At 71.7% G+C, this 57,671-nt stretch carries 45 protein-coding genes (2 of these 45 cut by a window edge); 28 read left to right on the top strand and 17 right to left on the bottom strand.

The window, feature by feature from the left end; genetic code table 11:
• Positions 1–1,735: the 3' portion of an ABC transporter ATP-binding protein gene (locus ACO0M4_RS03090; protein WP_430371218.1), read on the top strand. It extends 251 nt beyond the left edge of the window; only the last 1,735 of its 1,986 coding nucleotides appear in the window; its start codon lies beyond the left edge, outside the window; its stop codon occupies positions 1,733–1,735.
• Here the strand turns inward: ACO0M4_RS03090 and ACO0M4_RS03085 are convergent.
• Positions 1,702–2,007, bottom strand: coding sequence for a hypothetical protein (locus ACO0M4_RS03085; protein ID WP_430368019.1), 306 nt, complete (start codon positions 2,005–2,007; stop codon positions 1,702–1,704). The genes ACO0M4_RS03090 and ACO0M4_RS03085 overlap by 34 nt on opposite strands.
• A 98-nt stretch (positions 2,008–2,105) precedes the next feature.
• Here ACO0M4_RS03085 and ACO0M4_RS03080 point away from each other — a divergent pair, with 98 nt between their 5' ends.
• The 6 genes from ACO0M4_RS03080 (at position 2,106) to glgB (ending at position 15,294) form a co-directional block, all read left to right on the top strand.
• The gene (locus tag ACO0M4_RS03080; protein WP_430368017.1) at positions 2,106–4,412 is read left to right on the top strand and encodes a M4 family metallopeptidase; all 2,307 of its coding nucleotides are present in this window, start codon (positions 2,106–2,108) and stop codon (positions 4,410–4,412) included.
• Between the two features lie 296 nt (positions 4,413–4,708).
• Positions 4,709–6,343: a M4 family metallopeptidase gene (locus tag ACO0M4_RS03075; RefSeq protein ID WP_430368015.1), complete on the top strand. Its 1,635-nt coding sequence runs from the start codon at positions 4,709–4,711 to the stop codon at positions 6,341–6,343.
• A 753-nt stretch (positions 6,344–7,096) separates the two neighbouring features.
• Positions 7,097–9,100 (top strand): maltotransferase domain-containing protein, encoded by a 2,004-nt coding sequence (locus ACO0M4_RS03070; RefSeq protein WP_430368013.1) that lies wholly within the window; start codon positions 7,097–7,099, stop codon positions 9,098–9,100.
• Entirely contained in the window at positions 9,097–10,824 is a 1,728-nt protein-coding gene (gene treS, locus ACO0M4_RS03065; RefSeq protein ID WP_430368011.1) for a maltose alpha-D-glucosyltransferase, read from the top strand. Before ACO0M4_RS03070 ends, treS begins: the two co-directional genes overlap by 4 nt.
• Before the next feature lie 385 nt (positions 10,825–11,209).
• On the top strand, positions 11,210–12,667 hold the full coding sequence (locus ACO0M4_RS03060) for a maltokinase N-terminal cap-like domain-containing protein (RefSeq protein WP_430368009.1): 1,458 nt from the start codon (positions 11,210–11,212) through the stop codon (positions 12,665–12,667).
• A 434-nt stretch (positions 12,668–13,101) separates the two neighbouring features.
• Positions 13,102–15,294: a 1,4-alpha-glucan branching enzyme gene (glgB, locus tag ACO0M4_RS03055; RefSeq protein ID WP_430368007.1), complete on the top strand. Its 2,193-nt coding sequence runs from the start codon at positions 13,102–13,104 to the stop codon at positions 15,292–15,294.
• A gap of 220 nt (positions 15,295–15,514) precedes the next feature.
• Here the strand turns inward: glgB and ACO0M4_RS03050 are convergent, their stop codons facing one another.
• On the bottom strand, positions 15,515–16,921 hold the full coding sequence (locus ACO0M4_RS03050) for a cation:dicarboxylate symporter family transporter (RefSeq protein ID WP_430368005.1): 1,407 nt from the start codon (positions 16,919–16,921) through the stop codon (positions 15,515–15,517).
• 158 nt (positions 16,922–17,079) lie between these two features.
• Between ACO0M4_RS03050 and ACO0M4_RS03045 the strand changes: the two genes are divergently transcribed.
• From ACO0M4_RS03045 to ACO0M4_RS03010, 8 genes are all read left to right on the top strand, one after another.
• On the top strand, positions 17,080–18,735 hold the full coding sequence (locus ACO0M4_RS03045) for a sensor histidine kinase (protein ID WP_430368003.1): 1,656 nt from the start codon (positions 17,080–17,082) through the stop codon (positions 18,733–18,735).
• The gene (locus ACO0M4_RS03040; RefSeq protein WP_430368001.1) at positions 18,732–19,415 is read left to right on the top strand and encodes a response regulator; all 684 of its coding nucleotides are present in this window, start codon (positions 18,732–18,734) and stop codon (positions 19,413–19,415) included. The genes ACO0M4_RS03045 and ACO0M4_RS03040 overlap by 4 nt, the downstream gene beginning before the upstream one ends.
• Positions 19,416–19,521: 106 nt before the next feature.
• Positions 19,522–20,898: an extracellular solute-binding protein gene (locus ACO0M4_RS03035; protein WP_430367999.1), complete on the top strand. Its 1,377-nt coding sequence runs from the start codon at positions 19,522–19,524 to the stop codon at positions 20,896–20,898.
• Positions 20,898–21,752 carry a carbohydrate ABC transporter permease gene (locus tag ACO0M4_RS03030; protein ID WP_430367997.1) on the top strand — a complete coding sequence of 285 codons (855 nt, stop codon included), beginning with the start codon at positions 20,898–20,900 and terminating at the stop codon, positions 21,750–21,752. Before ACO0M4_RS03035 ends, ACO0M4_RS03030 begins: the two co-directional genes overlap by 1 nt.
• On the top strand, positions 21,752–22,606 hold the full coding sequence (locus tag ACO0M4_RS03025; RefSeq protein WP_430367995.1) for a carbohydrate ABC transporter permease: 855 nt from the start codon (positions 21,752–21,754) through the stop codon (positions 22,604–22,606). Before ACO0M4_RS03030 ends, ACO0M4_RS03025 begins: the two co-directional genes overlap by 1 nt.
• Positions 22,607–22,765: 159 nt before the next feature.
• A complete protein-coding gene (locus tag ACO0M4_RS03020; RefSeq protein WP_430367994.1) occupies positions 22,766–23,476 on the top strand; it encodes a helix-turn-helix domain-containing protein in 711 nt (236 codons plus the stop codon).
• 281 nt (positions 23,477–23,757) lie between these two features.
• Positions 23,758–24,546, top strand: coding sequence for an ABC transporter ATP-binding protein (locus tag ACO0M4_RS03015; protein WP_430367992.1), 789 nt, complete (start codon positions 23,758–23,760; stop codon positions 24,544–24,546).
• Positions 24,547–24,746: 200 nt separating this feature from the next.
• Positions 24,747–27,320, top strand: coding sequence for an ABC transporter permease (locus tag ACO0M4_RS03010; RefSeq protein ID WP_430367990.1), 2,574 nt, complete (start codon positions 24,747–24,749; stop codon positions 27,318–27,320).
• Between the two features lie 64 nt (positions 27,321–27,384).
• On the opposite strand, the gene ACO0M4_RS03005 is transcribed toward ACO0M4_RS03010, so the two are convergent.
• Positions 27,385–28,410 carry an ATP-dependent 6-phosphofructokinase gene (locus ACO0M4_RS03005; protein WP_430367988.1) on the bottom strand — a complete coding sequence of 342 codons (1,026 nt, stop codon included), beginning with the start codon at positions 28,408–28,410 and terminating at the stop codon, positions 27,385–27,387.
• Between the two features lie 275 nt (positions 28,411–28,685).
• On the opposite strand from ACO0M4_RS03005, the gene pta reads away from it, so the two are divergent.
• The 3 genes from pta to pyk all read left to right on the top strand — a co-directional run bounded on the left by pta (position 28,686) and on the right by pyk (position 33,596).
• Positions 28,686–30,779 (top strand): phosphate acetyltransferase, encoded by a 2,094-nt coding sequence (gene pta, locus ACO0M4_RS03000; protein WP_430367986.1) that lies wholly within the window; start codon positions 28,686–28,688, stop codon positions 30,777–30,779.
• A 26-nt stretch (positions 30,780–30,805) separates the two neighbouring features.
• Positions 30,806–32,041 carry an acetate kinase gene (locus ACO0M4_RS02995; protein WP_430367984.1) on the top strand — a complete coding sequence of 412 codons (1,236 nt, stop codon included), beginning with the start codon at positions 30,806–30,808 and terminating at the stop codon, positions 32,039–32,041.
• A 127-nt stretch (positions 32,042–32,168) separates the two neighbouring features.
• Positions 32,169–33,596, top strand: a complete 1,428-nt coding sequence (gene pyk / locus ACO0M4_RS02990) for a pyruvate kinase (protein WP_430367982.1) — start codon at positions 32,169–32,171, stop codon at positions 33,594–33,596.
• Positions 33,597–33,702: 106 nt separating this feature from the next.
• Here pyk and ACO0M4_RS02985 read toward each other — a convergent pair whose 3' ends face one another.
• From ACO0M4_RS02985 to ACO0M4_RS02970, 4 genes are all read right to left on the bottom strand, one after another.
• Positions 33,703–34,899: a hypothetical protein gene (locus ACO0M4_RS02985; protein WP_430367980.1), complete on the bottom strand. Its 1,197-nt coding sequence runs from the start codon at positions 34,897–34,899 to the stop codon at positions 33,703–33,705.
• 73 nt (positions 34,900–34,972) lie between these two features.
• On the bottom strand, positions 34,973–35,533 hold the full coding sequence (locus ACO0M4_RS02980; RefSeq protein WP_430367979.1) for a DUF6114 domain-containing protein: 561 nt from the start codon (positions 35,531–35,533) through the stop codon (positions 34,973–34,975).
• 234 nt (positions 35,534–35,767) lie between these two features.
• Positions 35,768–36,385: a DUF6230 family protein gene (locus tag ACO0M4_RS02975; protein WP_430367977.1), complete on the bottom strand. Its 618-nt coding sequence runs from the start codon at positions 36,383–36,385 to the stop codon at positions 35,768–35,770.
• 695 nt (positions 36,386–37,080) lie between these two features.
• On the bottom strand, positions 37,081–38,049 hold the full coding sequence (locus tag ACO0M4_RS02970) for a tetratricopeptide repeat protein (protein WP_430367976.1): 969 nt from the start codon (positions 38,047–38,049) through the stop codon (positions 37,081–37,083).
• A gap of 306 nt (positions 38,050–38,355) precedes the next feature.
• On the opposite strand from ACO0M4_RS02970, the gene ACO0M4_RS02965 reads away from it, so the two are divergent.
• Positions 38,356–39,006, top strand: coding sequence for a TetR/AcrR family transcriptional regulator (locus ACO0M4_RS02965; protein ID WP_430371217.1), 651 nt, complete (start codon positions 38,356–38,358; stop codon positions 39,004–39,006).
• Positions 39,007–39,033: 27 nt separating this feature from the next.
• Here ACO0M4_RS02965 and ACO0M4_RS02960 read toward each other — a convergent pair whose 3' ends face one another.
• On the bottom strand, positions 39,034–40,047 hold the full coding sequence (locus ACO0M4_RS02960; protein WP_430367974.1) for a GDP-mannose 4,6-dehydratase: 1,014 nt from the start codon (positions 40,045–40,047) through the stop codon (positions 39,034–39,036).
• Positions 40,044–41,207 (bottom strand): UDP-N-acetylglucosamine--N-acetylmuramyl-(pentapeptide) pyrophosphoryl-undecaprenol N-acetylglucosamine transferase, encoded by a 1,164-nt coding sequence (locus ACO0M4_RS02955; RefSeq protein ID WP_430367972.1) that lies wholly within the window; start codon positions 41,205–41,207, stop codon positions 40,044–40,046. The genes ACO0M4_RS02960 and ACO0M4_RS02955 overlap by 4 nt, the downstream gene beginning before the upstream one ends.
• A 62-nt stretch (positions 41,208–41,269) precedes the next feature.
• Between ACO0M4_RS02955 and ACO0M4_RS02950 the strand changes: the two genes are divergently transcribed.
• On the top strand, positions 41,270–42,022 hold the full coding sequence (locus ACO0M4_RS02950; RefSeq protein ID WP_430367971.1) for a response regulator transcription factor: 753 nt from the start codon (positions 41,270–41,272) through the stop codon (positions 42,020–42,022).
• Positions 42,023–42,146: 124 nt separating this feature from the next.
• A complete protein-coding gene (locus ACO0M4_RS02945; protein ID WP_430367969.1) occupies positions 42,147–43,580 on the top strand; it encodes a sensor histidine kinase in 1,434 nt (477 codons plus the stop codon).
• A 68-nt stretch (positions 43,581–43,648) separates the two neighbouring features.
• On the opposite strand, the gene ACO0M4_RS02940 is transcribed toward ACO0M4_RS02945, so the two are convergent.
• The 4 genes from ACO0M4_RS02940 to ACO0M4_RS02925 all read right to left on the bottom strand — a co-directional run bounded on the left by ACO0M4_RS02940 (position 43,649) and on the right by ACO0M4_RS02925 (position 48,064).
• Positions 43,649–45,349 (bottom strand): acyl-CoA mutase large subunit family protein, encoded by a 1,701-nt coding sequence (locus ACO0M4_RS02940; RefSeq protein WP_430367967.1) that lies wholly within the window; start codon positions 45,347–45,349, stop codon positions 43,649–43,651.
• A gap of 342 nt (positions 45,350–45,691) precedes the next feature.
• On the bottom strand, positions 45,692–46,024 hold the full coding sequence (locus tag ACO0M4_RS02935) for a DUF3817 domain-containing protein (RefSeq protein WP_430367966.1): 333 nt from the start codon (positions 46,022–46,024) through the stop codon (positions 45,692–45,694).
• A 131-nt stretch (positions 46,025–46,155) separates the two neighbouring features.
• The gene (locus tag ACO0M4_RS02930; protein WP_390014894.1) at positions 46,156–46,665 is read right to left on the bottom strand and encodes a MarR family winged helix-turn-helix transcriptional regulator; all 510 of its coding nucleotides are present in this window, start codon (positions 46,663–46,665) and stop codon (positions 46,156–46,158) included.
• 43 nt (positions 46,666–46,708) lie between these two features.
• Positions 46,709–48,064 carry an MFS transporter gene (locus ACO0M4_RS02925; protein ID WP_430367964.1) on the bottom strand — a complete coding sequence of 452 codons (1,356 nt, stop codon included), beginning with the start codon at positions 48,062–48,064 and terminating at the stop codon, positions 46,709–46,711.
• A 79-nt stretch (positions 48,065–48,143) separates the two neighbouring features.
• Between ACO0M4_RS02925 and ACO0M4_RS02920 the strand changes: the two genes are divergently transcribed.
• Positions 48,144–49,061, top strand: a complete 918-nt coding sequence (locus ACO0M4_RS02920; protein ID WP_430367962.1) for a DUF5937 family protein — start codon at positions 48,144–48,146, stop codon at positions 49,059–49,061.
• Between the two features lie 32 nt (positions 49,062–49,093).
• On the opposite strand, the gene ACO0M4_RS02915 is transcribed toward ACO0M4_RS02920, so the two are convergent.
• On the bottom strand, positions 49,094–49,402 hold the full coding sequence (locus tag ACO0M4_RS02915) for an MTH1187 family thiamine-binding protein (RefSeq protein WP_430367960.1): 309 nt from the start codon (positions 49,400–49,402) through the stop codon (positions 49,094–49,096).
• Complete coding sequence (locus tag ACO0M4_RS02910) at positions 49,399–49,749, bottom strand: DUF3817 domain-containing protein (protein WP_351463550.1); 351 nt, start codon at positions 49,747–49,749, stop codon at positions 49,399–49,401. The genes ACO0M4_RS02915 and ACO0M4_RS02910 overlap by 4 nt, the downstream gene beginning before the upstream one ends.
• A gap of 303 nt (positions 49,750–50,052) precedes the next feature.
• Between ACO0M4_RS02910 and ACO0M4_RS02905 the strand changes: the two genes are divergently transcribed.
• The 4 genes from ACO0M4_RS02905 (at position 50,053) to ACO0M4_RS02890 (ending at position 52,743) form a co-directional block, all read left to right on the top strand.
• The gene (locus ACO0M4_RS02905) at positions 50,053–50,691 is read left to right on the top strand and encodes an AIM24 family protein (protein ID WP_430367958.1); all 639 of its coding nucleotides are present in this window, start codon (positions 50,053–50,055) and stop codon (positions 50,689–50,691) included.
• Complete coding sequence (locus tag ACO0M4_RS02900) at positions 50,691–51,374, top strand: AIM24 family protein (protein WP_430367956.1); 684 nt, start codon at positions 50,691–50,693, stop codon at positions 51,372–51,374. Before ACO0M4_RS02905 ends, ACO0M4_RS02900 begins: the two co-directional genes overlap by 1 nt.
• The gene (locus ACO0M4_RS02895) at positions 51,371–52,144 is read left to right on the top strand and encodes an AIM24 family protein (protein ID WP_430367954.1); all 774 of its coding nucleotides are present in this window, start codon (positions 51,371–51,373) and stop codon (positions 52,142–52,144) included. The genes ACO0M4_RS02900 and ACO0M4_RS02895 overlap by 4 nt, the downstream gene beginning before the upstream one ends.
• A 122-nt stretch (positions 52,145–52,266) precedes the next feature.
• Entirely contained in the window at positions 52,267–52,743 is a 477-nt protein-coding gene (locus ACO0M4_RS02890; RefSeq protein ID WP_430367952.1) for a MarR family winged helix-turn-helix transcriptional regulator, read from the top strand.
• A 494-nt stretch (positions 52,744–53,237) separates the two neighbouring features.
• On the opposite strand, the gene meaB is transcribed toward ACO0M4_RS02890, so the two are convergent.
• Both meaB and ACO0M4_RS02880 read right to left on the bottom strand, forming a co-directional pair.
• Positions 53,238–54,197, bottom strand: a complete 960-nt coding sequence (gene meaB / locus ACO0M4_RS02885) for a methylmalonyl Co-A mutase-associated GTPase MeaB (protein WP_430367950.1) — start codon at positions 54,195–54,197, stop codon at positions 53,238–53,240.
• Positions 54,198–54,312: 115 nt separating this feature from the next.
• Positions 54,313–55,515 carry an acetyl-CoA C-acetyltransferase gene (locus ACO0M4_RS02880; protein ID WP_430367949.1) on the bottom strand — a complete coding sequence of 401 codons (1,203 nt, stop codon included), beginning with the start codon at positions 55,513–55,515 and terminating at the stop codon, positions 54,313–54,315.
• A 137-nt stretch (positions 55,516–55,652) separates the two neighbouring features.
• Here ACO0M4_RS02880 and mce point away from each other — a divergent pair, with 137 nt between their 5' ends.
• Both mce and scy read left to right on the top strand, forming a co-directional pair.
• Positions 55,653–56,093 carry a methylmalonyl-CoA epimerase gene (gene mce / locus ACO0M4_RS02875; protein WP_362296337.1) on the top strand — a complete coding sequence of 147 codons (441 nt, stop codon included), beginning with the start codon at positions 55,653–55,655 and terminating at the stop codon, positions 56,091–56,093.
• A gap of 208 nt (positions 56,094–56,301) precedes the next feature.
• Positions 56,302–57,671 carry the 5' portion of a polarized growth protein Scy gene (scy, locus tag ACO0M4_RS02870; protein ID WP_430367947.1) on the top strand. The gene runs 3,079 nt beyond the window's last position, so the window shows 1,370 of its 4,449 coding nt (coding positions 1–1,370); the start codon lies at positions 56,302–56,304; its stop codon lies beyond the right edge, outside the window.

Below are 57,671 nucleotides of genomic sequence, written 5' to 3'. Positions count from 1 at the left end.
GCGGTCCGCCCGGTACGCCGGGCACCGGTTCGGTGAGCGGACCGTGGAGCGGGTGCGCGGGCGCTTCGTGGCGCGGGTGTTGGCGCTGCCCCCGGCGGCCGTGGAGCGGGCCGGGGCGGGCGATCTGACGACGCGGGGGACGACCGATACCGCCACGGTCGGGCGGACGCTGCGGGACGTGGTGCCGGAGGTGCTGATCGCCTCGGTGCAGGTGGTGTTCTCGCTGGGCGCGGCGCTGGTGCTGGACGTCCGGCTCGGGCTGTGCGGGCTGGGGCTGTTGGGCCTGCTGGTGGCGACGCGTTGGTATCTGCGCCGGGCGCGGGACGCCTATCTGGCGGAGGGGGCGGCCAATTCGGCGTTGGCCGAGCAGTTGGCGGCCACCGCGGGGGGTGCCCGGACGGTCGAGGCGTTGGGGCTCCAGGAGGTCCGGCATGCCGCGGCGGAGACGGCGGTAGCGCGTTTTCGCCGCAGTCGGCTCCGCACCCTGGCGCTGCGCACGGTGTTCTTCCCGGCGGTGGACGTCTCGTACGTCCTGCCGGTGGTGGCGGTGCTGCTGGTGGGCGGGGTGCTCCAGGCGCAGGGCGCGGTCGGTCTGGGGGCGGTGGTCTCCGCCGCGATGTACCTGTGGCAGGTGTCGGGGCCGTTGGACGCGATCCTGTTGCGGGTGGAGCAACTCCAGAGCAGCGGGGCTGCGTTCGCCCGTGTGGAAGGGCTGGCGGCGGCGCCCACGGGGCCGCGGGAGCCGGGCCGTTCCCCCGCGCCCGACGGCGGCCGCATCGAGGTCACCGACGTGCACTTCGCCTACGCGACAGCGGACGCGGACGGCAGTACGGACGGCAGCACAGGCAGCAGTACGGACGGCAGTACAGGCAGCAGCACGGACGGCAGTACAGGCGACAGCACGGACGGCAGCACGAAAGCCGGCACGGACGCCGGCACGGCCGACCACACGGAAGCCGGCACGGCCGACCACACCGACGACGCCAGCACGGCCGACGCCAGCCCGAACGACGACAACGCGAACGACGACGCCGGCGCGGCCGACGCCGGAGCCGGCGCGGCCGATGTCCTGCGCGGGGTGACGCTCACCGTCCGCCCCGGCGAGCGGCTGGCCCTGGTCGGCCCGTCGGGGGCCGGGAAGTCCACGCTGGGACGGCTGTTGGCGGGGGTCGACGCCCCGCGCCGGGGTGCGGTCACGGTCGGCGGGGTGCCGGTGGCCGGGATGGATCCCGCGGTGCTGCGCCGGCAGGTCGTGCTGGTCACCCAGGAGCACCACGTGTTCCTGGGCACCGTCCGGGACAACCTGCGGATCGCCGCACCGGACGCACCGGACGCCGCGCTGCGGGCCGCACTGGGTGCGGTGGGGGCCGACTGGGTGCGGGAGCTCCCGGACGGTCTGGACACCGCGCTGGGCGCCGGCGGGTACCGCCCGGACGGCTCGCAGGCCCAGCAACTGGCGCTGGCCCGCGTGGTGCTGGCCGATCCCCACACGGTCGTCCTCGACGAGGCGACGGCGCTGCTGGACCCGCGGACCGCCCGCCGCGCGGAGCGTGCGCTGGCCGCCGTTCTCGAAGGCCGTACGGTCATCGCCATCGCGCACCGGCTGCACACCGCGCACGACGCGGACCGGGTGGCGGTGCTGGAGGCCGGCCGCCTGACCGAACTGGGCACGCACGAGGAGTTGGTGGCGGCCGACGGTGTCTACGCGGCGCTCTGGCGTTCCTGGCGCTCCTGAGCGGGCGGCCTTCGCGGGTCCGTCGGGCCGGCCGGGATTCCCGGCCGGCCGTCCGGTTTCCGGACGTGGATTTCGCCCAACGGACATTTTCCGGCCATTTCGTTGATGGGCACCTGACAACCACTGCTCAGTGGTGGCACTCTTCCCGGCAACCGCCACCCGGACCCCCACAGCACCACCCCGGGCGGCCGCGACCCCAGCGCCACCAGCGCCACCAGCGCCACCAGCGCCACCAGCGCCACCAGCGCCACCAGCGCCACAACCCCCCACACGCTCCATGGTTCTGCCTCGCTCTGCCCGGACGGCCGCTCCGCCGCCCGGTCCCCCTTGGCCGCCCCCCTCATGTCGCGGCCCCGCAGAAGGAGTCAGTGTGAGAAGCACCCCCCATAGACCCACCCCGCAGCGACGCGCCGTGGCGACCGGCGCGCTGGTCGCGGTCACCGCCCTCCTGGCCGTCGGCGTCCAGGCCGGTACCGGCGCGGCCGCCAGCCCGCACGGCACCCCCGCCGCCCGCCCGGGCCCGCACGCCGCGCCCGCCGCCGGTGCGCTGCCCGCCAAGCTCACCCCGTCCCAGCGGGCCGAGCTGATCCGCACGGCGAACGCCACCACCGCCGCGACCGCCCGGCACCTGCAACTCGGCGCCAAGGAGAAGCTGGTCGTCAAGGACGTCGAGAAGGACGTCGACGGCACCACGCACACCCGGTACGAGCGCACCTACGAGGGACTGCCGGTGCTCGGCGGCGACCTCGTCGTGCACGCCACGAAGGCCGGTGCGCTCAAGAGCACCACCAAGGCCCTGAAGAAGGCCCTCACGGTGGCCTCCACCACCGCCAAGGTCGCCCCGGCCGCCGCCGAGACCAAGGCGGTCTCCGCCGCCAAGTCCCTCGGCTCCACGAAGACCGCGGCCGACCAGGCCCCGCGCAAGGTGGTCTGGGCCGCCGACGGCACCCCGCGGCTGGCCTGGGAGACGCTGGTCGGCGGACTCCAGGACGACGGCACGCCCAACCAGCTGCACGTCATCACCGACGCCACCACCGGCGCGAAGATCTTCCAGTACCAGGGCATCGAGAACGGCATCGGCAACAGCGAGTACAGCGGCAAGGTCACCATCGGGACCTCCGGTTCGGCGCCGAACTTCACGATGACCGACGGCACCCGCGGCGGCCACAAGACCTACGACCTCAACCACGGTTCGTCCGGCACCGGTTCGCTGTTCACCGACGCCGACGACACCTGGGGCGACGGCACCGTCGCCAACGCCCAGACCGCCGCCGTGGACGCCGCCTACGGCGCCCAGGAGACCTGGGACTACTACAAGAACGTGCACGGCCGCACGGGCATCCGCGGGGACGGGGTCGGCGCCTACTCCCGCGTGCACTACGGCAACAGCTACGTCAACGCCTTCTGGGACGACGGCTGCTTCTGCATGACGTACGGCGACGGCAACAACAACGCCAACCCGCTGACCGCGCTGGACGTGGCCGGCCACGAGATGTCGCACGGCGTCACCGCCGCCACCGCCAACCTCACCTACAGCGGCGAGTCCGGCGGCCTCAACGAGGCCACCTCGGACATCTTCGGCACCGCCGTGGAGTTCTACGCCAACAACCCGGCCGACCCCGGTGACTACCTCATCGGCGAGAAGATCAACATCAACGGCGACGGCACCCCGCTGCGCTACATGGACAAGCCGTCCAAGGACGGCGCCTCGGCCGACTACTGGTCAAGCACCGTCGGCAACAAGGACGTGCACTACTCCTCCGGCGTCGCCAACCACTACTTCTACCTGCTGTCCGAGGGCAGTGGCGCCAAGGACATCAACGGCGTCCACTACGACAGCCCGACCTCCGACAACCTGCCGGTGCCGGGCATAGGCCGGGCCAACGCCGAGAAGGTGTGGTTCAAGGCGCTCAGCCAGTACATGAGCGCCAACACCAACTACGCGGGCGCCCGCACCGCCACCCTCCAGGCCGCCGCCGACCTCTTCGGCCAGGGCAGCGCCACGTACAACACGGTCGCCAACACCTGGGCGGCGGTGAACGTCGGCGCCCGCGTCCCGGACGGCGGGGTCACCGTCACCAACCCGGGCAACCAGACCAGCACCGTCGGCCAGGCGGCCAGCCTCCAGATCAAGGCCAGCAGCGGCACCACCGGTGCACTGACGTACGCGGCGACCGGGCTGCCCGCCGGGCTGTCCCTCGACGCCGCCACCGGCCTGATCTCCGGTACGCCGACCACCGCCGGCACCGCCACGGTCACCGTGACGGTCACCGACGCGGCGAAGAAGACCGGGACCACGTCCTTCACCTGGACCGTCAACCCGGTCGGCGGCGGCAACGTCTTCGAGAACAACACCCAGGTGGCCATCCCGGACGCCGGTGCGGCGGTCACCTCGCCGATCCCCGTCAGCCGCAGCGGCAACGCCCCCAGCGGCCTCAAGGTGACGGTGGACATCACCCACAGCTGGCGCGGTGACCTGGTCATCGACCTGCTGGCCCCGGACGGCACCGCGTACCGGCTGAAGAACTCCAGCCTCTCGGACTCGGCGGCCGACGTGAAGGCCACGTACACCGTCAACGCCTCGACGAAGGCCGCGAGCGGCACCTGGAAGCTGCGCGTCCAGGACGTCTACGCGGGCGACTCCGGCACCCTCAACGGCTGGAAGCTGACGTTCTGACAGCAACCGGCCATATGCCCGTCACCCTGATGTGACAAGGCGGGCCGCCCGCCGGACAAATCCCGCCGATCGCGACAACTGATCCACAGCACCTACGAGTTGGGCGTCGTTCCCGGATCCCCGGGGGCGGCGCCCCGCTCCGTTATCCGGACATCGATCACCTCTCTACGGACGACTTTCGGCCAACCTCCGATCATCCCGCTGACATGCACGCGTTCGAATGGCAGTCTTCCCGACACATGTCACACCCGCATCGCTTTGCACCCCCACCACTTGGCAAAGTTGAAGGAGCACGCGTGACCCCCCACATATCCCGTAAGACCCGTGTGACCGGTTCGGTCGCCGCCGCCGCGGCCCTGCTCGTCGCCGGCATCACCGCCGCCGGTACCGCCGGCGCCACTCCCGCCCCCACCGCCGCCCGCGGCGGCGCGCCGCTCGCGCTCAGCACCTCGCACCACGCGGAGCTGGTGCAGGACGCGCAGGCCGCCACGGCGCAGACCGCCAAGACCCTGGGCCTGGGCGCGCAGGAGAAGTTGGTCGTCAAGGACGTCATCAAGGACGCCGACGGCACCACGCACACCCGTTACGACCGCACCTTCGCCGGTCTCCCGGTGTTCGGCGGCGACCTGGTCGTACACACCGCCAAGGGCGGCGCAGTCAAGGGCGTCACCAAGGCCACCAAGGCGCCGGTCGCGGTCGCCTCCACCACCGCGAAGATCGCCCCGAAGGCCGCCGCGCTGGCCGCCGAGTCGACGGCGACCAAGAGCATCGGCGCCAAGAAGGTCGACGCGCCCGCGCCCCACAAGGTGATCTGGGCCGCCAAGGGCACCCCGGTGCTGGCGTACGAGACCGTGGTCGGCGGCGTCCAGAAGGACGGCACGCCCAACCAGCTGCACGTCATCACCGACGCCAACACCGGCAAGAAGCTCTACCAGTACCAGGGCATCGAGACCGGCGTCGGCAACAGCGAGTACGCCGGCAAGGTCGACATCACGACCAAGAAGGGCGGCAGCGGTTACGAGCTGACCGACGACTCCCGCGGCGGCCACTCCACGTTCGACCTGGGCGGCAGCGAGAGCGGCAACGGCAAGCTCTTCACCAACTCCACCGACACGTGGGGCGACGGCAAGCCGAGCAACCCGCAGACCGCCGCCGTGGACGCCGCCTACGGCGCCCAGGAGACCTGGGACTACTACAAGAACGTGCACGGCCGCAGCGGCATCAAGGGCGACGGCAAGGGTGCCACGTCCCGCGTCCACTACGGCCAGAACTACGTCAACGCGTTCTGGGACGACAGCTGCTTCTGCATGACGTACGGCGACGGCCAGGGCAACACCAAGCCGCTGACCGCGCTGGACGTGGCCGGCCACGAGATGTCGCACGGCGTCACCGCCGCCACCGCCGGCCTGGAGTACAGCGGTGAGTCCGGCGGCCTCAACGAGGCGACCTCGGACATCTTCGGCGCCTCCGTCGCGTTCTACGCCAAGAACCCCACCGAGCCGGGCAGCTACTTCATCGGCAAGAAGATCGACATCAACGGCGACGGCAAGCCGCTGCGCTACATGGACAAGCCCTCCAAGGACGGTCAGTCCCTGGACAACTGGAGCGCGGACGCCGGCAACGTGGACGTCCACTACTCCTCCGGCATCGCCAACCACTTCTTCTACCTGCTGTCCGAGGGCAGCGGCCCGAAGGACGCGAACGGCGACCACTACGACAGCCCGACCGCGGACGGCTCCAAGGTCACCGGCATCGGCCGGGACAAGGCCGAGAAGATCTGGTTCAAGGCGCTGACCACGTACATGACCTCGACCACCGACTACAAGGCGGCCCGCGAGGCGACCGTCAAGGCGGCCACCGACCTCTACAGCGCGGGCAGCGCCGAGGTCAAGGGCGTCGAGTCGGCCTGGGCCGGCGTCAACGTCAAGTAACACCTGGTAACGACGCACCGCGTCAACCAGCAGCGCACCGCGGCCAGTTGGCCGCACCGCACCGGCGTGGCCGGGGGAGCGATCCCCCGGCCACGCCGGCTTTTTTCAGCCAGGTAGCCGCCGCCGATTCCCTCCGGGCGACAGCGACCGCCGGCACCCCCGGCCCGTCGACCTCGCCCCGCACGGTCACGTGTTCGCGAATCGACCACGTGCACCCCTCCCCCGGGCAGCCATCCGGCACGCCCACCCCCTGCCCGGCGGCGGACCGCCGCCGGTCCGGACTGCCGGGTCCGCCGATATGGCCAATTCCACCCCCTCAGGCGGTCTTGTACGGACTCCCCCGTGGCGAGAGGCTGCGAGGGTGGCGCCGACGGGCCCCGGCGCGGCAACGGACTTCCGCACACCGCAACTCCGCTGTGATCAGACCGAGTTGAGGAGGCGAACGTCGACCGTGTCAGCACCGAGCCGCAGCCGCCCATCAGGGCGGCGGCCCTCGCCCACCGGATCGCACGGCGTGAGCGGCTACGTATCGGTAGTTCACATTCCCGCGGCTTTCCGCCGTGCCGCACACGGGAAGGCTCACCGGGTACGCCGCTCCGCGCCCCCGGCCGGCGGGGCCCGATCCGGCCCGCCGTGCCATCCGCCAGCAGAGTGAAAGCGGACAGGGGCGCCCCTGCCCGCACCCCGCCCCCCTGCCGTGGAGCGGATAGAAAGGACAAAATCCCTCAAAGCACCACAAACCCAGGTGAGCCCATGATCGGTCGCATCCCTGTACTGGACATCCGCCCGCAGATCGATTGCGGCCGCCGCCCGGCCAAGGCCGTGGTGGACGAAACCTTCGAGGTCTCCGCCACGGTCTTCCGAGAAGGCCACGACGCGGTCGCCGCGAACGTGGTGCTGCGCAACCCGGCGGGCCGCTGCGGCCCGTGGACCCCGATGCGGGAACGGACAGCGGGCACCGACCGGTGGACCTGCGAGGTCACCCCCGACGTCGAGGGGCGCTGGACGTTCACCGTGGAGGCGTGGTCGGACCCGGTCGCCACCTGGCGCCAGCACGCCGCGGTCAAGATTCCGGCCGGCATCGACACCGAGCTGGTCCTCACCGAGGGCGCCGCACTGCACGAACGGGCCGCCTCCGAGGTCCCCAAGAGCGACGGCCGGGAGGCGGTGCTGACCGCCGTCGACGCGCTGCGCGACGCCACCCTGCCGGCCGCCACCCGGCTCGCCACCGCGCTCGCCCCGCAGGTCACCGAGGCCCTGGACCGCCACCCGCTGCGCGAACTGCTCTCCGTCTCCCGCCCGATGCCGCTGGTCGTCGAGCGCCGAAGAGCCCTGTACGGCTCCTGGTACGAGCTCTTCCCGCGCTCCGAGGGCGCCGTGACCGGCCCGGACGGCACGGCCGTCAGCGGCACCCTGCGCACCGCCGCCGAGCGGCTGCCCGCGGTCGCCGCGATGGGCTTCGACGTGGTCTACCTCCCGCCCGTCCACCCGATCGGCACCACCCACCGCAAGGGCCCCAACAACGCGCTGTCCGCGGGGCCGCACGACGTCGGCTCCCCCTGGGCCATCGGGTCGCCGGCCGGCGGCCACGACGCGCTCCACCCGGACCTGGGCACCTTCGAGGACTTCGACCACTTCGTGCGGACCGCCCGCGACCTGCGGATGGAGGTGGCGCTGGACTTCGCCCTCCAGTGCTCCCCGGACCACCCCTGGGTCACCCTGCACCCGCAGTGGTTCCACCACCGCGCCGACGGCTCCGTCGCCTACGCGGAGAACCCGCCGAAGAAGTACCAGGACATCTATCCGCTCGCCTTCGACGCCGACTTCCGCGGGCTGGTCCGGGAGACCGAACGGCTGCTGCGCTTCTGGATGGCCAAGGGCATCCGGATCTTCCGGGTGGACAACCCGCACACCAAGCCGGTGGCGTTCTGGGAGAAGGTCCTCAGCGACATCAACCGCACCGACCCCGACGTGCTCTTCCTGGCCGAGGCGTTCACCCGCCCGGCGATGGTGCACACCCTCGCCCAGATCGGCTTCCAGCAGTCGTACACCTACTTCACCTGGCGCAACACCAAGCAGGAGCTGACCGACTACCTCACCGAACTGACCGGCGAGAGCGCCGGCTACCTGCGGCCCAACTTCTTCGTGAACACCCCCGACATCCTGCACGCGTACCTCCAGGAGGGCGGCCGACCGGCCTTCGAGATCCGCGCCGTCCTGGCCGCCACCCTCTCCCCCACCTGGGGCGTCTACGCGGGCTACGAGCTGTGCGAGGCGACCGCACTGCGGCCCGACAGCGAGGAGTACCTGGACTCCGAGAAGTACCAGCTCAGGCCCCGCGACTGGGACACCGCGGCCCGCACGGGGCGGACCATCGCCCCGCTGATCACCGCCCTCAACCGCATCCGTCGCCGCCATCCCGCCCTGCAACAGCTGCGCAACCTGCACTTCCACCAGGTCGACAACGACGCCGTCCTCGCGTACTCCAAGCGCGCGGAAAACGGCGCGGGAGCCGACACGGTGCTCACGGTGGTCAACCTCGACCCGCACCACACCCACGAGGCGACGGTGTCGTTGGACATGCCGGAACTCGGCCTCGGCCGGCACGAGTCCTTCCCGGTGCGCGACGAGCTCACCGGCGACACCTACCACTGGGGCAGGGACAACTATGTGCGCCTGGAGCCGGGCAGCTCACTCGCGCCGGCTCACGTGCTGTCGCTGCGACCGTCCTCACCGATCGGAGGGTCACCCAATTGATCGTCAATGAGCCTGTTCCCGACACGTTCGAAGACACCCCGGCGAAGGACCGCGATCCCGACTGGTTCAAACGGGCGGTCTTCTACGAGGTGCTGGTCCGCTCCTTCCAGGACAGCAACGGTGACGGAATCGGGGACCTCAAAGGCATCACGGCCAAGCTCGACTACCTGCAGTGGCTGGGGGTGGACTGCCTCTGGTTGCCGCCGTTCTTCAAATCCCCGCTGCGGGACGGCGGCTACGACGTCGCGGACTACACCGCGGTGCTCCCCGAATTCGGGGATCTGGCCGACTTCGTGGAATTCGTGGACGCCGCCCACCAGCGCGGGATGCGGGTCATCATCGACATGGTGATGAACCACACCAGCGACCAGCACCCGTGGTTCCAGGAATCCCGCACCGATCCGGACGGCCCGTACGGCGATTACTACGTCTGGGCGGACGACGACAAGCAGTACGCCGACGCCCGGATCATCTTCGTCGACACCGAGGTCTCCAACTGGACCTTCGACCCGGTCCGCAAGCAGTACTACTGGCACCGCTTCTTCTCCCACCAGCCGGACCTCAACTACGAGAACCCGGCGGTCCAGGAGGAGATGATCTCCGCCCTGCGTTTCTGGCTCGACCTGGGCATCGACGGTTTCCGGCTGGACGCGGTGCCCTACCTCTACGCCGAGGAGGGCACCAACTGCGAGAACCTGCCGGCCTCGCACGCCTTCCTCAAGCGGGTCCGCGCCGAGATCGACGCGCAGTACCCGGACACCGTGCTGCTGGCCGAGGCCAACCAGTGGCCGGAGGACGTGGTCGACTACTTCGGCGATTACGCGGTCGGCGGCGACGAATGCCATATGGCCTTCCACTTCCCGGTCATGCCGCGCATCTTCATGGCGGTCCGCCGGGAATCCCGCTACCCGGTCTCGGAAATCCTCGCCAAGACCCCGCAGATCCCGTTCGGCTGCCAGTGGGGCATCTTCCTCCGCAACCACGACGAGCTGACCCTCGAAATGGTCACGGACGAAGAACGCGACTACATGTACGCGGAATACGCCAAGGACCCGCGGATGCGCGCCAACATCGGCATCCGCCGCCGCCTGGCCCCCCTCCTGGACAACGACCGCAACCAGATCGAGCTGTTCACCGCGCTGCTGCTGTCCCTGCCCGGCTCGCCGATCCTCTACTACGGCGACGAGATCGGGATGGGCGACAACATCTGGCTCGGCGACCGGGACGCGGTGCGCACGCCGATGCAGTGGACCCCGGACCGCAACGCCGGGTTCTCCTCCTGCGACCCCGGCCGGCTGTTCCTGCCGACCATCATGGACCCGGTCTACGGCTACCAGGTCACCAACGTCGAAGCCGCGATGAGCTCGCCCTCGTCGCTGCTGCACTGGACCCGCCGGATGATCGAGATCCGCAAGCAGAACCCGGCCTTCGGACTCGGCAGCTACACCGAGCTGCCGTCGTCCAACCCCGCGGTGCTGGCCTACCTCCGGGAATCCCCGGGCAAGGACGGCGCCGACGACGACCTGGTGCTGTGCGTGAACAACTTCTCCCGCTTCGCGCAACCCACCGAGCTGGACCTCCAGGCGTTCAGCGGCCGCCATCCGGTGGAACTCATCGGCGGCGTCCGCTTCCCCGCGATCGGCAAGCTGCCGTACCTGCTGACCCTGGCGGGCCACGGCTTCTACTGGTTCCGACTCCGCAGGAACCCGCACCAGGCCGGCTAGGGCCCCTCCGGTGGATCAGGGTCGGATAGTCCCTCGGGCCCGGCGGAACCGTGCCGTCACCGGATCCGGGCCCCGGGAAGTCCTCTCGCCCGTACGCGACCGTCTGGCGCGTACGGGCGTTTTTCGACCTTTCGCTCGGGCAACCTCCCTACTACCGCACGGGCCGGGTGGGCCATGGACGGTCCCCGGGCCCGGGTGGGAGCCCCCTGCTCGGCAGAGCTCGGGGAGGGCACCCCCGCGCAGCGAAGCGAACGTCGAAAACGCCGAAAACGCCACGCCGTACGGACGATCTCGCCCGACACGTCCCGCACGGCCGCATCGTAAAGGCCGCATTCCGGGACACTTTGCCCTGTCTGTCGTGTGCCCGGGGAAAGGACGCGACGCCATGTCGGACACCGCCTCGACCCGCGCCACCCGCCACACCCCTGACCGCTCGCTGGTCGCCGCCCCCGATCTGCTGTCCTCACTGGCGCCGCTGCTGGCCGAGTGGGTACCGCGACAGCGCTGGTTCGCCGGCAAGGGGCGGCTGCTCACCGGCTTCACGCTGGTCACCGCGACCGAACTGCTGCCGTGCACCGGTGAGGGCAGCGCGCCGGGCCTGCTCCAGCTGTTGGTCCGCGCCCAGCAGAGCGCCCCGCCCAGCCGCGCCCCGGCCGGCGGCGACTGCTACCAGCTGCTGCTGGGCACCCACCCCGCGCCGCCGCCCCACCTGGCGCCCGCGGTGGTCGGCCGCCCGACCGGCGGCCCGCTGCGCGGCCGCACCGTCTACGACGCCCTGCTGGACAACCGGCTGTGCGGACTGCTGCTGGAACGGCTGCGGGTGCCCGGCCGGATCGGGGCGCTGCGCTTCTGCCGCGAACCGGACGTCGACATCCCCTCCGGGCTGACCGCCCGGCCCATCGCGGTGGAGCAGTCCAACTCCTCGATCGTCTATGGCGATACGTTCATTCTGAAGGTCTTCCGGCGGATCGAGCCCGGCATCAACCCGGATCTGGAGCTGCCACGGGCGCTGGCCGGCGCCCGGTGCGCCAGGGTGCCGGCGCCCGCCGCGTGGTTCGAGTCGGCGACCCCCGAGGACGGCGGTGAGGCGACGACCCTGGGCGTCCTCCAACCCTTCCTCGCCGGTTCCACCGACGGTTGGCAACTGGCCCTCAACGCACTCGCGGTCCGCGCCGACTTCACCCGCTCGGCGCGGGCGCTCGGCCACGCCACCGCCGAGGTGCACACCGCACTCGCCCAGACGCTCCCCACCACCGAACTGCGCCGCCCGCAGCTGGACGCGATCGCCGCCCAGATGAACGAGCGCCTGGAGGCCACCGCCCGTGCGGTGCCGGTGCTCCAGCCCTACCGGGTACGGCTGCGGACCGCGTTCGACGCGCTCGCCGCGATGGGACACGACGGCCGCAGTTGGGCCGCCCAGCGCATCCACGGCGATCTGCACCTGGGGCAGACCCTGCGCTCCGTCGAGGGGGGCCGCTGGGCGCTGATCGACTTCGAGGGCGAACCGGCCCGGCCGCTGACCGAGCGGCGCCGCCCGCAGCCGGCCGTCCGCGATGTCGCCGCGATGCTCCGCTCGTTCGACTACGCCGCCCGCAGCGGCCCGGCCGGCGGCGACCCGTGGGCGCTGGACTGGGCCCGCCGCACCCGTGCCGCGTACTGCCTGGGCTATGCCGAGGCCGGCGGCCTGGACCCGCGCTCCGCCCCGGAACTGATGCGGGCCTACGAGACCGACAAGGCCGTCTACGAGGTGCTGTACGAGGCCCGGCACCGGCCCGACTGGCTGGCGGTGCCGATGGCGGCGATCCGGCGGCTGGCGGCCTGCGGGGACCCGGGGGCCGGCTGAGCCCTCGCCCGTGGGGCGGCCGACGCCGGCCCCGCCCCGTACGCCGCCCGCAGACCGCCGCCCGCTGCCCGCCGTGCGCCGTCCGCCAGCCCGGAACCGACCGACCGATCCCCGCCCCCGAGGAGGCTCCACCCGTGACCCCCCGCCCCTCTCCCCCTGCCACCCCCGACCCAGCTCCCCCTGCCACTCCCAGCTCCTCTTCTCCCGCCACTCCCAGCCCCCCTTCTCCCGCCACTCCCAGCTCCTCTTCTCCCGCCACTCCCAGCTCCTCTTCTCCCGCCACTCCCAGCTCCTCTTCTCCCGCCACTCCCAGCTCCTCTTCTCCCGCCACTCCCACCCGAGTTCCCCGCACCACTCCCCCGCCCGGCCCGGCCCCGGCCGGTGCAGCCCCGAGCGGCGCGGCCGGGGTGCGCCCGGCGGCCGGTGGCTCCGGCGTGCGTCGGGCCGCGCCGCTCTCCGACGAGGACCGCGGGCGGCTGCTCGCCGGGGCGCACCACGACCCGCACGCCCTGCTCGGCGCGCACCCGGTGCCCGGCGGACTGCTGGTCCGGGCCCTGCGGCCGTTCGCCGAGGCCGTCACGGTGGTGGCGCCGGGACTGCGGGCGACGCTCCACTCCGAGGGCGACGGACTGTTCGCGGGGCTGCTGCCGCTCGGGGAGATCCCCGATTACGCGCTGCTGGTCGACTACGGCGACACCACCCTGACCGTGCAGGACCCCTACCGCTTCCTGCCCGCGGTCGGCGAACTGGACCTGCACCTCTTCGGCGAGGGCCGGCACGAGCAGCTCTGGCAGGCGCTCGGAGCGCGGGTCATGACGCACCAGGGGGTGACCGGCACCCGCTTCACCGTGTGGGCGCCCAACGCCCGGGGGGTCCGGGTGGTGGGGAACGTCAACCACTGGGACGGCACCGGCACCCCCATGCGGTCGCTGGGCTCGTCCGGGGTGTGGGAGCTGTTCCTGCCGGGCCTCGGCGAGGGCGAGCTGTACAAGTTCGAGATCACCCGGCCGGACGGGTCGAAGACGGTCCGGGCCGATCCGATGGCCCGACGCACCGAGTGCCCGCCGGCCACCGCCTCGGTGGTGCACGCCTCGCACTACGCGTGGCAGGACGCCGACTGGATGGCCCGGCGCGGCGAGCGCCCCGTGCACGCCCGTCCCTTCTCCGTCTACGAGGTGCACCTCCCCTCCTGGCGCCCCGGCCTGACGTACCATCAACTCGCCGCGCAGCTGCCCCCGTACGTCAAGGACCTGGGCTTCACCCACGTCGAGTTCATGCCGGTGGCCGAGCACCCCTTCGGTGGCTCCTGGGGCTACCAGGTGACCGGCTTCTACGCGCCCACCGCCCGGATGGGCACCCCGGACGACTTCAAGTTCCTCGTCGACGCCCTGCACCGGGCCGGGATCGGGGTGCTGATGGACTGGGTGCCGGCACACTTCCCGCGGGACGACTGGGCGCTGGCGGAGTTCGACGGGCGGCCGCTGTACGAGCCCGGCGACCCGGCGCGGGCCGCCCACCCGGACTGGGGCACGCTGGAGTTCGACTACGGCCGCACCGAGGTGCGGAACTTCCTGGTCGCCAACGCGGTGTACTGGTGCGAGGAGTTCCACATCGACGGGCTGCGGGTGGACGCGGTCGCCTCGATGCTCTACCTCGACTACTCGCGGGAGGACGGCGACTGGACGCCGAACGTCCACGGCGGCCGGGAGAACCTCGACGCGGTCGCCTTCCTCCAGGAGATGAACGCGACGGTCTACCGCCGCTGCCCCGGTGTCGTCACCGTCGCCGAGGAGTCCACGGCCTGGGACGGCGTCACCCGCGCCACGCACCACGTGGGACCGGGCGGCTTCGGCGGGCTGGGCTTCGGGCTGAAGTGGAACATGGGGTGGATGCACGACTCCCTCGGCTACGTCGAGAAGGAGCCGGTGCACCGCAAGTACCACCACGGCGAGATGACGTTCTCCATGGTCTACGCCTACTCGGAGAACTACGTGCTGCCGATCTCGCACGACGAGGTGGTGCACGGCAAGCGGGCGCTGGTGTCGAAGATGCCCGGCGACTGGTGGCAGCAGCGCGCCAACCACCGGGCATACCTGGGCTTCATGTGGGCCCACCCGGGCAAGCAACTGCTCTTCATGGGGCAGGAGTTCGCCCAGGGCGCGGAGTGGGCGGAGCGGCACGGCCCGGACTGGTGGCTGCTGGACCCGTCCTACGAGGCGGAGGCGGACCACCGGGGCGTGCGCGACCTGGTCCGGGAACTGAACCGCCGCTACGTGGCCACCCCCGCGCTGTGGGAGCGCGACACCGACCCGGCCGGCTTCTGCTGGATCGACGGCGACGCCAGCGAGGACAACGTCTTCTCCTTCCTCCGCTACGCCACCGACGGCAGCCCGCTGATCGCGGTCACCAACTTCTCCCCCGTCGTCCGGCACGCCTACCGGCTGGGCGTCCCCGGCGACGTCCCCGTCTGGCGCGAGGTCCTCAACACCGACGACGCGCGCTTCGGCGGCAGCGGGATCGCCAACCCCGATCCACTGAAGACCGAGCCGGTCGCCTGGAACGGCCGCCGCACCTCGGTGGCGACGGTGTTGCCCCCGCTGGCCACGGTCTGGCTGGCGCCCGCCTGAGGCCGGCCCGCGGGGCGGGCCAACAGGCCGAGACCGCCGGGCGACGGAGCTCGGGCCGGCCTCGGCCGCCGAGGACCGTCCGGCGCGTGGCCCCGGCGGCGCGCGGAAGGGGCGGGCGCCCACGGCACCCGCCCCTTCTCCCCTCCTGCGCGCCCGGGACACCGCCCGGCGTCGGGGCCGGTCCGGTCCTGATCCACCGGACCGGCCCTCGGGTATGGCGTCAGACCGCGGCGGACGCCTTGCCGCCGTCGGCCGGCGCGGTGACCCCGGCGTCGGTGTCGGACGGTGTGCCGTGGTCGTCGACGGTCAGCGTCTGCTCGTCGAACGGCAGCCGGCCCGCCAGCACCTCGGTGACCCGGGCCTTGTCGATCTCCTTGGTCCAGGTGCCGATCAGGACCGTGGCCACCGCGTTGCCGGCGAAGTTGGTCATCGCCCGGGCCTCGCTCATGAAGCGGTCGATGCCGACGATCAGGCCGACGCCGTCGACGAGTTCGGGCCGGTGCGACTGGAGGCCGCCGGCCAGCGTCGCCAGGCCGGCGCCGGTGACCCCGGCCGCGCCCTTCGAAGCGATGATCATGAAGACCAGGAGCGAGATCTGCTGGCCGAGGGCGAGCGGCTTGTCCATCGCCTCGGCGACGAACAGCGAGGCCATGGTCAGGTAGATGGCCGTGCCGTCGAGGTTGAAGCTGTAGCCGGTCGGGACGGTGATGCCGACGACCGGGCGACTGACGCCCAGGTGCTCCATCTTCGCGATCAGCCGGGGCAGCGCCGACTCCGAGGACGAGGTCGACAGGATCAGCAGGAACTCGCGGCCGAGGTACTTCAGCAGCGCCAGCACGTTCACCCCGGCGACCAGCCGGAGCAGCGCCCCGAGCACCACGAGGACGAAAAGCAGACAGGTCAGGTAGAAGCCGACCATGATGACGGCCAGCGACTTCAGGGCGCTCAGCCCGGTGGCGCCGACGACCGCGGCCATCGCGCCGAAGGCCCCCACCGGCGCCGCCCACATGATCATCGAAAGCACCCGGAAGACCAGCTTCTGGACGTGGCCGATACCGCGCAGCACCGGCTCGCCGGCCTTGCCCAGCGCCTGCAGCCCGAAGCCCACCAGCAGCGCCACCAGCAGGGTCTGGAGCACCTCGCCCTGGGTGAAGGCGGAGACCAGGGTGGTCGGGATGATCCCGAGGAGGAAGTCGGTGGTGGACTCGTGGCCACCGGCGGTCTGGGCCTGGCCGGCGTGCCGGAGCGCGTCGGTCAGGTGCAGGCCGGCGCCGGGGTCCAGGAGGTTGCCGACCAGGAGGCCGATGGCCAGCGCCACGGTGGACATCAGCATGAAGTAGCCGAGGGCCAGCCCGCCGACCGCGCCGACCTTGGCGGCCTTACGGACCGAGCCGACGCCCAGCACGATGGTGCAGAAGATCACCGGCGAGATCATCATCTTGATGAGGTTGACGAACCCGGTACCGAGCGGTTTGAGCTCGACGGCGACGCCGGGCGCGGCGAATCCCACGGCGATGCCGAGCAGGACGGCGCCGATCACGGCGAGGTAGAGGAAGTGGGTCCGGTCCCGCTTGGCCGGCGGAGAGTCCTCGGCGGTGCCCCGGGACGACGGGGTCTGTGCAGCCACGGCTGCCCTACCTTTCTGACAGGAGGGGGACACGGTTCTGCGCCGGTGCAGCGGCTCGTGGCGCACAACAAGTCCCGGCGACTATGCACGGCGCTGTGGCGCCCGTCACCCTTACGTGCATTTCGTTCACGTAAAAGTGACCGTGCAGACTGTTCTGCATGCGCCTCCCCCGTTCGCGCCCGTCACGGCGGCTGCGCGGCCCCCGCAGCCTCGCCGGACAGCTCTTCGCCATGCAGGTCGTCCTGGTGGCGGTGGTGGTGCTGGGCTGCGCGGTTTTCGCCTACGTGAACGCCGGACGCCAAGCGGAGGAGACCGCCCGGCGGCAGGCGACCGCGGCGGCCACCGCCGTAGCCGACTCCCCGGCCGTGGTGGCGGCGGCCCGGACGAAGGACCCGACCGCCGCGCTCCAGCCGTACAGCGAGCGGCTGCGGCGGGACGCCGGCGTCGACTTCGTCGTGGTGATGGCGCCGGACGGGACGCGCTGGACGCACCCGGAGCCGTCCGCGATCGGCGGGAAGTACCTCGGCCACATCGGCCCCGCGCTCCGCGGCCAGATCTTCCCGGAGACCCACCTGGGGGTGCTCGGCCCGTCCGTGCGGGTCGTCGCCCCGGTCCGCGACCCCGAGCGGGGCGGCCGGATCACCGCGCTGGTCAGCTCCGGGATCACCATCGCCACCATCAGCCAGCAGCTGCGGGACCAGGTCCTGGCGCTGGTGGGGGTGGCCGCGGCGGCGCTGGCGCTGGGCGGCCTGGGGACGTACGTGGTCAACGCCCGGCTGCGCCGGCACACCCACGGGATGAACGCCGCCGAGCTCGCCCGGATGTACGACTACCACGAGGCCGCGCTGCACGCCGTCCGCGAGGGGCTGCTGATGCTCGACGGGACGGGCCGGGTCGCGCTGATCAACGACGGCGGGCGGGAGCTGCTGGGCCTGACCGGGGACGCGGTGGGCCGGCCGGTCAACGCGCTGGGGCTGCCGGAGCCGCTCACCGAGGCGCTGCTGGCGGCCGGCCCGCGGGTCGACGAGCTGCACCTGACCGGTGAGCGGGTGCTGGTCGTCAACTCCTCGCCGGTCTCCGGCGGCCAGCACCGCGGCAGCGTCGTCACCCTCCGCGACCACACCGAACTCCAGGCGCTCTCCGGCGAGTTGGACTCCGTACGGGGCTTCGCCGAGGCGCTGCGCTCGCAGGCGCACGAGGCGGCCAACCGGCTGCACACCGTGGTCTCGCTGATCGAACTGGGCCGGGCCGAGGAGGCCGTCACGTTCGCCACCGCCGAGCTGGAGCTGGCGCAGGTGCTGACCGACCAGGTGGTGGCCGCGGTCGCCGAACCGGTGCTGGCCGCGCTGCTGCTGGGCAAGGCCGCACAGGCCAACGAGCACGGTGTGGAGCTGGTCCTGACCGAGGACAGCCGGATCGACGACGGGGTGATCCCGCCGGACCTGCCCGCCCGCGACCTGGTCACGGTGCTGGGCAACCTCATCGACAACGCCCTGGACGCCGCCGCCCCGCCGCAGGAGCACGACGCACCGCCCCGGGTCCAGGTCACCGCGCGGGCGGACGGCGGCGAACTGCTGCTGTGCGTCACGGACAACGGGCCGGGGGTCGACGCCGACACCACCGAGGAGGTCTTCCGGCGCGGCTGGACCACCAAGAAGCGCACCGGCGGCGGCGCCCGGGGGCTGGGCCTGGCGCTCGTCCGGCAGGCGGTGCACCGCCACGGCGGCACGGTCGGGCTCGACCGGGAGCCGGGGGGCGGCGCGCGGTTCACCGTACGGCTGCCGCTGCGGACGACGGAAGGGGCCGTCCGATGAGCGCCGCCGAGGCCATCCGGGTGCTGGTCGTCGAGGACGATCCGGTCGCCGCGGCCGCGCACGCGCTGTACGTGGGGCGGGTGCCGGGCTTCGCGGTGTCCGGCACCGTGCACTCGGGCGCCGGGGCCCGCCGCCACCTCGACCAGCACCCGGTCGATCTGCTGCTGCTGGACCTGTTCCTGCCGGACGGCCACGGGCTCCAGTTGGTGCGGACGCTGCGCGCGGCCGGGCACACCGCGGACATCATCGCGGTGACCTCCGCCCGCGATCTGGCGATGGTCCGCGAGGGCGTCTCGCTGGGCGTCGTGCAGTACGTGCTGAAGCCGTTCACCTTCGCCACGCTGCGGGACCGGCTGCTGCGCTACGCCGAGTTCCGCGCGACCACCGGGGAGGCCAGTGGGCAGGACGAGGTGGACCGAGCGCTGGCGGCACTGCGCGCGCCCCAGCCGGCCGCGCTGCCCAAGGGGCTGACCCCGGCCACGCTGCGGGCGGTGACCGATGTGCTGCGGGCCGCCGTCGACGGCCTGACCGCGACCGAGGCCGCCACGGACGTGGGCATCTCCCGGATCACCGCCCGCCGCTATCTGGAGCACCTGGTGACCGGCGGCCGGGCCGCCCGGGCCCCGCAGTACGGACAGGTCGGCCGCCCGGAGTTGCGCTACCGCTGGTCGGGGCATTGACCCGGTGTGATCGGTGACTTACGTTCAGCAGGCAGTAGGCCGTGGCTAGTTGACCGTGACCGGCCGGTCCGTGACGGGCCGACCGCGGTTCGTGGGAGGTCGTGCCGTGCGCTCCACCAGCCCGCTGGGAAAGCCCCTGGTCCTGTTCACCGCCGCCATACTGGCCGCCGGCGCGCTCACCGCCTGCGGCAGCGGGTCCGGGGGCGACCCGAACACCGTCAAGGTCGCCTTCATCAAGGACACCAACAGTCGGGTGACGGTCCGGGACGACTATGTGACCCTGGTGGCGCGGCAGTTCGAGAAGGCGCACCCGGGCAAGAAGGTCAAGCTGATCCCGGTCCAGGCGTCGGAGAACGACTACTACACCAAGATCCAGCAGATGATGCGGTCCCCGAAGACCGCGCCCGACGTGGTCTACGAGGACACCTTCCTGATCAGCTCCGACATCACGGCGGGGCTGCTGCGGCCCCTGGATCCGCAGCTCGCGTCCTGGGCCGACTGGCGGCAGTTCGAGCCGGCAGCGAAGGCCGCGGCCCGGGGGCAGGACGGGAAGACGTACGGCGTCCCGGACGGCACGGACACCCGCGGGCTGTGGTTCAACCGGAAGGTCTTCGCCAAGGCCCACCTGCCCGCCGACTGGCACCCGCGCACCTGGGACGAGGTCCTGGACGCGGCCCGCACGATCAAGCGGAAGGTGCCCGGGGTGATCCCGCTGAACGTCTTCACCGGCAAGGGCGCCGGCGAGGCCGCGGTCATGCAGGGCTTCGAGATGCTGCTCTACGGCACCGGGCCAGACCAGCTCTACGACCCGGCCACGAAGAAGTGGGTCACCGGCACCCGGGGCTTCAAGGACAGCCTCCGCTTCCTCGACACCGTCTACAAGGAGAAGCTGGGCCCGGAGGTCTCCGACGCGCTCAGCCCCAACATCCAGACCAACGTGGCCGCCGAGTTGCTGCCCGAGCAGAAGCTCGCCATCGACCTCGACGGCTCCTGGCTCGGCCAGCAGTGGCAGCCGACCGGCGGCGGCAACCCGTGGCCGCAGTGGGCGCAGACGCTGGGCCAGGCGCCGTTCCCCACCCAGACCGGCGCCCCGCCGGGCCGGGTCAGCCTGGCCGGCGGCTGGACCTGGTCGATCCCGGCCCGGGCGCCCCGGCCGGAGCTGGCCTGGCAGCTGATCAAGACCTTCCAGACCCGGGCCCATGCGCTGGACTGGTGCCTGCGGGGCGCCCAGATCGCCGTCCGCAAGGACGTCGCGGCCGATCCGCGGTACCTGAAGGCGGTGCCCGGGGTCGGCTTCTTCACCGGGCTGGTCGAGGTGAGCCGGTACCGCCCCGCGCTGCCGGCGTACCCCAAGGTCGCGGCCGCGATCGGGGAGGCGACGGAGTCCGTTGCCGCCGGTGACGCCACCCCGGACCAGGCCGCCGCCCGCTACGACGACACGGTGCGCTCCCTGGTGGGCGGCGTGGTCGTCAACAAGCCGTGATGCGCCGGCTGTTGCGCTGGTCGCCGGTGGCGCCGGCCACCGTCCTGCTGCTGCTCTTCCTGGCCGGCCCGATCGGCTACTGCGGCTACCTCGCGTTCACCGACACCCAGCTCACTGGCCAGGCGTCGGCGTCCTTCGTCGGGCTGGCCAACTTCCGGCACGCGCTGGCCGATCCGGAGTTCCGCACCGCGGTGAGGCTGACCCTGGTGTTCACGCTGGTCTCGGCGGTCCTGGGGCAGAACACCCTGGGGCTGGCGCTGGCCGGGCTGTTGCGGCGGGCCTCGCGGCCGGTGCGGGCGCTGACCGGCGCGGTGGTGATCACCGCCTGGGTGCTCCCGGAGATCGTCGCCGGCTTCCTGCTCTACACCTTCTTCGAGCGGCGCGGCACCCTCAACGCCCTGCTGGTCTGGCTCCATCTCCCGGCCCAGGACTGGTTGTTCACCCTGCCGATCCTGGCGGTGTCGTTCGCCAACGTGTGGCGCGGCACGGCGTTCTCGATGCTGGTCTACTCGGCGGCGCTGGCCGGCATCCCGCAGGAGGTCACCGAGTCGGCGGAGGTGGACGGCGCGGGCGGGCTGCGCCGGCTGTGGCACATCACGCTGCCGATGATCCGGCGGTCGATCGGCACCAACCTGATGCTCAACACCCTCCAGACGCTCTCGGTCTTCGGGCTGATCTGGGCGATCACCCGGGGCGGCCCCGGCAACCGCAGCGAGACGCTGCCGGTGTTCATGTACGACCAGGCGTTCGTAAAGTCGCTGATCGGGTACGGCACGGCGGTGGCACTGCTGCTGCTCGTGGTCGGTGCGCTGTTCTCGGCGGTGTACCTGCGGCTGCTGCGGGAGGAGGTCTGATGCGGTCCGGACGGCGGCGGTGGCCGCTGGCGCGTCGGGCGGTCCGGCGGCGGCTGGCCGCCGATGCCGCGCTGATGGTGGTCGCGGTGGCGTTCGCGGTGCCGCTGGCGTGGCTGGTGCTGGCGTCGTTGGACGACCGGGCGACGCTGCGGGTGCGGTTCCCCGCCGCCCCGACCCTGCACAACTTCTCGGCGGTACTGACCGACGAGATCACCTTCACGCCGATGCTCAACAGCCTGCTGATCTGCGGCGGGGCGACGCTGCTGACGGTGGGCTGCGCGGCGCTGGCCGCCTACCCGCTGTCCCGCTTCCGGTCCCGCTTCGCCCGGCCGTTCCTGCTCACCGTGCTGTTCTCGGCCTGTCTGCCGGTGACCGCGGTGATGGTCCCGGTCTATGCGCTGTTCGTCCGGGTGGATCTGATCGACACCCGCTACGGCACCGCGTTGTTCCTGGCCACGGCCCAGCTGCCGTTCGCGATCTGGTTGACGAAGAACTTCATGGACGGGGTGCCGACGGTCCTGGAGGAGGCGGCGTGGACCGACGGCGCCTCGTGGTGGCAGACCCTGCTGCGGGTCATCCTGCCGCTGATGGGTCCCGGCCTCTCGGTCGTCGCGGTCTATACCTTCATCATGATGTGGGGGAATTTCTTCGTCCCGTTCATGTTGCTGCTCTCGCCGGAGAACCTTCCGGCGTCGGTCAGTATTTTCACTTTCTTCGGGAATTACGGTGCGGTCGCCTTCGGGGAACTCGCCGCATTCTCGATCCTGTACTCGACACCGGTGATCCTGCTGTACATCCTTATCTCCAAACGGCTCGGCGGCGGCTTCACCCTCACCGGCGCCGTGAAGGGTTGAATCGCCGCCGTAAAGAGGCTGGCCAGCGGCATGATCGGCCGAGATCGACGGGAAACCACCGAAAGCTGACCGGAGCCCGCCGGGCGCTCCGTAGTTTCCTCCAACCTGCAAACTTGGATATCCACACGATAGGTGCGAAGCCGCCTCGTCACTTACCGTGTGCCGGTGAACACGCACGACGGGCATGCACGCAGGCCCCCCTTCAACGCCGCCGCCGCCCGTCGGCTGCGCGAGGCCCTGGGCATGACCCACGCGCATGTCGCCTACGGAATCTGGGCGGCCTACGGAATGCGGTTGGAACCCGCCGCGGTGGCGTCCTGGGAATTGGGGGAAAACACTCCCACCGAGGCCGAACTGACCGCGTTGGCCGGTGCCTTGTGGTGCGCCCCCGCCGAACTCCTCGGCACCCCCGGTACGCTCCGCGAATTCCGGCTGGCGCTCGGTCTCGCCCCGGCCGACCTGGCACTGCGGATCGGCATGGACCAGGCGGCGTACGAGCGGCTGGAGGCCGGCGGGCGGTGGACCGGCACCGACCGGCAGGCCGCGGCGCTGGCGGAGGAGTTGCGGTTGCCGCTGCCCGCGCTGATCCGCTTCACCGGCCAGGAGGACCGCCTCGTCGAGTTGCTGACCAGCGCCGCCACCACCCGCTGGCAGGGCTACGTCCGCCCGGTCGGCAAGCTCGCGCCGGTGCCCAAGGAGCGGTTGCAGCAGGTCCTTCAGGCGCTGCACGAGGAGTACCACGCGACGATGACCGCCTCGCTGAGCTGGACCGGCGGAGCCGCGCCGGACGAGGCCGGCAAGGCGGGCCGGGTCTTCCTCGACGGCATCGTGGCGGAGTTCTGGCGGCGGGTCGGCGAGTCGTCGCCCTGACCTCGACCGGGCCGGGCCCTGCTTCCCGACCGGGCCGCGCCCTGGCTCTCACCCGCGCCTAGCCTCCCGCGCGGGCCGGGCCCTGGCGGGTCCGCGTCGGTCTGCGGGCGGACGGCCGTCCGTCCAGAGGATGACGCGGCCGCCGGGTGTGGCACTTCCGGCCGGTCCGGCTTTCGGTCCTTCCGGGCGAAGCCCGAGCCGACCTGCGGCGCCGAGGATGGGGAGAGCGTTTTCACGCTGTTCGCCGTCCTTTTCGTCCTCGTCGCCTCCCTGGAGTTGTGGTGCCGCACACCGCCGTCCCCCGTCCCGCCTTCCCCACCCGCACCGCCGCGGCCGTCGCCGCCCGGGCCACGGATCTGAGCAAGGTCTACGGCCAGGGGGAGACCCGGGTGGTCGCGCTGGACTCCGTCAACGTGGAGTTCGGCCGGGCCCGGTTCACCGCGATCATGGGCCCGTCCGGGTCCGGCAAGTCCACCCTGATGCACTGCATGGCCGGGCTGGACTCGGTCACCACCGGCTCGGCCCGGATCGGCGACGTGGAGCTGGCCGCGCTCAACGACAAGCAGCTGACCCGGTTGCGCCGGGACAAGATCGGCTTCATCTTCCAGGCGTTCAACCTGCTGCCGACGCTGACCGCGCTGGAGAACATCACGCTGCCGATGGACATCGCCGGCCGCCGCCCGGACCGGGAGTGGGTCGGCCGGGTGGTGGACACGGTGGGTCTGTCCGGTCGGCTGAAGCACCGGCCGGCCCAGCTCTCCGGCGGCCAGCAGCAGCGGGTCGCGGTGGCGCGGGCGCTGGCCGCCCAGCCGGAGATCATCTTCGCGGACGAGCCGACCGGCAACCTCGACTCCCGCTCCGGCGCCGAAGTGCTGGGCTTCCTGCGGGAGTCGGTGCGGGCGATGGACCAGACCGTGGTGATGGTCACCCACGACCCGGTCGCCGCGGCCTTCGCTGACCGGGTGGTCTTCCTCGCGGACGGCCGGATCGTCGACGAACTGCCCGAGCCGACCGCGGACGCCGTACTGGACCGGATGCGGCGCTTCGAGGCCGCAGGCCGGACCAACTAGTCGCAGGCCGGACCAATTAGTCGCAGGCCGGACCAGCCAGCCGCAGGCCGGACTAGTTAGCCGCCGTCCCGACCACCTAGTCGCCGAACGAACCAGCCGCCGGCCGGACCAGCCAGCCGCAGGCCGCCGAGCTGTCCGTAGCCGGCCGCCCCACACCCGAGCCCCGGCCCCGGCCCCGTACCCAGGACTGACACACCACCATGCTCAGAACCGCCCTGCGCAACGTCCTCGCGCACAAAGCCCGCCTGTTGATGACCGCGCTCGCGGTCCTGCTCGGCGTCGCCTTCGTCGCCGGCACCCTGATCTTCAGCGACACCGTCGGCGAGGCCGTCAAGAACGCCTCCGCCAAGAACCTCAAGGACGTGGCCGTCTCCGTCAAGGCCACCTCGGACCCCGACACCGGCGCCGGCCCTGAGAAGGACGGCAGGCGGGCCACCGCCCTCGACGAGCGGCTGGCCGACCGGATCCGGGCCCTGCCGGGCGTGGCGTCCGTGCGTTCCGACGTCACCGGCGCGGCGACGTTGGCCGGCCGGGGCGGGGAGCCGATCGGCAACGGCTGGCAGAACCGCGCCGTCAACTACCAGCCGGGCAAGGACGGCAAGGACAGCCGCTATCCGCTGGTCCAGGGCCGCGGCCCGGCCTCCGGCGGCGAGCTGGCGTTGGCCGAGACCACCGCGAAGGCCGCGGGTGTGACGGTCGGCGACACCGTGCGTTTCGCGACCGACGGCCCGGTGCTGACGAAGAAGCTGGTCGGCATCGTGGCGACCGACGACCCGGCGGTGACCGCGGGCGGCAGCCTGGCACTGTTCGACACCGCCACCGCGCAGCAGCTGTATCTGCACCCCGGCCAGTTCGACGAGTTGGTGGTGGCGGCCGCCCCCGGCACCGATCAGCAGGCGCTGACCGCGAAGGTCCGCGCGCTGTTGCCCGCCAAGCGCGCCGAGGCGACCAGCGGGAGTGACCTGGCCGCCGAGCAGGCCCGGATGATCGCCGATCAGAACAGCGCGCTCAGCAAGACCCTGCTGACCTTCGCCGGTATCGCCCTGTTCGTCGGGATCTTCATCATCGCCAACACCTTCACCATGCTGATCTCCCAGCGCAGTCGTGAGATCGCGCTGCTGCGCGCGGTGGGCGCCTCCCGCCGGCAGGTGGTGCGCTCGGTGCTCGCCGAGGCCGCTCTGCTGGGGCTGGTCTCCTCGGTCGTCGGCTTCGTGTTGGGCGCCGGGATCGCGGTGGGCCTGCGGGCCGTACTGGATGCCGGCGGTGCGGGTTTCCCGGACGGCCCGCTGGTCGTCAGCCCGGCCGCGGTGCTCGCCTCGCTGGGGGTCGGTGTGCTGGTGACCGTGCTGGCCGCCTGGCTGCCGTCCCGTAAGGCGGCGCGGATCGCTCCGGTGGAGGCGCTGAGCACCGTCGAGGCGCCGCCGGCCCCGCGTAGCCTCCTCGTGCGCAACGCGCTCGGCGCGCTCGTCGCCGGCGCCGGCGTCGCCGTGATGCTCTGGGTCTCCACCCTGACCTCCGGCGACGATCTCCCGATCGCCATGGCGGGGTCGATGCTGACCCTGACCGGCGTGATCATCCTGGCCCCGCTGTTGTCCCGGCCGCTGGTCTCCCTGGCCGGCGCGGTCACCACCCGCGTCTTCGGCATCAGCGGCAAGCTCGCCAAGGAGAACGCGCTGCGCAACCCGCGGCGGACGGCGGCGACCGGATCGGCGCTGATGATCGGCCTGACCCTGATCACCGGGATGACCGTCGTGGGGCACTCCGCCCAGGTGGCCATGGACAAGATGGCCGGCAGCGGGCTGATCGCCGACTACCAGGTGCGGACCTCCACGTACGTCGGCCTGGACCCGAAGCTGTCCGCGAAGGTGGCCGAGGTGCCCGGCGTCGAGGCGTTGGCCCCGATCCGCGGCGCGGGCTTCACCACCGACGCCGGCTCCGGGCGGGACAGCGGCTTCGGCTATCTCCGCGGCACCGACCTCGACCAGATCGGCAAGGTCACCCGACTCACCGTCACCCAGGGGTCGTGGGACGCCGTCAAGGCCGGCGGCATCGCCGTGTCGCAGAGCGGCGCCAAGGAGCACGGCTGGCGTGCCGGCGACACCGTGCACGTGGAGTTCTACGACAAGAAGAAGGCCGCGCTGAAGGTCGCCGCGGTCTACGCGGACAACGAGGCCCTCGGTTCCTCCGTCGCCTCCACCGCCCTGGTCGATCCGCACCTGGACCGGTTCCGCAACGACGAACTGCTGGTCAAGACGGCGGACGGCGGATCCGCCGCACTGGTCAAGGACATCCGGCACGCGCTCGGCGACAGCCCGCTGGTGAAGATCCAGAACCGTGACGACCTGCGCAAGGAGGCCGCCGGCCAGATCGACACGATCGTGAACATGGTCTACGGGCTGCTCGGCATGGCCGTGATCATCGCGGTGGTCGGCGTGGTCAACACCCTGGCCATGTCGGTCTTCGAGCGCACTCGCGAGATCGGGATGCTGCGCGCCATCGGTCTGGCCCGCAGCGGCATCAAGCAGATGGTCCGGCTGGAGTCGGTGGTCATCTCGCTCTTCGGCGCGGTCCTCGGCATGGCCCTGGGCATCTTCCTGGCCTGGGCCGGCGGCAGCCTGGTCGGCTCGTCCTTCCCGACCTACGCGCTGGTGCTGCCCTGGGGCCGGCTCGGCCTGTTCCTGCTGCTCGCCCTGGTCGTCGGGGTGCTGGCCGCGCTGTGGCCGGCCCGGCGGGCGGCCCGGCTGAACATGCTGGAGGCCATCGGCGCCCAGTGAGGCATACGAAGAAGCCGCCGGCGACGCACCGTTGGGTGCGCCGCCGGCGGCTTCTCGTTCGGTGTCAGAAGACCGACTCGGCCTCGTCCATGCGGTCCTCCGGGACCCGCTTGAGCTCGGTGATCGCGTCGGCCAGCGGGGTCATGACGATGTCCGTGCCGCGCAGGGCGGTCATCTTGCCGTACTCGCCGCGGTGGGCGGCCTCGACGGCGTGCCAGCCGAAGCGGGTGGCCAGCACCCGGTCGTAGGCGGTGGGGGTGCCGCCGCGCTGGACGTGGCCGAGGATGACCGGGCGGGCCTCCTTGCCCAGGCGCTGCTCCAGTTCGCGGGCGAGTGCGGTGCCGATGCCGGAGAACCGCTCGTGGCCGAACTGGTCGATGGCGCCCTTCTTGTAGTCCATGGTGCCGGCGAGCGGATGGGCCCCCTCGGCGACGCAGACCACGGCGAACTTCTTGCCCCGGGCGAACCGCTCCTCGACCATCTTCACCAGGTCGTTGACGTCGAACTCGCGCTCCGGCAGGCAGATGCCGTGGGCGCCGCCGGCCATCCCGGACTCCAGCGCGATCCAGCCCGCGTGCCGGCCCATGACCTCGACGACCATCACCCGCTGGTGCGATTCGGCGGTGGTCTTGAGGCGGTCGATGGCCTCGGTGGCCACGCCGACGGCGGTGTCGAAGCCGAAGGTGCGGTCGGTGGAGGAGATGTCGTTGTCGATGGTCTTGGGGACGCCGACGACCGGCATGCCGGCGTCGGCGAGCATCCGCGCCGCGGTCAGCGTGCCCTCGCCACCGATCGGGATCAGGACGTCTATCCCGTACTCGCGGGAGAAGTCCTTGGCGCTCTCGCACGCCTCGCGCAGCCGGGCGCGCTCCAGGCGGGCGGAGCCGAGGATGGTGCCGCCGCGGGCGAGGATGCCGCTGACCGCGTCCAGGTCGAGTTTGCGGAAGCGGCCGTCGAGCAGACCCTTGAAGCCGTCCTCGAAGCCGATGACCTCGTCTCCGTGGCCGGTGAGGGCGCGGTGGACGACGGACCGGATCACAGCGTTCAGGCCGGGACAGTCGCCGCCTGCGGTGAGGACTCCGATACGCATCGTGCTGTGTCTCCTGTGCTCGCTGTGGGTTCGTGTGAGCCGGTCCGATTGTTTCACGTGTTCCGCGGTCCACCCCCGAGCCCGGCCGCGCACACGGGGCCACCCCCACTGTCCCCGCCCCCGACGCCACAGGGAAACTGGGAGAGCGGCTTATCGATCCGCGCAGGTATTGTCAAGAGGGGCAAGCCCACAATAACGGGTAATTTTGACCTTGTGAGCAGGGAAAACCCGCGAGCACGGACCCTCGCGGCCATCGACATGGACGGAGAGCACGCGTGACGCGCAGCGTGTACGTGACCGGTATCGACCGCGGCGACGGACGCCAGGTCATCGAGCTGGGAGTCATGGAGCTCCTGACCCGCCACGTCGACCGGGTGGGGGTCTTCCGCCCACTGATCCACGACGGGCCCGACCGGCTGTTCGAGTTGCTGCGGGCCCGCTACCGCCTCACCCAGCCCGCCGAATCCGTCTACGGCATCAGCTACGCGGAGGCCGCCGCCCTCCAGGCCGAGCGCGGCACCGACGAGCTGGTCTCCCTCCTCGTCGACCGCTTCCACGAGGTGGCCCGCCAGTACGAGTACGTCCTCGTCCTCGGCTCGGACTACGCCGACACCAGCCTGCCGGACGAGCTGGCGCTCAACGCCCGGCTGGCCAACGAGTTCGGCGCCGCGGTGATACCCGTCGTCGGCGGCCAGGGCCAGGAGGCCGAGTCGGTCCGCGCCGAGGCCCGCAACGCCTACCGCGCCTACACCTCGCTGGGCTGCGACGTCGTCGCGCTGGTCGTCAACCGCGTCGCGCCCGAGCAGCGCACGGCCGTCGTGGAGCGGCTCGCCGCCCGCCTGCCGGTGCCCTGCTACGCGCTCCCCGAGGACGGCGCGCTCTCCGCGCCGACCGTCGGCCAGATCGTGCAGGCGCTGGGCGCCGAGATCCTGCTCGGCGACGACTCCGGGCTGGCCCGGGACGCCCGGGACTTCGTCTTCGGCGGCGCGATGCTGCCGACCTTCCTCAAGGCGCTCACCCCCGGCTGCATGGTGATCACCCCCGGGGACCGCGCCGACCTGGTGATCGGCTCGCTCGCCGCGCACAGCGCCGGCGCCCCGCCGATCGCCGGTGTGGTGCTCACCCTCGACGAGCGGCCCGGCCCCGACATCATGGCGCTGGCCGCCCGCCTGGCGCCCGGCACCCCGGTCGTCTCGGTCCCCGGCGGCTCCTTCCCGACCGCCGCCGAACTGTTCGCCATCGAGGGCAAGCTGAACGCCGCCTCGCCGCGCAAGGCGGAGACCGCGCTCGGCCTCTTCGAGCGGCATGTGAACACCTCCGAGCTGACCGACCGGATCTCGGTCGCCCGCTCCGGCCGGGTCACCCCGATGATGTTCGAGCACGAGCTGATCGAGCGGTCCCGCGCCGGCCGCCGCCGGGTCGTCCTCCCCGAGGGCACCGAGGAGCGGGTGCTGCGCGCCGCCGACGTGCTGCTGCGCCGCGACGTCTGCGATCTGACGCTGCTGGGCGAGGAGGAGGCGATCCGCAAGCGCGCCGCCGACCTGGCGATCGACCTGGCGGACGCCCAGATCATCGACCCGCAGACCTCCGCGCTGCGCGAGCGGTTCGCCGAGCTGTACGCCACGCTCCGCTCCCACAAGGGCGTCAGCTACGAGCTGGCCTACGACGTGGTCGCCGACGTCTCCTACTTCGGCACGCTGATGGTGCAGGAGGGCCTGGCCGACGGCATGGTCTCCGGTGCGGTGCACTCCACCGCCGCCACCATCCGGCCGGCCTTCGAGATCATCAAGACGAAGCCGGGCGCCCAGATCGTCTCGTCGGTGTTCTTCATGTGCCTGGCCGACCGGGTGCTGGTCTACGGCGACTGCGCGGTCAACCCGGACCCGAACGCCGAGCAACTGGCCGACATCGCCATCCAGTCCGCCACCACCGCCGCCCGGTTCGGCGTGGAGCCGCGGATCGCGATGCTGTCGTACTCCACCGGCACCTCCGGCTCCGGCGTCGACGTCGACAAGGTGCGCAAGGCCACCGAGCTGGTCCGCGAGCGACGCCCGGACCTGTTGGTGGAGGGCCCGATCCAGTACGACGCGGCGGTGGACTCGGCGGTCGCCGCGACCAAGCTGCCGGAGTCCGAGGTCGCCGGCAAGGCCACCGTGTTGATCTTCCCGGACCTCAACACCGGCAACAACACCTACAAGGCCGTCCAGCGCTCCGCCGGCGCGGTGGCGGTCGGCCCGGTCCTCCAGGGGCTGCGCAAGCCGGTCAACGACCTCTCGCGCGGCGCCCTCGTGCAGGACATCGTCAACACCGTCGCCATCACCGCGATCCAGGCCCAGGGCGCCCAGCCCGGCGCCGGACACACCGCCTGACCCCTCCCCCACCGGAAAGCCCCTTCATGACTGCCAACGCCACCCGCGTCCTCGTCCTCAACTCCGGCTCCTCGTCGCTGAAGTACCAGCTCCTCGACATGGGCGACGCCCGCTCCGACCACGACTCCGGCGCGCGCCGGCTCGCCGTCGGCCTGGTCGAGCGGATCGGTGAGGCCACCTCGCGCCTGGCCCACACCCCGCTGGGCACCGGCGGCGCCACCCGCGAGACCGCCGGCCCGATAGCCGACCACCAGGCCGCGCTGAAGGCGGTGGCCGAGGAGTTGGCCGCCGACGGGCTCGGGCTGGACTCCCCGGAGCTGGCCGCGATCGGGCACCGGGTGGTGCACGGCGGTCTGAAGTTCACCGTGCCGACCGTCATCGACGAGGCGGTGCTCAAGGAGATCGAGCGGCTGGTGCCGGTGGCCCCGCTGCACAACCCGGCCAACATCATCGGGATCCGCACCGCCCGGGCGCTGCGCCCCGACCTCCCGCAGGTCGCGGTCTTCGACACCGCCTTCCACACCACGATGCCGGAGTCCGCGGCCCGCTACGCCATCGACGTGGCGACCGCCGACGCGCACCGCATCCGCCGCTACGGCTTCCACGGCACCTCGCACGCCTACGTCTCCCGCCGCACCGCCCAGTTGCTCGGCAAGGCGCCGGAAGAGGTCAATGTGATCGTGCTGCACCTGGGCAACGGCGCCTCCGCGTCCGCCGTCCGGGGCGGCCGGTGCGTGGACACGTCCATGGGCCTGACGCCGCTGGAGGGCCTGGTCATGGGCACCCGCTCCGGTGACATCGACGCCGCGGTGACCTTCCACCTCAAGCGGGTGGCCGGGATGTCCGCGGACGAGATCGACGAGCTGCTCAACAAGAAGAGCGGCCTGATCGGGCTGTGCGGCGACAACGACATGCGGGAGATCCGCCGCCGGATCGACGAGGGGGACGAGCGCGCCGCGCTCGCCTTCGACATCTACGTCCACCGGCTGAAGAAGTACATCGGCGCCTACACCGCCGTCCTCGGCAAGGTCGACGCGGTGGCCTTCACCGCGGGCGTCGGCGAGAACGCCGCCCCGGTCCGGGCCGCCGCCATCGCCGGCCTGGAGGAGCTGGGCATGGCGGTGGACGCCTCCCTCAACGCCGTACGGTCCGACGAGCCGCGGCTGATCTCGCCCGAGTACGCCCGGGTCGCGGTCGCCGTGGTCCCCACCGACGAGGAACTGGAGATCGCCCAGCAGACATACGCCCTGGTCACCGCCTAGATCGGCGCTGGCCCGCGGGTCCCGTACGGGGATCCGCTCGCTCCGCTCGCGTCGCCTCTCCTCGTCTAAAGGGCCTTTGAAGCAGAGCGAAATATTCCGCTCCGAAACAAACCGATAGGATCGAGACATGCGCCGTTCCAAAATCGTCTGCACCCTGGGCCCCGCCGTCGACTCCTACGAGAAGCTGAAGACGCTGATCGAGGCCGGTATGAACGTGGCCCGTTTCAACATGAGCCACGGGACCCACTCGGAGCACGAGGAGCGGTACCACCGCCTCCGCAAGGCCGCCGAGGAGACCGGCCGCGCCGTCGGCGTGCTGGCCGACCTCCAGGGCCCCAAGATCCGCCTGGAGACCTTCGCCGAGGGCCCGGTCGAGCTGGTACGCGGTGACGAGTTCGTCATCACCGCCGAGGATGTCCCCGGTGACAAGCACATCTGCGGCACCACCTACAAGGGCCTGCCCGGCGACGTCTCCAAGGGCGACCCGATCCTGATCAACGACGGCAACGTCGCCCTCCAGGTCGTCGAGATCGACGGCCCGCGGGTGCGCACCATCGTCATCGAGGGCGGGGTCATCTCCGACCACAAGGGCATCAACCTGCCCGGCGCCGCGGTCAACGTCCCGGCGCTGTCCGAGAAGGACATCGAGGACCTGAAGTTCGCCCTGCACATGGGCTGCGACATGGTCGCGCTGTCCTTCGTGCGGGACGCCAAGGACGTCAACGACGTGCACCGCGTCATGGACGAGGTGGGCCGCCGGGTCCCGGTCATCGCCAAGGTCGAGAAGCCGCAGGCGGTCGCCAACATGCAGGAGGTCGTGATGGCCTTCGACGCGGTGATGGTGGCCCGTGGCGACCTGGCGGTGGAGTACCCGCTGGAGAAGGTCCCGATGGTGCAGAAGCGCCTGGTGGAGATGTGCCGCCGGAACGCCAAGCCGGTGATCGTCGCGACCCAGATGATGGAGTCGATGATCACCAACTCCCGGCCCACCCGCGCCGAGGCGTCCGACGTCGCCAACGCGATCCTCGACGGTGCCGACGCGGTGATGCTCTCCGCGGAGTCCTCGGTCGGCCAGTACCCGATCGAGACCGTCAAGACCATGTCGAAGATCGTCGAGGCGGCCGAGGAGGAGCTGCTCTCCAAGGGCCTCCAGCCGCTGGTCCCCGGCAAGAAGCCGCGGACGCAGGGCGGTGCGGTGGCCCGCGCGGCCTGCGAGATGGCCGACTTCCTCAACGGCAAGGCGCTGGTGGCGTTCACCAAGTCCGGTGACACCGCCCGCCGGCTCTCCCGTTATCGCGCCGCCCAGCCGATCCTGGCCTTCACCACCGACGTCGCCACCCGCAACCAGCTCACCCTGAGCTGGGGCGTGGACGCCTTCGTCGTCCCGCACGTCGACAACACCGACGCGATGGTGGACCTGGTCGACGCCGAGCTGCTCAAGCTCCAGCGGTACAACCCGGCCGACACCATGATCATCACTGCCGGTTCGCCCCCCGGCGTCCCCGGCACCACCAACATGGTCCGGGTGCACCACCTCGGCGGTGCGCGCGCCTGACGCGCCGCCGACGGACGCACGAACGGCGGTGGGCCGCCCCCTGATGAGGGGGCGGCCCACCGCCGTTTCCGTGGCTCCCGGAGAGTTCGGACCAGCGCCGGCCGGCTCAGTCCTCGATGGACACGTTCATGCCCGGGACGTGGAGGTTTCCGCCGAACTGGCCCGCCTGGTCCAGCTTCACCTTGCTGAAGTAGGCGTACGGGACGTTGATCGGCGGCGGGTGCTCCGGGTCGAAGACGATCGGGATCAGCCCGAAGAGGTTGCCTTGGAGCCGCTCGGTGTACAGCGTCACCTTGCCGCCGCGGATGGTGGACGTGGAGCCCGGGGTCGACCGCACGTGGTAGTGCTTGCCGGTCGCCGCATCGTCGACGATCTGGTGCAGATCGCCGATGTCGATGCTGTCCGCGGTGAACTTCAGCGCCTGCTTGGTGTGGCCGCTCTGCGTCGTGACGTTGACGACGCCCTCGTAGTTCAGGCCGCGCAGGGTCAGCCCGGTGGACTCCAGGTGCCACGGGAGGTCCGGCAGGGTGACGGGCGTCTGCTCGTTCTTGCCCGCCTGCTTGTTCTCGACGACGCAGGGGTACCCCGGCTTGCCGCTGGCGTCCTTGCCGTCCAGTCCGCCGCCGGGCAGGGCGTTGTCGACCGTGCCGACCGCGCCGTGCACCGTGTCGTTGACCGCCTTCGACGGGTTCTTGAGCGCATCGCCGACCGGCTTGGTGACCTCGTCCAGGCCGGGCCCGGAGCCCTGTGACGACGAGCCCTTGGACGAGGGGTCCGGCGACGGCGACGGGGTCTTCGTGGCGGACGCGGACGGCGAGGGGCTCGGCGAGGCCGTCGGCTGCTCGGCCTTCTTGTGTACGCCGAAGAGGCCGCCGAGCGCATCTCCGATACCGCCCAGCAGTCCGCCGTCGTCCTTGTTCGCCGGCGAGGCGGAGGGCGACGGGGTCGCGGAGGCGGACGGATCCGCGGACGGTGTGGCGGCGCTCGCGTCCTTGCTGGCCGAGGGCGTCGGCGAGGCGGACGGATCCGCGGACGGCTTGGCGTCCTTGCCGGCGTCCTTGGCGGTGCCCTTGCTGTCCTTGGCCTTGGTGTCCTTGGCCTTGCTGTCCTTGGTGTCCTTGCTCTTGCCGTCCTGGCCGGACGTGTCCGGGGCGGTGACACAGGGGCCGTTCCTGAAGGGGCTCTCCGGCGGCGCCGGCTTGGCGATCGCCATCTGGGGCGTCAGCCCCATCCCCATGAGGACGGCGGACGGCATCGCCGCGATGGCGATCGCCTTGCCCGCGGGCACGTGCAGGCGGGTCAACAGCGGCTTTCTGGGCGCTGCGTGCCTCGGCCCGTTTCTCGCCCCGGCGGCTGCGGTCTCTTCCGGCAGCTCGTCACCCGGCACGGTGCCTCCCGTTCCTTCCGTTGGTCGGGCTCGTTCCTGACAAGTTGTCCAGTCCGTTGCCCAACCCGGGACCACCGGCCGCCGGAGCGGGGTTGGTGGCGATCACCGGACCGACGATGCGGTCCGGCTCGCCGGGCTCGTCCGCGCTCTGCGCGGGCTTGCCCGGTGCCCAGGAGACGCCCAGCGCCCCACCGATCAGCCCCAGCAGGAAGCCGACCAGGAAGGCGCCGAAGTTCGAGACGACCAGCGAGACCAGCGCGAGCAGGATCGCCGCGACACCGGCGAAGACCCGCGAGACCGGCTGGAACCACATGGTCAGGCCGAGCACCACCAGCAGGACGCCGATGATCAGCGAACCGGCGCCGGCCGTGGTCGCCATGCGGACCGTGAGGGAACCGATGGTGAGGTTCGCGTAGGGGATGTACATGATCGGGACGCCGGCCAGGAGGGTCAGCAGGCCGCCCCAGAACGGGCGTTGCCCCCGCCATTCCCGGAAAGCGTGCCGCTTCCGGCCGAGGGTCTCGTTCAGCTGTGGTCGTTCTGCGCTCATGCGCCAGCCTCCCTGCGGTCGCCGGGGCCGCATCCGCGCCGCGCGTACCTGTCGATGACGTTCCCCCAGCCTCCGGCCGGGAAGTCCCCCATGCTCCGCTCGCTCATGTCGTCCGGCTCCTCGGGACTGGCAAATCGGTGGTTCTGTGGGTACTTCCAGCGCTACCCGGCGTACGGGCACGGGGGAACGGCTCACGCCGTGCAGCTCCAGCCCCGCACCCGCACGCTCAGTGCGTCAGTAGCACTCGCTCTTGCCCTTGGTGACGCTCATCTTGAGGCCACTGAGCTTGAAGGTGCCGGCCGTGGTGGCCCAGGCACGCTGCTTGACGCCGGTCAGCACGGCCTTGTCGGCCTCCTGGGCGAAGGAGCCGGGGTCGGCCTTGTCGCCCTTCTTGATGCCGGGGCCCTTGGACGTCGACCCCGCGGCAACACCGATGTTGATGTTGCTGAAGGTCGCGTCCGCGTTCAGCTGGTCGAGGTCGATGTAGAGGTTCTTGGCCTCCACCGGCGTGTCGCCACCGCCGGCCTGGAGCTTCATCGACACGTCGCCGAAGACCGGGACCGGCACGACGACGGACTGGCACAGGTTACGGATCTTGGCGTTGGAGAACGCCGAGACCGCCACCGGGACGTTCTTGCCGTTCTTCTGGGCGTCGACCGCGCCGTACTGGACGAAGCCCTCGCCGTCCAGCCGGTCCGTGCTGACCTTGAACTGCTGGCCGGACACGCTGAACGACGCCGCAAGGGCACCCTGCGAAAGGGCGACACCGATCGCAGCGGTGGCCGCGACGCTCGGCACCATGACGACGGCGAACCGCTTCCATCTGGTCCCGCCACGAGTCAGGGACTCCATGACTTTCCTCCTTCTCGGACGTACATCTCCGGTACGCGCCGCCTCGGTTGGCGGCAGCCGCACCTGGGATGGGAGAAGTGCTACGTCCTCGGGAAGGAGAGCGCCCGTCTCGGAGGCACAGTGTGTTTCCGAATACCGGCGATCACCCCCGAGCGACAACCACTGGCCACGCTCTCGCGCAACCTCACCGGACAGGCTCTGCCGAATGGCAAAGACCCCCCTGTCCAGGGCCGGCGCCACTGCCGCCAACCCACTCGGTGGGGACCCAAGTACCCCGCGGCGCCGACCGGATGCCGGGCTGCGGGAATGGACCGAGCGTGGCCGATCGTCGTGCATTCCCGGCCGCCGCACAAGGCCCTCATTACTTGCGGGTAACGGGCCGGTAACTACGCCGCGACGCACGGAGATCATCCGGGCACGCAGGGTCGTCACTGACGATGACCGAACAAGGGGCAATTCGGTGCAGAATCCGGCAAGATGGCCGCTTGGACTTACTCCAAGTAACAGCGGCCACGTTTACCAAGTTTCGGTAAAGCGTGGCCGCCGTTCCGTTTGCCGGACGTGCCTGCGGGAGTCGCCGCGGGTCAGATCCGGGCAGGACGGATATCTGCCGGGAAAGCGCCGGAGCTAAGGGCGAGTCGACGCGTAACGCCGTCCGCCGGGGTGGAGGTCGGGTGACGGGAGGGAGCGTCGCCTCAGAACAGGACGCGGGCCAGCGCGGTGCGCGCCTTCATCACCCGCGGGTCGTCCGTGCCGATCACCTCGAACAGCTCCAGCAACCGCAGCCGCGCGGCCTCCCGGTCCTCACCGGCCGTCCGCTGCACGGTGTCGACCAACCGCCCGAAGGCGTCCTCGACATGACCGCCCACCAGGTCCAGGTCCGCGGCCCTGATCTGCGCCGGGACGTCGGTCGGACGGTCCGCGGCCTCCTGCCGCACCGCCTGCGGGTCCAGGTCCTGCACCCGCTGGAGGAGTTCGGCCTGGGCCAGACCGAGCTTGGCCTCCGGGTTGGTCGGATCGTCGGCGAGGACGTTCTGGTAGGCGCGGATGGCGCCGCCGAGGTCACCGGCGTCCAGCGCGTCGGCCGCCGCGGTCAGCGCCGCGTCGTACGGGCCGACCGGCTGCGACTCCTCGGCCTCGGCCGGCTCGGCCGCCGTCGGGTCGACCGGCGCGCCCACGATGCCGAACTGCTGCTCGGCGACCTGCACCAGCTGGTCCAGCACCTGGCGGAGCTGCGCTTCGGGAACTGCTCCCTGGAAGAGCGGGATCGGCTGGCCCGCGACCACCGCGAACACCGCCGGGATGCCCTGCACCCCGAACTGCTGGAACAGCATCTGGTTGCTGTCGACGTCGATCTTGGCGAGGACGAACTTGCCGGCGTACTCCGCCGCGAGGTTCTCCAACAGCGGACCGAGTTGCTTGCACGGCTCGCACCACTCGGCCCAGAAGTCGATGACGACCGGGACCTCGGTGGAACGCTGGAGGATGTCCTCCTGGAACCCCGCCTCGTCGACGTCGAACACCAGGCGGGTGGCGCCGGCCGGCGCCACGCCCGTACGGGCGGCCTCGGCACGTGCCTGCTCGGCCTTCTGCTTCGCTTCCCCGGCCGCCTTCACCGCGGCGAGGTCGACGACTCCACTCATGGACATGTTGCGTGGCTGCATGGGTCCATCCTCCCCCCTGAGCGGCCGGTTCCGGAAAGCGATCCGGAAAGCGGGCCCGCGCCCCGCCGATACACCCCGCTGGAATGCGGTGCGCCCCCGAGGATCCGCTGCCCGTTGGCGGCCCCGAAGGGCCTGGTACGCGCGGCCATGGGTCCCCACCCACAGCCAGTGGTCATCACTCTTTCGCTACGGGTCGTAGCGTAACTCGGGGCCGCCCCCACCCGGCAACCACTTCCCGCCGGTCGCCAGGTGATCTCCCTCACGGATCACGCCGCCGCACCGGGGCCCGATCCCCTACCGGCCGGTATGGTCGCCGGCATGCACCAGTCCGCCCACCCCCCGAAGGGCCGCCCGGGCCGCCCCCGCAGCGTCGAGACCGATCGCGCGATCCTCGACGCCACCCGCGCCGCGCTGGTCGACGTGGGCTGGGGCGGACTCACCATGGGCGAGGTCGCCACCCGCGCCGGGGTCGCCAAGACCACCCTCTACCGCCGCTGGGCCAACAAGAGCGAACTGGTCGTGGACGCCGTCGCGGTCCTCTTCGACGAGTTGGAACTCCCCGACCGGGGCTGCCTGAAGTCCGACATCGAGGGCGTAGTGCTCCAGTTCGGCGCGCTGCTGGCCCGGCCCGAGACCAAGACCGCGCTGATGGCCGTGGTCGCCGAGTCCACCACCGACGACGCACTGCGCGAGCGGATCCGCTCGGCGATCGTCGAGCGGCAGAAGCGGCTGGTGCTGCTGGGCCGTTCGCGGGCGCAGGAACGCGGCGAACTGCCGCCGGACGCCGGCGGACCCGAGGGCGAACGGGCCGCCGAGCGCACCGTCGGACTGATCTTCGACGTGATCGCCGGGGCCGTGGTGCACCGGCTGCTGGTGAGCGCGGAGCCGGTGGACGCCGGCTGGGCCCGGCAGTTCACCACCCTGTTGCTGACGGGCCTGGCCGGGCTGGAGCGGTAGCCGCCGCGCCGGCCCGGCCCGCGCGCCTCACACCTGGTACCGCTCCGCCCGGAACAGGTGCACGTGGTCGGCCACCCACTCCGAGGTCCGCGCCAGCCCCTCCTTGAGGGTGACCTGCGGCTCCCACGAAGCCCACTGGCGGGCCCGGGAGTTGTCCGACAGCAGCCGTTCCACCTCGCTGCCGGAGGGCCGCAGCCGCTCGGCGTCCACCACCACCTCCGCGTCCCGCCCGGAGGCCGCGATCAGCGCCTGGGCCAGCGCCCCGATGGTGATTTCCTGGCCGCTGCCGAGGTTGACGACCTGGCCGACCGCCCGGTCGCAGTCGGCCAGCGCCAGGAACCCGGCCGCGGTGTCGGTGACGTAGGTGAAGTCCCGGGTCGGGGTGAGCGATCCGAGCTTGATCTGCCGGGCGCCGGCGTGCAGTTGGGCCAGGATCGTCGGGATCACGGCGCGGGCCGACTGCCGGGGACCGTAGGTGTTGAACGGCCGCACCACCGTCACCGGCAGTTCGAAGGCGTGCCAGTGCGACAGCGCCATCATGTCCGCGCCGATCTTCGAGGCGGAGTACGGCGACTGCGGCTGGAGCGGGTGGTCCTCGCCGATCGGCGCGGTCAGCGCGGTCCCGTACACCTCGCTGGTGGAGGTGTGCACCATCCGCCGCACGCCGTGCCGGCGGCACGCCTCCGCGACGTTCTCGGTGCCCACCACATTGGTCTGCACGTAGGCGCCCGGCGAGTCGAAGCTGTACGGGATGCCGATCAGCGCGGCCAGGTGGAAGACGGTGTCGCAGCCGGCGACGGCGTCCATCACCCGGCCGGCGTCCCGGACGTCACCGGCGAGCATCTCGACCGGGCTGCCCGGTACCAGGTAGCGGGCCAGGTTCCCCTTCTCCGCGTACGGCTTGTAGTGGACGAAGGCGCGCACCTCGGCGCCCGCCTCGACCAGCAGGTCGACCAGGGTCGAGCCGATGAATCCCTCGGCCCCGGTGACCAGGACCTTCCGTCCGGCCCACGACCGGGACGCGGTGCTGCTCGTGCTCATGCTGACTCCTTCTGGAGGGTGACGGGGTGGTGGGAGTGGGGGTGGCCGGCCAGCGCCAGGGTCCGGGCGGCCAGCAGGTCGGCGGCCTGGGCGTGCGTCCCGGGGTCGGCCGCCGCGCCCATCGCGGCCAGCCGGGCCGGATCGGCCAGCAGCGGGGTGACCAGCGCGTCCAGCCGCTCGGCGGTGACCTCCGCGTCGGGCAGCAGCAGGCCCGCGCCGGCGTCGGAGAGCACCCGGGCGTTGTGCGTCTGGTGGTCGCCGGGCGCGTGCGGGTACGGGACCAGGACGGCCGGCATGCCGATCGTGGCCAGTTCGGCGACGGTCGCCGAACCGGCCCGGCACAGCACCAGGTCGGCCGCCGCGTACGCCAGGTCCATCCGGTCCAGGTACGGCACCGCCGTGGCGACCGCGGCCCCGCCGTTGGCTTCGAGGGCGGCCCGGGTGGCGTCCAGCGCCGCCGGCCCGGTCTTGATCAGCAGCCGGAGACCGGTCCGCGTCAGGTAGCGGCCGGCGAGGCCGACGGTGGCCTCGGTGAGCCGGGCGGCGCCCAGGCTGCCGCCGTTGACCAGCAGCAGCCGCGCCTCCTCCGGGATCCCCAGAGCCCGGCGGGCGACCGTCCGCAGGCCGGCCCGGTCCAGCGTCGCCAGCGGCCCGGACAGCGGCATCCCCACCGTCTCGGCCCGCTCGCCGCCCGCCAGGTGGGGGCGGCTGCGGTCGAAGGCGAGGGCGATGTGCGGGGTGAGCCGGGCGGCGAACTTGTTGGCCCGGCCAGGCACCGCGTTGGATTCGTGGATCAGGCTCGGCAGCCCCGCCATCCGGGCCCCGACGATCACCGGGGCACTGGGGTAGCCCATCCCGACGGCGACCTGGGCGCCCTGGGCCCGCAGGATCGCCCGGCACTGGGCGCCCGAACGCAGCAGCGCGGCCGGCAGCAGGTAGCGCCGGGCGCCCAGCGCCGGGTCGAAGGGGATCATGTCGACGGTGTGCAGTGGGTAGCCGGCCTGCGGGATCAGCCGTGTCTCCAGTCCGCGGTCGGTCCCCACGAAGGAGATCACCGCGTCCGGTACGGCCCGACGCAGCGCGTCGGCGAGGGCGAGTCCGGGATAGATGTGGCCGCCGGTGCCGCCCGCACCGATCACGACCGAGAGTGGTGTGCGCATGGCCGCCACGCTCGTCCGCCGCCTTAAGAACGTTCTAAGACGCCGTTTGGGAGCCTGGTGCCATGACCGCACGCCCCGCACCCGCCCCCGGGCCCCGCAATACCTTCTCGGCCCCGCCGGCCCCCGCCCCCCGGATCCTGGTCGTCGACGACGAACCGGAGGTCCGCGCCGCCGTGGCGGACGGGCTCGCCGTCGAGGGCTACGCGGTCCGCGGCGCCGCCGACGGCCTGGCCGCGCTCTCCGAGGTCGCCACCTGGCAGCCGGACGCGCTGGTCCTGGACGTGATGATGCCGGTACTGGACGGCCTGGCGGTCTGCCGCCGGCTGCGCGCCCTCGACGACCGCACCCCGATCCTGGTGCTGACCGCCCTGGACTCGGTCAGTGACCGGGTCGACGGCCTGGACGCCGGCGCCGACGACTACCTCGTCAAGCCGTTCGCCCTGGACGAGTTGATCGCCCGGGTCCGGGCCCTGCTCCGGCGGGCCGCGGCCGCCGCCACCGCCGATTCCCGGCTGGCCTTCGCCGACCTGGTCGTCGATCCCGCCACCCGCAGCGGCCACCGCGGCCGACGCCCGCTGGAGTTCAGCCGCACCGAGTACGCGCTGCTGGAACTGCTGCTCCAGCACCCCGGCCAGGTGCTGCCGCGGGAGACGATCCTGGAGCGGGTCTGGGGCCACGACTTCGGCCCGGACTCCAACTCCCTGGCCGTCTACATCGGCTATCTGCGGCGCAAGTTGGAGGCCGACGGCGAGCCCCGGCTCGTCCACACCGTGCACGGCGTCGGCTACCGCCTGGACCGGCCGGAGGGCACATGAACGGGCACACCCGGAACGCGCGCAGCGGGCGAAGCGGGTGCGGCGGGCGAAGCGGGCGCGGCGGGCGCCTCGTACGCAGTTGCCGGCCCGGCGCGGGCCCAGGCCGGCGAAGCGGGTGCGCGGCATGACCGGCCGGCGCCGCCTGGGCGGCCGCTGGGTCCGCCGCCGCCCCCTGCGCACCCGACTGGCACTGGCCGCGTCCGCCGCGGTGGCGCTGGTCGCGGTGGGCGTCTGCGCGGCCGCGTTCCTCGTCCTGCGGGTGCAAATGACCCGTCAGCTCGACCTCAACCTGGCCCAGACCGCCACCCAACTCTCCCAGCGCATGCGGAACTGGGGCCCGACCGCGGGCGACACCTCCTGCCGCTACCAGGCCGTCCCCTGCGTCCAGCTCATCCCCGCCGACCCGGCCCGGGACGCCCGCGGCAGCACCGCCCTACCGGTCTCCCAGGCCACCCGCGAGGTGGCCACCGGCCGCCACGCGCCCTACTACACCAACCTCACCGTCGCCGGGTACCCGGTGCGGATGTACACCTCCCGCCTGCACAGCAGGGACGAGGCGCTCCAGGTCGCCCTGCGCTCCGACACCGTCGAACGCGGGGTGCGCCAGGCCGCCTGGGCACTGGCCGCGGTCGGCGGCACGGGCGTCCTGCTGGCCGCCGGCCTCGGCTACTGGGTCTCCCGTACGGGCCTGGCCCCGGTCGCGCGGCTGACCGCCACCGCGGAACGGATCGCCACCACCCGTGACCCCCGGCACCGCATCGAGCTCCCGGCCGGGCCCGCGGCCCACGAGGACGAGATCACCCGGCTCGCCGCCAGCTTCAACACCATGCTCGGTGAGCTGGAGCAGTCCGTGACCGCCCAGCGCCGCCTGGTCGCCGACGCCTCCCACGAACTGCGCACCCCGCTCACCGCACTCCGCACCAACGCCGAACTCCTCGCCCGCGCCGATCGCCTGACGGAGGCTCAACGCGATCGGGCGGCGGGGGCGCTGACCCGTCAGCTCCGCGAGGTCACCACCCTCGTCAACGACCTCATCGAGCTCGCCCGCGACGAGGAACCCCGGCCGCTGCTCGAACAGATCCGCCCGGCCGCCCTCCTGGAGCACGCGGTGGCCGCGGCCCGCGAGCACTGGCCGGAGGTCGCCTTCGCCGCCCGGATCGCCCCCGAGGCGGCGGGCGTCACCCTCCCCGGCGTCCCCGCCCGGCTGACCCGGCTGCTGTCCAACCTCCTGGACAACGCCGCGAAGTTCTCCCCGCCCGGCGGCCCCGTCGAGACCGAACTCGACTCCGTGGCCGGCGCGTTGCACCTCACCGTCCGCGACCACGGCCCCGGCATCGCCCCCGACGACCTGCCGCACGTCTTCGACCGCTTCTACCGCGCCCAGGCCGCCCGCGCCCTCCCCGGCTCGGGCCTCGGTCTGGCGATGGCCCGGCAGATCGCCCGCGCCCACGGCGCCGAACTCACCGCGGAACGGGCCCCGGGCGGCGGCGCGCTCTTCCGACTGCGGATGCCCGTCACTCCGCGGCGTCCCGAGGGAGCGGAAAGACGGGCGGAGTGACGGGCGGAGTGACGGGCGCCGAGCGGCCGGCGGACGGCCGGCCGACCGGCCGCGGGCGACCGGCCGCGTCAGAAGCCGGCCGGCTCGGTGTACGTCCCCCATTCGTCGCGGAGCACGCCGCAGATCTCGCCGAGGGTCGCCTCCGCACGGACGGCGGCCAGCATCGGCTCGATCATGTTCCGGTCGCTCCGGGCGGCGGCCAGCATGTCCTTCAGCGCGGCCTCCACCCGGGCGTCGTCGCGGGCCGCCTTGCGCTCCGCGAGGACCCGCACCTGCTCCCGCTCGACCTCGTGGCTGACCCGGAGGATCTCCAGGTCGCCGGTGACCGAACCCTCGTGGCAGTTGACGCCGACGACCTTCTTGTCGCCCTTCTCCAGCGCCTGCTGGTAGCGGAACGCGGACTCGGCGATCTCGCCGGTGAACCAGCCGTCCTCGATCCCCCGCAGGATGCCGGAGGTGATCGGGCCGACCGGGTGCTGCCCGTCCGGCACGGCGCGCGCCCCGCGCTCCGTTATCTGCGTGAAGATCTTCTCGGCGTCCGCCTCGATGCGGTCGGTCAGCGCCTCGACGAACCACGAACCACCCAGCGGGTCCGCGACGTTGGCGACCCCGGTCTCCTCCATCAACACCTGCTGCGTACGGAGCGCGATCTCCGCCGCCTGCTCACTGGGCAGCGCCAGGGTCTCGTCCAGGGCGTTGGTGTGCAGCGAGTTGGTGCCGCCGAGCACCGCCGCCAGCGCCTCCACCGCGGTGCGGACGACGTTGTTGTACGGCTGCTGGGCGGTCAGCGAGACGCCGGCGGTCTGGGTGTGGAACCGCAGCCACTGCGCCTTCTCGCTGCGGGCACCGTAGACGTCGCGCATCCAGCGGGCCCAGATCCGACGCGCGGCGCGGAACTTGGCGATCTCCTCGAAGAAGTCCAGATGGGCGTCGAAGAAGAACGACAGGCCGGGCGCGAAGGTGTCGACGTCCAGCCCGCGGGAGAGCCCCAGCTCGACGTAGCCGAAGCCGTCGGCGAGCGTGTACGCCAGCTCCTGGGCGGCCGTCGCGCCCGCCTCCCGGATGTGGTAGCCGGAGACCGACAGCGGCTTGTAGGCGGGGATGCCGTGCGCGCAGTGCTCCATCAGGTCGCCGATCAGCCGCAGGTGCGGCTCGGGCTGGAAGAGCCACTCCTTCTGCGCGATGTACTCCTTGAAGATGTCGGTCTGGAGGGTGCCGTTGAGCACCCCGGGGTCGACGCCCTGCCGCTCGGCGGCGACCAGGTACATGCAGAAGACCGGCACCGCGGGCCCGCTGATCGTCATGGAGGTCGTGACGTCGCCCAGCGGGATGTCCTTGAACAGGACCTCCATGTCGGCGGCCGAATCGATGGCGACACCGCAGTGCCCGACCTCGCCGAGCGAGCGCGGGTCGTCGGAGTCGCGCCCCATCAGCGTCGGCATGTCGAACGCCACCGACAGGCCGCCGCCGCCGGCCTTGAGGATCATCTTGTAGCGCTCGTTGGTCTGCTCGGCGTTGCCGAAGCCGGCGAACTGGCGGATCGTCCAGGTCCGGCCTCGGTAGCCGGTCGGGTACAGGCCGCGCGTGAAGGGGTACTCCCCCGGCCATCCGATCCGCTCGAAGCCCTCGACCGCATCGCCGGGGCGCGGCCCGTACACCGGCTCGACGGGGTCGCCCGAGAGCGTGCTGAAGTCGGCCTCGCGCTTTCGGGCGGAGTCGTACCGGGCCTGCCAGCGGCGGCGGCCCTCTTCGATCGCGTCAGCGTCCATGCCCTCGAATTTACTAGGACGTCCTACTATCTGTCGATGGGAGGCGGGGGGAAACGTCCCGGATTCACGGTGGGGGGCTTCCCCTAGGGGTCGCGCTTTCCCCCACCGGGGGGCTGCCCGACGCCCACGCGGCGAAACCCCCGACGAAGCACCCGCCCGGCGAAACCCCGGCACCCGCGCGACGCAGGCACAGCGCCCGGACAGCCCCCCACACACAAACGCGCCCCTCCCGCAACGGGAGAGGCGCATGGGGCGAGGAACGGCACCGCGGCGGGCACCACGGCCGGGCCTGTCGCCGGGGCGGGCAGCCGCCGGGCGCGGGGCCGGCCCCCGGGGCCGCCGTCAGACCTTGACCGGCTCCGGCGCGGCGTCCGCCAGCAGCGGCCCGACCTCGCGGACCACCTTGCGCTCCACGAAGAACGCGGCGGTCGGGATCGTCCCGGAGATCAGCACCCACAGCAGCTTGCCGAACGGCCAGCGCGCCTTGGAGCCCAGGTCGAAGGCGAAGACCAGGTAGATGATGTAGAGGACGCCGTGGACCTGGGCGACGACGAGCGTCAGGTCCTTCCCGATCCCGAAGCCGTACTTGAAAACCATGCAGGCGCAGAGCACGAGCAGCATCACAGCGGTGATGTAGGCCATCGCCCGGTAACGGGTCAGGACGCTTCGCTTCATGCCCCCGAGCGTAACCGCCCCTTCCAGGGCGATCTTCGCCACCCCCCGTTCCACCGCGCGCCGCCGGAAGGCCCCCGTGGACCACCGCGCGGACCTGCGAGAACGCGGTCAGCTTGCCGTCATGGACACGCTCAGTCGTCCTTGAAGTCCGCCGCCGCCACCCGCAGCGGGCGCAGCAGCGCGAAGATCTCCGCGCACTCCTCGGCGTCGTAGGCCCCGAGCCCGAAGTCCATCGCCATCAGGTCGCGGGTGGCCGCGTCGCACACCTCGCGCCCCTTCTCGGTGATGGACGCCAGGGTGCCCCGGCCGTCGTTCGGGTTGGGCCGCTTGGCGACCAGCCCCGACTTCACCAGCCGGTCAACGGTGTTGGTCACCGAGGTGGGGTGCACCATCAGGCGCTCGCCGATCTTCGACATCGGCAGCTCACCCGCCTTGGAGAAGGTCAGCAGCACCAGCGCCTCATAGCGCGCGAAGGTCAGTCCGTACGGTTTGACCACCGCATCCACCTCGGACAGCAGGATCTGCTGGGCCCGCATGATCGAGGTGATCGCGGCCATGGAGGGCACGGAGCCCCATCGCTGCTCCCAGAGTTCGTCGGCGCGCGCGATCGGGTCAAAGGCAAGGCTGAGCGGCTTCGGCACGCTTCCGACCCTACCCGGCGGTCATATGCTGGTCAGCCCTGTCTCAACTTTCGGTCTCATGAAGTGGTCCGCGCCCGCCGTCCGCGCCCCGCGCCCCCGAGCGTCGGACCTCGGCGATCACCACCAGGACGACGACCGCGCCCACCACCCCCGCGGCCGGCATCACCACCGGCAACGGCGCGTACTCGGCGGCCACTCCGGCCAGCCCCATCGCCAACCCCATGATCGTCATCCGGCCCGCCTGCATCACCGTCATCGCCTGCCCCAACAGCTCCTCGGGGACCGCGGCGACGAACCACCGGTCCACCCCGAAGTTGTACGCAATGCCGGTGCCGGTCAGAACCAGCAACACCAGGGCCCACCCCCACGACGGCCGCGCGGCGAACCCCAGGGAGGGCAGCACCGCGAACACCCCCAAGGGGAACGTCAGTCGCGTCCGGACCCGCGCCCCGAGGAACGTCCCCACCAGGGTTTCGGTGACTACCGCCCCGACCGGCATCCCGCACATCAGCAGCCCCTGCCCGACCGGCCCGACCCCCAGCAGACCCCCGTACGGGACGAGCAGCGCCTCGGGGACGACCACGACCGCCGGCGGCACCCAGCTGAGCAGCAGCAACGCCCGGATCCGCCGGTCGGCCAGCAGTCGCCGGGTACCGGCCAACGACGCGCCCAGCAGCGCGCCGGCCGCCCGCCTCCGCGCCGGACGGGCCACGGTCCCCAGCCGCAGCAGCAGCGCCGAGGCGAGGAACGTCCCGGCGGTGATGCCGAGCACCGCGCCCGGTGGTACGGCGGCCAACAGCAGCCCCCCGGCGGCGAACCCGGCCAACTGCGCCCCCTGGTTGACGATCCGGACCAGCGAACGCCCCAGGACGAACAACTCGCCCTCGCCGAGGATCTCGCCGAGCGTCCCGGCCCGGGTGCCGGCGAAGACCGGCGCGACCGCCGCGATCAGGCAGCGCAACCCGAGCAGGACCGCCACCGGCGTCCCGGGCAGCACCATCGCCGCGGCCGCCGCCGCGCACACCGCGTCGCACAGCACCAGGACCCGGCGGGCCGGGTAGCGGTCGGCGACGGCCGACAACAGGGTGCCGCCGATGACGTACGGCAGCAGGCCGAGCGCGAACGTCAGCGCGCTGAGCAGCGGCGAGTCGGTCAGCCGGTAGACCAGGACGGAGAGCGCGAGCTCGCAGACCACCACGCCCAGGGAGGAGAGCAGGTGGGCGGCGAAGACGAAGCGGAATTCGGGGACGGCGAAGACGGCGCGGTAGCCGGCACCGGACGGCCCGGCGGCGTTGTCACGGCCGTCCGGGGCATCCGAGGCGTCGCGGCCGTCCAGGCCGGGGCCGGAGGGGCAGGCAGGAGCGGGGCCCGGCTGTGCGGGCCCGGAAGGCGTCGGCATGGCGTCAGGCTGCCGGGGCACGCCTGGTGGGCCGTAGTGTTTCGGCACCAGCCGAATCCTGGGGAGGGGAGGCCCGACGGTGCCGCTGGAGCTGCATTTCGGGGCGGACGATCTCCTGCGGATCCGGTTCGCGATCTCGCCGCTGTGCGAGACCCACGAGGCGCTGCGAACCCTGCGGCGCGCCGACCGGCACGGCTACCACCTGCCGTGGCTGCGGCGGATGCGGGAGCGGGTGGCGGAGCTGGACCTGTCGCCGCTGTGGCTGTTCATGCCGTCGACGCGGCCGGGCTACACCCCCGATTTCCTGGGCCGGCCGCCGGACGTACCCCTGGCGGACTTCGCGGCGGAACTGGCGGGTCTGCGGGCCACCGATCCGGCGCTGGCCCGGGCCGAGATGGCCAAGTCGCTGGCCTGTACGCCCGGAGCGGCCCAGTCGCCGCGCGGCCGGGCGGCGCTGGCGGACCCGGCGCGGGCGGTGCGGGAACTGGCGGACGTCACCGAACGGGCCTGGGAGACCCTGCTGGCGCCCGACTGGCCCCGGCTGCGGGCGCTGCTGGAGGCGGAAATCGCCTACCGGTCGCACCAGTTGGCCAGCGGTGGACTGCGCCGCCTGTTCACCGATCTGCATCCGCGGCTGTCCTGGTCGGACGACGGCACGCTGACCGTCCGCACCCGTACGGACTTCGCGCAGCTCCAGGACCTCGACGGGCGGGGAGTGCTGCTGCTGCCGAGCGTCTTCGTCTGGCCGGACGTGATCAGCGGCTTCGACCCGCCGTGGCAGCCGACGGTGATCTATCCGGCGCGTGGCATCGGCGGGCTGTGGCAGGAGCCGGCGGGCGGCCCGGCGCTGGCGCACCGCCTCGGGTTGGCCGCCTCGTCGGTCTCGGTGCACCTGTCCGTGCTGCGCGACGCCGGACTGCTGACCTCGCGCCGGCACGGACACCAAGTGCGCTACGAGCGGACACCGCTGGGCATCGCCCTACAGGCCGGCGGCTGACGGCTGCGACTGCCGGCTGACGGCCGGACCGGTCAGGAAGCCTGCTCGCCCTGGGCCAGATGACGCTCGACGGTCGCCACCTTCGAGGTGAGGCCGTCGGTGACGCCCGGCCGGATGTCGGCCTTCAGGACCAGCGAGACCCGCCCGGCGCGTGCCTCGACGGCGGCCACCGCGCGCTTGACGACGTCCATGACCTCGTCCCATTCGCCCTCGATGGAGGTGAACATGGCGTCGGTGCGGTTGGGCAGACCGGACTCGCGGACGACCCGGACGGCGTCGGCGACGTACTCGCCGACGTCCTCGCCGACGCCCAGCGGGCTCACGGAGAAGGCGACGATCATGCGTTCACCGTGCCTTCCCGGCGGGCGCGGGCGGCGATCACACCGGCCGCCTCCTCGCGCTTGAGCACCTTGTCCGCGTACAGGCCGCCGAACGGCAGGACCGCGAGGAGGAAGAAGAACGCGACGCGCTTGAAGGGCCACTTGGTGCGGTTCCAGGCGTCCAGCAGCAGCACCAAGAAGATGGTGAACAGGATGCCGTGCAGCAGGCCGAGCGGCATGACGAGCTTGTCGTAGCCCAGGAAGATCCGGAAACCCGTGCCGAATATCAGCAGCGCCGGGAAGGAGAGCGCCTCCGGGATGGATGCCAGGCGCAGTCGGTGCAGGGCAGCGGCGGTCTTGATGTCCACGGGAACCTCGTTCGGGCGGAGGGGGAGCGTCACGATGCTTGTGCAAGAGTTCACAAGCATCCGCCCCATTGTTACAGCCGCCCCGGCGATCACCGCGCCGGGGGCCGCCGGCCGGCCCGGACCGGGCGATCGAGCGGGCGGTGGGGCGCTGAGGGCGGGTGATGAGGACCGGCTCGGGGCGGCATCGGGACGGGATCGGGGGTGGGACCGGGACAGGCTCGGGGCGGGATCAGGGAAAGGTCAGGGACGGCTCCGGGACAAAAGCCCTGCCCCGGCCGGCCACCGCCGACTACGGTCTGACGCGTGGCTCAGTTTCGGCTTCAGAGAAGCAAAGTGCTCGCCGTCGACCTCGCGGGCGACGCCGTCAAGGCGAAAAACGGTGCGATGGTCGCGTACGACGGCGAGATGTCCTTCAAGAAGATGACCGGCGGCGGCGAGGGACTGCGCGGCATGGTCACCCGGCGACTGACGGGTGAGCAGATGACCGTGATGGAGGTGAAGGGACAGGGCACCTGCTACTTCGCCGACCGCGCCAGCGAGATCAACTTGGTCCGGTTGCAGGGCGAGAAGCTGTTCGTGGAGGCCAGCAACCTGCTGTGCACCGAGGCGGCGCTGCACACCGGCACGACGTTCACCGGGCTGCGCGGCGCCTCGCAGGGCAACGGCCTGTTCACCACCACCGTCGAGGGACACGGGCAGGCCGCACTCACCTCCGACGGCCCGGCCGTGGTGCTGCGGGTCACCAAGCAGTACCCCCTGCACGTCGACCCGGGCGCGTACATCGCGCACACCGGCCAGTTGAAGCAGCACTTCCAGTCCGGAGTGAACTTCCGCACGTTGATCGGCGAGGGCTCCGGCGAGGCGTTCCAGATCCGTTTCGAGGGCGAGGGACTGGTCTACGTGCAGCCCAGCGAGCGCAACACCGTGGGCGGTGAGGTCTGATGCCGTTCACCGCCCTCAACTCCCGCATGGTGGAAGCCACCATCGCCCCCGGGCAGCGGATGTTCAGCCAGCGCGGCGCGATGCTCGCCTACCGCGGCGAGGTCGCCTTCACCCCGAACATCCAAGGCGGTCAGGGCGGCCTCGGCTCCATGATCGGCCGCCGGATCGCCGGCGAGGCGACGCCCCTGATGACCGTGGAGGTCCCCCAAGGCCATAAGGGCCAGGGAGGTGCCCCCACCGCCACGGTCATGTTCGGTCACGGCGGCCATCACGTCCAGGTCGTCGATCTGACCGGCGACACGCTCTACGTGGAGGCCGACCGCCTCCTGGCCTTCGACGGCTCGCTCGCCCAGGGCACGATGTTCATGGGCTCGCAGGGCGGGGTGATGGGCATGGTGCGCGGCCAGGTCACCGGCCAGGGCCTGTTCACCACCACCCTCCAGGGGCACGGCTCGGCCGCGGTGATGGCCCACGGCGGCGTCATCGAGCTGCCGATCACCCCACAGCGCCCGGTCCACGTCGACCCCCAGGCCTACGTCGCCCACCGCGGCGACGTCCACAACCGCCTGTCCACCGCCATCGGCTGGCGCGAGATGATCGGCCGCGGCTCGGGGGAGGCGTTCCAGCTGGAGCTGTCCGGCCAGGGCACCGTCTACGTACAGGCGTCGGAGGAGAAGCTGTGACCGGTCCCGTAGTCCACGACGTCCACACCCTCCCCGTCGACGACAACGTCAATCCCTACGCCTTCAGTGTCGACCTCGACGGCCAGTGGTTCCTCCAGAAGGGGAAGATGATCGCCTACTACGGGCAGATCGACTTCCACGGCATCGGGCACGGCCGTCTCGACGCCCTCATCGCCGGCAGTTTCCATTCGCCACTGCACGCCGCGGACTGGGTGGTCGCCGAGGGCCGCGGAAAGATGCTGCTGGCCGACCGGTCCTTCGACATCAATTCCTATGACCTGGATGAGGGCAACCTCACTATTCGCTCCGGCAACGTGCTCGCCTTTCAGCCATCTCTCTCCCTGAAGCAATCGATCATCCCGGGCTTCCTCACCCTCATCGGCACGGGCAAGTTCGTGGCCGCCTCCAACGGCCCCGTGGTCTTCGTCGAACCCCCGATCCGGGTGGACCCGCAGGCCCTCGTCGGCTGGGCCGACTGCCCCTCCCCCTGCCACCACTACGACCACCAGTACCTGCGGGGATTCCTGGGCGGCCTGCGCGCCCACACCGGTATCGGCGGGGTGTCCGGCGAGGAGCACCAGTTCGAGTTCACCGGCGCCGGCACGGTCCTGTTGCAGTCCTCGGAGCAGCTGATGCCGGAGCGGCCGACCGGCACACTGCCGGCGGAGGAGGGCGTCCCGGCCGGCGGTGTCCCGACGCCGGAAAGTGGCTCACAAGTGCCGCAGCTGCCCGGCGGCCTAGGGGGGCTCCAGCGCCGCTTCGGGCTGTGAACGGTAGTCTGCGGACGGTGACCTCGAACGTCTGATCAACTGCGATCCGGGGCGGCCGACCTCCGCAGATGTCGCACACCATGACTAATTCATTATTCAACTTTCACGGGTAGAATTCATCCATGACGACCGACAGTGACACCCCCTGGCTGACCAACCAGGAGCAGCGTGCCTGGCGCACCCATCTGGACGTCAGCAGACTGCTGATGCACCAACTGGAGCGCGATCTCCAGCCGTTCGGCCTGACCAACAACGACTACGAGATCCTGGTCAACCTCTCCGAGGCCGATGACCACCGGCTACGGATGAGCGACCTGGCCGCCAGCACGCTGCAGTCCAAGAGCCGCCTCTCGCACCAGATCACCCGCATGGAGAACGCGGGCCTGGTCCGCCGCGAAAGCTGCGAGTCGGACCGTCGCGGCCTCTACGCCGTCCTCACCGAAGAGGGCTGGGAAACGATGCGCCGGGTCGCCCCGCACCACGTCGCCTCGGTCCGCCGACACTTCATCGACCTCTTCACCTCGGAGTCCCTGGATTCCCTCCACGCCTCCCTCGCCCCGGTCGCAGAACACCTGCGACAACACCGCGGCAACCCCTGACGCGACTTCCGAGGCAACCCCTGGCGCGACCTCTGACGCGACTTCTGACGCGATCCCTAACGCGGCCCCTGGCGCGATCCCCGACACGACCCCTGACGTCATCTCCGACGCAGCCTCCGACGCGACGCCCGACGCGGCCTCCGATTACACTCTGTAACGAAGCGGGAACTCCTCACGCTCCGTAATCGTTGCCGGAGTAAGAGGAGGCAGGCGGCACACAGGGCACCCTCCACATCGGACCTGGGCCCCCACCGCCACATCGAACCGGGCCCGCGGACAGACCAGGGCTGCCGCCGAACCAGAGCCGCGGACGGACCGGGCCGCGGACGGACCAGGGCGGCCGTCGAACCGGGGCCGCCGCCGAGCCAGGACCGCGGACGGACCGGGCCGGCGTCGAGCCGGAGGCCGCGCCACCGCCGGCCCGGCGCCTCCCTCCCCCGCGTTCGGCGTACCCGCACTCGGCGCACCCGCCCGTTCGGTGCCCCGTTCGGCGCCTACCCCCCGTTCGTCAGCCCCTCCACCAGTTCGTCCGCGGCCCGGTAGGGGTCCGTCTCGCCGGCGACGATGCGCTCGGCCAGGGCATCGAGGTGGCGGTCGCCGGACAGGTCGCCGATCCGCGAGCGCAGGGCCGTGACGGCGATGGTCTCGACCTCGCGGGCCGCCCGGGCCAGCCGGCGCCGGGCCAGCACGCCGTGCTCCTCCATCCAGGCCCGGTGCTTCTCCAGGGCCTCGACGACCTCGTCGATGCCCTCGCCGCGCGCCGCGACGGTCTTGACGATCGGTGGGCGCCAGTCGCCGGGTGCCCGGGCCTCCCCCAGGCCCAGCATGTGGTTCAGCTCGCGGGCGGTGGCGTCGGCGCCGTCCCGGTCGGCCTTGTTGACGACGTAGACGTCGCCGATCTCCAGGATTCCGGCTTTGGCGGCCTGGATGCCATCGCCCATGCCGGGGGCCAGCAGCACCACGCTGGTGTCGGCTTGGGAGGCGATCTCGACCTCGGACTGGCCGACGCCGACGGTCTCGACGAGGATCACGTCGCAGCCGGCGGCGTCCAGCACCCGGATCGCCTGCGGGGCGGCCCAGGCGAGGCCGCCCAGGTGGCCGCGGGTGGCCATCGAGCGGATGTAGACGCCGGGGTCGGAGGCGTGCTCACTCATCCGGACCCGGTCGCCGAGCAACGCGCCGCCGGAGAACGGCGAGGACGGGTCGACGGCGAGCACGCCGACCCGTTTGCCGGCCTTGCGGTACGCGGTGACCAGCGCGGACGTCGTGGTGGACTTGCCGACGCCGGGCGACCCGGTGAGCCCGACCACGTACGCGCCACCGGTGAGCGGCGCCAGCGTCGCCATCACCTCGCGCAGTTCCGGCGCCGCTCCCTCGACGAGGGAGATCAGCCGGGCCACCGCCCTCGGGCGGCCCTGCCGGGCCTGTTCCACCAGTTGGGGGACGTCCACCATCGCGCTCGGCTCCTTCGACCTCGACTCACTGGCTGGTACGCGCTGCTCCCGCGCCGCGCACCGGTACCCGCTTCGGTGCGCGGTACCGGCACGCGCCCGGTGACGCGCGGACCCGTTACTTGCCCGGTACGCGGATGATCAGCGCATCGCCCTGACCGCCGCCGCCGCAGAGTGCGGCCGCGCCGGTCCCGCCACCGCGCCGCCGCAGCTCCAGCGCGAGGTGCAGCACGATACGGGCGCCGGACATGCCGATCGGATGGCCCAGGGCGATGGCGCCACCGTTGACATTCACCTTTTCCGGGGAAACGCCGAGGTCCTTCATTGACTGCACGGCGACCGCCGCGAACGCCTCGTTGATCTCGATCAGGTCGAGATCGTCGACGGTGAGGCCGTCCTTGGCGAGGGCGTGGTTGATGGCGTTGGACGGCTGCGACTGGAGGGAGTTGTCGGGGCCGGCGACGTTGCCGTGCGCGCCGATCTCGGCGATCCACTCAAGGCCCAGTTCCTGGGCCTTGGCCTTGCTCATGACGACCACGGCGGCGGCGCCGTCGGAGATCTGGGAGGAGCTGCCGGCGGTGATGGTGCCGTCCTTGGCGAAGGCCGGCCGGAGCTTGCCGAGGGTCTCGGTGGTGGTCTCGCCGCGGATGCCCTCGTCCTTGCTGAAGATCACCGGCTCGCCCTTGCGCTGCGGGATCTCCACCGGGGTGATCTCGGCCTCGAACAGGCCGTTCTTCTGGGCGGCGGCGGCGCGCTGGTGGGAGCGCGCGGCGACCTCGTCCTGTTCGGCCCGGCGGAGGCCCAGGCGGGTGTTGTGCTTCTCGGTCGACTCGCCCATCGCGATGTTCTCGAAGGCGTCGGTGAGGCCGTCGTGGGCCATCACGTCGAGCATCTCCACCGCGCCGTACTTGAAGCCCTCGCGGGACTTCGGCAGCAGGTGCGGGGCGTTGGTCATGGACTCCTGGCCACCGGCCACGATGACGTCGAACTCGCCGGCGCGGATGAGCTGGTCGGCCAGCGCGATGGCGTCCAGGCCGGAGAGGCAGACCTTGTTGACGGTGAGCGCGGGGACGTTCATCGGGATGCCGGCCTTGACCGCGGCCTGGCGTGCCGGGATCTGCCCTGCCCCGGCCTGCAGCACCTGGCCCATGATCACGTACTGCACCTGGTCGCCGCCGATACCCGCGCGGTCCAGCGCCGCCTTGATGGCCACTCCGCCCAGGTCGGCGCCGGTGAAGCTGCGCAGCGAGCCGAGGAGGCGACCCATGGGGGTGCGCGCTCCGGCGACGATGACGGAGGTGGTGCCGTTCGTTGCAGACATACGATGCGGCCTTCCTTTGCCGGGAAGTTAACGAGGGTTCCCGTCAATGTACTGAGGGGTAGTCGCCGGGTCACCGGCAAGCGGGTGTGATCGCGCGCACGTTGCGTAACCAGCCGTGCGGGCGGTGCACTGGAGCCATGCTGACGCGAATTGACCACATCGGGATCGCCTGTTTCGACCTCGACAAGACCGTCGAGTTCTACCGTGCCACGTATGGCTTCGAGGTGTTCCACACCGAGGTCAACGAGGAACAGGGGGTCCGCGAGGCGATGCTGAAAATCAACGAGACCTCGGACGGCGGTGCCTCGTACCTGCAGTTGTTGGAGTCGATCCGGGAGGACTCCGCGGTGGGCAAGTGGCTGGCCAAGAACGGTGAGGGGGTGCACCACATCGCGTTCGGTACGGCGGACGTGGATGGGGACGCCGAGGCCGTTCGGGGCAAGGGTGTCCGGGTGTTGTACGACGAGCCGCGGCGGGGTTCGATGGGGTCGCGGATCACCTTCCTGCACCCCAAGGATTGCCACGGTGTGCTGACCGAACTCGTCACCGCTGCGCCTCCGGACGCGACTGACCACTGACCTTCGCCTTCCCCGGCCGGTAGAGTGCAGCTTCGGCCGGGGTGCGGGAATGGGGCTCGGTCCATACTCTGCCGATGATCTGACACCATTTCTTCGGAAGGGTCAGCTCCGAGGGGCGCGAGTCCGGTACGCCGTGACGGGTACGGGATACGCGCCGCAGGGCCGGAGCCGGCCGCCGCCATGACCAGGGGACGGATGGGACCGCGCAGTGCGGGGCAACGAGCGCCAGGAGCGTCAGTGGGCTGAGGCCGACCACCTCTCGCAGTTCGAAGCCGAGATGGAGCGGCTGAAGAGCGAGCGGGACAAGGCCGTCCAGCACGCCGACGACCTCGGCTACCAGGTCGAGGTGTTGCGTGCCAAGCTCCACGAGGCGCGACGCAACCTCGCGTCCCGGCCTGCCTACGACAACCTCAGCCATCAGGCCGAACAGCTGTTGCGCAATGCGCAGATCCAGGCGGATCAGCTGCGTTCGGATGCCGAGCGTGAGGTGCGTGAGGCGCGGGCGCAGACTCAGCGGCTGTTGCAGGAGTCGGCCGAGCGGCAGGCCCGTATGGAGGCCGAGCTGCATGCCGAGGCGGTCAGTCGTCGGCAGCGGTTGGACGAGGAGCTGAACGAGCGTCGTCAGACGGTCGAGTCGCACGTCAACGAGAACGTGGCGTGGGCCGAGCAGCTGCGGGCCCGTACGGAGTCCCAGGCCCGTCGTCTGATGGAGGAGACCCGGGCGGAGTCCGAGCAGGCGTTGGCGGCGGCGCGGGCCGAGGCGCAGCGGTTGGCCGATCGGGCGCGGGAGCGTTTGGGTACGGCTGCCGAGGAGGCGCGGGCCGAAGCGGATTCCATCCTGCGTCGGGCGCGTACGGATGCCGAGCGGTTGTTGAACGCGGCGTCCAACCAGGCTCAGGAGGCCACGGATCAGGCCGAGCAGTTGCGGTCGACGGCGGGTACGGAGGCGGAGGAGGCGCGCCGGCAGGCGGCCGAGTTGACGCGTACCGCCGAGGCCCGGGTGCAGGAGGCGGATGCGGCGCTGCGGGAGGCGCGGGCCGAGGCGGAGAAGCTGGTCGAGGAGGCGCAGCAGTCTGCCGGGAAGCGGTTGTCGGCTGCGGAGTCGGAGAACGAGCAGCGCACCCGTACGGCCAAGGCGGAGATCGCGCGGTTGGTGGCCGAGGCGACCAAGGAGTCCGAGGCGCTGACGGCGGAGGCCGAGCAGTTGCGGGCGGATGCGCGGGCGGAGTCGGAGCGGTTGCTCGCCGAGGCGCAGGAGTCGGCGCGGTCGAAGGCGGCGGAGGATTCCGCGGCGCAGTTGGCGAAGGCGGCGCGGGCTGCCGAGGAGATGGTGACCAAGGCGTCGGAGGATGCCAAGGCCACGACGAAGGCTGCTGCGGAGGAGGCCGAGCGGCTGCGTCGGGAGGCCGAGGCGGAGGCGGATCGGCTGCGTGAGGAGGCGCATGACACCGCCGAGCAGCTGAAGGGTGCGGCGAAGCACGACACCAAGGAGTACCGCGCCAAGACCGCTGAACTCCAGGAGGAGGCGCGGCGGCTGCGTGGTGAGGCGGAGCAGCTGCGGGCGGATGCGGTCGCGGA

It is taken from the genome of Streptomyces sp. RGM 3693, from assembly GCF_050471125.1.
GTDB lineage: Bacteria > Actinomycetota > Actinomycetes > Streptomycetales > Streptomycetaceae > Streptomyces.
This window is presented reverse-complemented; position numbering and strand designations above follow the sequence as displayed.

Coding starts and splice junctions, on each gene's coding strand:
- ACO0M4_RS03070 (WP_430368013.1), top strand. CDS start 7,097: ATGATCGGTCGCATCCCTGTACTGGACATCCGCCCGCAGATCGATTGC.
- ACO0M4_RS03060 (WP_430368009.1), top strand. CDS start 11,210: ATGTCGGACACCGCCTCGACCCGCGCCACCCGCCACACCCCTGACCGC.
- ACO0M4_RS03045 (WP_430368003.1), top strand. CDS start 17,080: ATGCGCCTCCCCCGTTCGCGCCCGTCACGGCGGCTGCGCGGCCCCCGC.
- ACO0M4_RS03040 (WP_430368001.1), top strand. CDS start 18,732: ATGAGCGCCGCCGAGGCCATCCGGGTGCTGGTCGTCGAGGACGATCCG.
- ACO0M4_RS03030 (WP_430367997.1), top strand. CDS start 20,898: ATGCGCCGGCTGTTGCGCTGGTCGCCGGTGGCGCCGGCCACCGTCCTG.
- ACO0M4_RS03025 (WP_430367995.1), top strand. CDS start 21,752: ATGCGGTCCGGACGGCGGCGGTGGCCGCTGGCGCGTCGGGCGGTCCGG.
- ACO0M4_RS03010 (WP_430367990.1), top strand. CDS start 24,747: ATGCTCAGAACCGCCCTGCGCAACGTCCTCGCGCACAAAGCCCGCCTG.
- ACO0M4_RS03005 (WP_430367988.1), bottom strand. CDS start 28,410: ATGCGTATCGGAGTCCTCACCGCAGGCGGCGACTGTCCCGGCCTGAAC.
- ACO0M4_RS02995 (WP_430367984.1), top strand. CDS start 30,806: ATGACTGCCAACGCCACCCGCGTCCTCGTCCTCAACTCCGGCTCCTCG.
- pyk (WP_430367982.1), top strand. CDS start 32,169: ATGCGCCGTTCCAAAATCGTCTGCACCCTGGGCCCCGCCGTCGACTCC.
- ACO0M4_RS02980 (WP_430367979.1), bottom strand. CDS start 35,533: ATGAGCGCAGAACGACCACAGCTGAACGAGACCCTCGGCCGGAAGCGG.
- ACO0M4_RS02975 (WP_430367977.1), bottom strand. CDS start 36,385: ATGGAGTCCCTGACTCGTGGCGGGACCAGATGGAAGCGGTTCGCCGTC.
- ACO0M4_RS02970 (WP_430367976.1), bottom strand. CDS start 38,049: ATGCAGCCACGCAACATGTCCATGAGTGGAGTCGTCGACCTCGCCGCG.
- ACO0M4_RS02965 (WP_430371217.1), top strand. CDS start 38,356: ATGGTCGCCGGCATGCACCAGTCCGCCCACCCCCCGAAGGGCCGCCCG.
- ACO0M4_RS02960 (WP_430367974.1), bottom strand. CDS start 40,047: ATGAGCACGAGCAGCACCGCGTCCCGGTCGTGGGCCGGACGGAAGGTC.
- ACO0M4_RS02955 (WP_430367972.1), bottom strand. CDS start 41,207: ATGCGCACACCACTCTCGGTCGTGATCGGTGCGGGCGGCACCGGCGGC.
- ACO0M4_RS02950 (WP_430367971.1), top strand. CDS start 41,270: ATGACCGCACGCCCCGCACCCGCCCCCGGGCCCCGCAATACCTTCTCG.
- ACO0M4_RS02945 (WP_430367969.1), top strand. CDS start 42,147: ATGACCGGCCGGCGCCGCCTGGGCGGCCGCTGGGTCCGCCGCCGCCCC.
- ACO0M4_RS02940 (WP_430367967.1), bottom strand. CDS start 45,349: ATGGACGCTGACGCGATCGAAGAGGGCCGCCGCCGCTGGCAGGCCCGG.
- ACO0M4_RS02935 (WP_430367966.1), bottom strand. CDS start 46,024: ATGAAGCGAAGCGTCCTGACCCGTTACCGGGCGATGGCCTACATCACC.
- ACO0M4_RS02925 (WP_430367964.1), bottom strand. CDS start 48,064: ATGCCGACGCCTTCCGGGCCCGCACAGCCGGGCCCCGCTCCTGCCTGC.
- ACO0M4_RS02915 (WP_430367960.1), bottom strand. CDS start 49,402: ATGATCGTCGCCTTCTCCGTGAGCCCGCTGGGCGTCGGCGAGGACGTC.
- ACO0M4_RS02900 (WP_430367956.1), top strand. CDS start 50,691: ATGCCGTTCACCGCCCTCAACTCCCGCATGGTGGAAGCCACCATCGCC.
- ACO0M4_RS02890 (WP_430367952.1), top strand. CDS start 52,267: ATGACGACCGACAGTGACACCCCCTGGCTGACCAACCAGGAGCAGCGT.
- meaB (WP_430367950.1), bottom strand. CDS start 54,197: ATGGTGGACGTCCCCCAACTGGTGGAACAGGCCCGGCAGGGCCGCCCG.
- ACO0M4_RS02880 (WP_430367949.1), bottom strand. CDS start 55,515: ATGTCTGCAACGAACGGCACCACCTCCGTCATCGTCGCCGGAGCGCGC.
- mce (WP_362296337.1), top strand. CDS start 55,653: ATGCTGACGCGAATTGACCACATCGGGATCGCCTGTTTCGACCTCGAC.